Origin of the sequence: Vibrio sp. CyArs1, assembly GCF_022432925.1 — a bacterium.
GTDB lineage: Bacteria > Pseudomonadota > Gammaproteobacteria > Enterobacterales > Vibrionaceae > Vibrio > Vibrio mediterranei.
The window spans coordinates 57,672-100,334 of the sequence record NZ_JAKRBO010000011.1; the positions used below are offsets into that span (position 1 = coordinate 57,672).

The following is a 42,663-nucleotide window of genomic DNA, read 5'->3' on the forward strand; positions in this document are numbered from 1 at the left end:
CAGACGTTGAGATGGTTTTAGCGTTAGCTTGATAGTTGCGCTGTGCTGTCATCAAGTTCACAAGCTCAGAGGTCAGGTCAACGTTCGAGCCTTCCAATGCACCCGGCGTTAGGTCGCCTAACACACCAGAGCCAGGGGTGCCCATGACTGGCGCCCCTGAGCCATAACTTTGAGTCCATGCGGTACCATTAGTTTTCGCAAGCCCTTGAGGGTTGGCAAAGTTGGCTAACACCACTTGTCCTTGCAGCTGAGATTGACCATTGGTGTAGGTCGCAAACACCATACCGTTATCTTCAACGCGTACGCCTGCTAATTCACCAGAGGTGTAACCGTTGGGATTGTTGGTACTCACACCAAATGCCGCTCCAAACTGAGTGCTGCCTTCGAGGCTAATATCGATGCTCATGGCATTCGCACCTGCCGCAGGAAACGCAACGTTAAAACTACCCGTTGGCGAGGCTAGTGTGCCATCCGGATTGAAGGTAACCGGAACCGTTTGTGCTGGCGTACTGCCACCATCAACCTGAACATTCACTTCCCAAGTATTGTCTGCAGTCTTAGTGAAGTACTGAGTCACCGTATGCGAGTTGCCTAATGAGTCATAAACTTTGGAGGTATATGATGAGTTGAAAGAATCTGGATCTGCTGGGTCAAAAGGATTCACCGTTTGATCGACGATTTTTGAGCTGGCGTCAAAGTTAGCCACGAAGTCCAACTTATCAGTCGCTTGTGCGGCTAGTGATGAAGTACTGATCTTCAGATCACCCACTGAACCCGTCAGTAGATTATTGTTGCTATCAACACCATAACCTTGTAGTTTCGCTCCCGTATTACCAACCACATAGTTGTCTTTATCGGTACCAAATACGCCCGCACGGGTATACAGCGTTTGCCCCATATGGTCTTTAGTGACGAAGAAGCCATTACCATTGATGGCCAAGTCCATAGCACGACCTGTTCCCGAAACCGAACCGTTCTTATCAAAGTTTTGCGAGATGGATGCGACTTCTACCCCTCCGGCTTGCATACCGTTATACACCGCAGAGAATTCTGTGCGCGCTTCTTTAAAACCGTAAGTCGATGCGTTAGCGATATTGTGGCTGATGGTATTAAGCTGAGTGTTAGTAGCGTCCAAGCCACTTAATGCGATATCAAAGCTCATAATGTCCTCTAATTCTGATAATGTGTCTCAGCACGTTGTTGTGCGATGAGCGTAGGCGCTAGGCACCAAACTGACTGATTTGATAGAAAGGCACATTGCCAACACCAGCGATATTCACCATGGCTGCGCCTCCGTTACTTGGAATTCGTACTTGCTTCACTTCACCGGCAAGCAATAAGTTAGGGTCCGCCTGACCTTCTTGAACCTCTACCGATAGCGAATACTTACCGGGCTTAAGACCCAACTCTTCAGGGTTGATTGAAAAATCCACGTCTCCCGCAGGGTGTGCGCCAAGCGGTACTTTGGTTTTCTGACCGAACTCGTCTTCTACAACTAAGGTCACTTGATTGGATGAATGCGCCAGCTCAACGCGGCCGTTTTGTATCCCGTCCGATAACTCCACTTCATTACCACTGACATACACGGTTTGCCCCACGAGCCCTGCCGTTGAAAGCACCTGCATGTTATCCAGCAGTACCATACTGTTTTGCATCAGCATCGACATATTCTCGGTACTCTGTACCTGTGAAAACTGTGCTAATTGGCTGACATACTCAGTGCCGTCTAGTGGGTTCAGTGGGTCTTGGTTTTGAATCTGCGCCACCATCAAGGTGATAAACTCATTTTGCAGTGACGTTGCGCTGTTCATGTCTTGTGGGTTAGCCGCGATACCAGCATTACTTTGACTCGCAACCGGCGTGTCCGTATCCAGAGCGGTAAATTGCGCGATACTCATTAGCGTCCTTCTCCTAGTCTCAACAAGCCTTGCTGCATGCTTTTCACATTAGCCAGCACTTCAACGTTGGTTTCAAAGCTGCGAGTTGCCGACATCATATCGGCCATTTCCGCCACCACATCGACACCTGGGTAGTACACATAGCCTTCTTCATTTGCCAGCGGGTTATTCGGTTCAAAACGCTGATCGGCTTTGGCATCACTTTGCACCACATCAACAATGCGCACTTCCGCATTCGGATACACATTTTGTCCCGCGGCAAGTTGAGTTTGACTGTATACCGTGGCAAATACTGGCTTTAACGCTTTGTAAGCATCATCTGGGTTAGCCGACACGGCATCAGCGTTTGCCAAGTTACTTGCCACTGTGTTCAATCGCACAGTTTGCGCCGTCATCGCAGAGCCTGCGATGGAATAGATATCAGTGAATGACATGATTAGCGTCCCTCTATCGCTTTAGCCAAACCACTGAATTTCATATTCATAAAGGTCAGACTGGTTTGGAAATCCATGTTGTTTTGGGTGAACTTGGCTTGCTCTACACCGAGCTCAACGGTATTGCCGTCTTTACTGTTTTGGTAAGGCACTGAGTATTGCGTCGCAATGTCCAATTTTGGTGTTGGCGTATGCACACCATTTGGATTGGCTTGCTTCATCACGGTGGTAAAACTCAAGTCTTTGGCTAGGTATCCAGGGGTATCGACATTTGCTAAGTTACTAGCAAGCACCTTGGTACGCTGAACCCGAAAGTTGAGTGCTTGTGGGTGAACCCCCAATGCACTATCAAAACTAATTGCCATGTCTCTTGTCCTTAAATGGGCGAAGTACCAAGGGAAATAACAAGATATGTGCCAATTTTTTTATAAAACAAAAACAATGACTTACATATTTATCAGGAAATGGAACTTCCGTTTTACGGAAGCAAGACGTGGGATGAGGAAGTGGCTAGGAAGTGCTTTTTTGCTGCTGCTAACTTTACCTTCACAGGCCGAAACTCAGCAAAAAATGACGCCACAAGACGTGGAAGTGGCAGTACAACAGTCAGTCTTGGCGGAGATCGAACGCACCGCCCAGAGACAAAACTGGCAACACTACGAAACCAATCTGGTGATGTTCGTTCCAGAGTCAGCAAAACATTTAGCGAAATGCCAAGCACCATTGATTATCACAAGCCGAGATAGTCAGGCACTGCCTGTAGGCAACTTAAGACGCAGTGTGCAATGCCAAGATGGTTACAACGAGTGGCGCATCAACACCAGCGCCAAAGTGACCTTATCGCTGCCTGTCGCCGTCGCCAGTCAAACATTAAATCGAGATACTCAGATCACCGCAGCATCGGTACAACTGGAAACTCGCACTCTCAATCGCGCCGTTCATTTCGTTGCTGATTTATCACAAATCATTGGTAACCAAGTCTCTCGCCGTATGCGAACAGGGCAAATCATTGATGCCAGCTTCGTGGTCAAGCCTCCGCTCGTCGAGAAGGGCAATGAAGTCGTCATCATTGCAGCAAAAGGAAAATTCAATGCCAGCACGAAAGGCATTGCGTTGGAAACAGGTGGAGCAGGTGAGCAAATCGAGGTGCAAAATAGCCAATCTAAGAAAGTAATTCGAGCTGTGGTAACAGGTTTGAACCAAGTTCACACTCAGTTCTAATTTCTGACTCAAGATAACAATTTTCGATTTTAGTGCTCGAATCAAATCGGATTTCTGCTGTAAAAAAATAAAAAGACCCAAATTCATCAAGGCAGATTTAATACTGCCTTCACTTTTGCCGCCCTATACTGTTAACGACACAGCGACAGGACAACATAGCAATGAAAATCGACAAGGTGGCCGGTGGGCACGTCCCTCAAACCAACTTTAATCAATCTAAAACACAGACCACTGAAGCTCCGACGCGCAAGACCGTTTCTGAGTCGGCGTTTGATGCCAATACAGCAGCATTGGATAAAGCCCAAGCCGAACTTGCCGCAATGCCGAATGTCGATATGGCAAAGGTTGAGGCGGTTCGTAATGCACTGGCGAAAGGAGAGTTGGGACTAGACGTCAAAGCGTTATCACAAGCAGTAATGCGTTTTCATACAGGACATGAGTCTTAGCCGTTGTTTAATGGGCTATGTCTCAGCAAGAGGACAACTAAATGGCAGCAACAAGGACAGAGCTAGTCCAGCAATTTGTACTTTCAATCTCTGAAGACATCAAGCTTTATCGCAAGCTATTGGCACTGCTACAGCATCAAAAAGCGCTGTACTTAAAGTTTGATGGTGAAGCATTGAGTAACAATATTCATAACCAACTGCCAGTTCTCAAGCAACTAGGAAGCAATGCCAGTAAACGCAGCCACACGTTGCAACAACTGCAACTACCATGTTCTGAAAACGGAGCTAAAAAGCTCATTCGCGCTCTGCCAGCCAAGCTGTCCGATAGTATTGCCAAGCAATGGCAAATTCTAGAGGCGCTGATTAAAGAGTGTCAAAAGTACAATCATGACAATGGACAAAGTTCGGCCGCTTTCCATGAGTTACTCGGGGAGTTAACAGGGCAAGAACAACACTGTTATGGGGAACATGTCAGGTAACCTGAACCGCAACATCTACTGTTACCACTTACTATTATGGGTGGGAATTATCTTTGCGTGTCTCTGGTTTCGTCCTAGTCATGCGAATAGTCGGCCGCCAGAGAGTGCAATCCAGCCCCATTTAGACACTCTAAAGCCTTACCAAAAACAGATCATGAAGAAGTTTGAAGAATTCAACCCTTTGGTCGATGAGATCTTCAAACAGCTCTCTAAGCGTTCTCTGCCAGACAGTTTAGTTTTAGTTCCCATGCTTGAGTCCTCCTATAACCCTAAAGCTATTTCGCCTGCAAAAGCAGCCGGGCTTTGGCAGCTAATGCCGGCTACTGCGAAACGTTTTGGGCTCACAGTGACTCAGCAGCACGACCAACGTTTTGAGATAGCGCCGAGCACACATGCGGCGATGCAATATCTCGACTTTCTGTATAACAAGTTTGACGGTGATATTAACCTGACTCTCGCCGCCTACAACGCAGGTGAAGGGCGTGTACAGCGAGCCATCAAAAGAGCGGGTAGTCGGCAATTTTCAGATTTACGATTACCCACTGAGACCACACACTACGTTCACCGGTTTTATGCTCTATTGGCATTAGTCGACGTGAATTCACTAAGACAAGATCGCGTGACGACAATGTGGCTGTTTGCCAGCGAAACCCATTGGCAGCAAGCACCGCTTATCGACTTAACACCACTGCCCCCCTTGATTTCGCTGTGACTAAGCTAACAATCTAAAAATTGCTTGTTCCCATCACCTTATTCACTGGTAAGATGCTGACATTCTAACCTATTCACCCAGACTCACTTTCATGCATAACGAACGCAAGGCAATCATCTTCGGATTGTCCGCTGTCCTCCTGTGGTCAACAGTCGCGACGGCATTTAAATTGACTTTAGCTGAATTCACACCAGCACAAATGGTCGCAGCAGCCTCATTCGCCTCAACCCTTGCCTTAGTCGCAGTCTGCGCATTTCAAGGTACCTTGTCGCAAGTAAAGACCACCTTTGTCTCAAACCCATTTTATTATCTGCTACTTGGTTTGATTAACCCGCTAGCATATTACCTAATTTTGTTCAAAGCTTACGACTTGCTACCGGCTTCGCAAGCTCAGCCCATCAACTACAGTTGGGCCATTACCTTGACCTTAATGGCCGCCGTTTTTCTAAAGCAGAAAATTCGCCCTCAAGACTGGTTTGCATGTGCGTTGGGCTATTTAGGTGTTGTGGTTATCGCCACTAAAGGCGATGTACTGGGATTACAGTTCGATAGTCCTGCTGGCGTCGGTTTAGCCCTGCTTTCTACTCTACTTTGGGCGGGTTATTGGATCTTAAATACTCGCAACACCGCCGACCCTGTTGTTGGTGTGTTACTCGGTTTTTTAGTCGCACTACCGTTTGCCTTTGCCGTCGCACTTTATGAAGGCGCAGCGTGGTCAACCATCAGCATCAAAGGTTGGCTGGCGGTGTCCTATGTGGGTCTATTTGAGATGGGCATAACCTTTGTCTTATGGCTAAGTGCGCTGAAACTAACACAGAACACCGCTCGTATTAGTAACCTTATATTTGCATCACCGTTTATTTCTTTGATGTTGCTAGCATATGTTATCGGCGAAGAAATACATCCATCCACGTTAGTTGGCTTAGTACTGATTGTTATCGGACTAGTTGTTCAGCAAATCAAACGCAAAGCATAACTTCACTCCGCTTATCAACTGCAGTAAACCAAGCGTTTTAAACGTTTGGCTTACTGCATCATCAGCCGTTTTTTTCATACTTTTTTTACCTAGATCTCAAAAACGAACCTTTTCCGCCCCTCTCTTTATCAGCATAAAACTCCAGAAAAAACCACCAAAACAATCATTAACTCCAAATTGGAAAATGACATGGCCTTTTTGGCATTGCATCACTCTAAAAAACCTGTAGAAATGTAAGCGCACTAAATAAATTAATAATCAAAGTGTAAATATTTAGATACAGCCCAACACTCCCTCTACGGATAATAATGACAAAGGAAATGCTTTATGGATAACTCCATTCCTTCATCCAGTGCTGCTCGTCCCGGCATCTCTCAATTAATTCGTTCACTTGGCCCCGGTATTATGATGGCTGCCGCTGCCGTTGGCGGTTCACATCTCGTCGCTTCAACCAAAGCAGGTGCTATTTATGGTTGGCAATTAGCTGCACTCATTCTGCTCGTAAACCTATTTAAATACCCATTCTTCCGAGCAGGTGTTCAATATACCGTAGGTACTGGTGATAGCCTTATTCAAGGCTACGCGGGACTTGGTCGCGGCTACCTTTGGGTCTTCACGATTCTCAATGTTATTTCTGCAGTGGTAAACACCGCAGCGCTTCTACTATTCAGTGCCAGCCTACTTGGTTATTTCCTACCTTTTGAACTACCTTCGTTAGCTCTATGTGGCGTGGTCTTAGTGACTTGTGTAGCAATTCTGTTTGCAGGGCACTACAGGGCATTGGATGGGCTGTCAAAAGCCATCATGGCAACACTCACCGTTGCGACGGTTACAGCTGTCGTTATCGCCGCTTCTAACGGCAGTGTAGCTCCGGCAGATTATCAATCCCCTTCTCCTTGGACGATTGCCGCCATTGGCTTCATTGTGGTTACCATGGGTTGGATGCCTGCTCCAATTGAGATTTCTAGCATCACATCTATGTGGCTCAAGAGTCAGTGTAAGAAACAAAAAGTAACTGCTGAGTCTGCTCTGTTTGATTTCAACGTCGGTTATATTGGTACAGCAGTATTGGCGATTGTTTTTGTCGCCTTAGGTGCTTTGGTAATTCATGGCTCTGGTACTGAGCTTTCAGCATCAGGCGTAGGATTTTCCCATCAGTTGGTGAGCATGTATGCTTCGACCATCGGTGAATGGTCTCGTTATCTAATTGCGGTCATCGCCTTCTTCTGTATCTTTGGTAGTACTATCACGGTGATCGACGGTTATTCACGCGCAATCGCGGAGTCACAACGTCTGCTACAAAATCAAACGGAAGAAAATCCGAAGACTTATCAAGCCTGGGTCATCGTGGTTTCTATTGTCGCGATCTCTATCATCGCCTTCTTTGCTCAAGCGCTAATGCCAATGCTCAACTTTGCGATGATCATGGCCTTTGTGACGACGCCTATTTTTGCTCTTTTGAACTACATTCTTGTCTCTAAAACGGAGCTACCGACAGCTCTCCAAATGGGCAGTAAGCTAAAAGCACTGTCAATTCTAGGCTTAATCTATTTGTTCGGTTTCCTCGCCTTATTCATTTGGTGGAAATGGATAATGTAAAAACAGCAACGCCGAGCTCAATGCTCGGCGTTTTTTTAGGCTAGCGTATAATTATGTATTTGATTACAAGAACGCTAAGAACGGAGAGATACAAAGCAGGATACCCGTTACGATAATCATATTGGTCGCCATGCCTTTATATTTCGCTAAGTGCGGGACTTGATACACCAAGTACGCTGGAATCAAACAGCCAACCAAACCAAACACAGGGCTACAAATCGAAGTAAATGATAGGATTGGAGCATTGATGGCGATAGCACCCCAAGCAAGTAAAATAATGAAAACAGTAACCAACTTGCTGATCAATTTAGCATCTACTTGAGACTCATCGTATTTACGTAGAATCACATTCATAGCCAAACCAGTACACGCTTCCTTGAATGCCAAGAATACGCCGAAGAAAGACGTCACAACAGCAAAGATATTGATTACGATACCAGCAATGGTCGCCCAGCTGCCTGGGAAGTATTTAGCAATAATCGCTAACGCAGAAATGTTTTGGTTCATTGCATCAGCCGCTTGGTCTTGGCTGATAGCAAACGTAAAGGAAACAGCAAAGAAGAATACGATAACAAAGAGAATCGCAAAGGCAATCTTCATCGCACGGGTCGCTTTATAACGCGCAACTTCGATAGACTTCTCGTGAGAGCGATAAGAAATCACCATCGGGCTAAGAGACTGGATGAATAAAATTGAGGTCAGCGTAAATGGTAGAGTAATAATGGCATCTTTAATCATAGGGCCTATATTGCCCACCGCTGGAATATTATTAAAATCCCATCTTGCAACCAAAAGCATACCCATTAGTGCAACCAGTGAGAGGACCGTTACTGCCATAAACCCAGACAGTTTAAACAACAGCTTTTCACCTTTAGAGCCGATAAAAGAAAGCACACAAATAAGTGCTAATCCATAAAAAACATTATCGCTTAGCTTCGTTTCTGTCACTCCAAATGAATGCAGGTATGATGCACTGTCATTAGTAACTGCTAGGGAATAAACTAACACCCAGATAACTAGCATGATGAAATATAATGCACCTAAAGCCATACCCCAGTTCTTGCCTAAATAGCCAGTAATGACTCCCGGATAGTCAGTACATTCTTTTGATTCAGCCAATGTATTAATGAACAGCTTCTGGAATAAGTACATGGCAGGGTAACCAATAACCGAAGAGAGTAAGAAAACCCAAAGTCCCATTACCCCGACTTGAACCGGAAGAAATACGATACCAGCACCAATAGCCATACCGATACTCATCACAATCCAACCAATATCTACGCTATCGAATTTAATGGCTTTTTGCCATTCTTGCAGCGACATTCCTGCTTTTTCGTAAGGCGTTTCTTGCTCTCTTAGCTCGATGCCATCACTAATCTGTGTCATTGTACGTCTCCGTTTTGGAATTAATTATTGTTCTGTTTTTTGTTATTTTCTAAGTGGAACTCAGATGATTTTTAGAGAGTACATTAACAATATGAGAAAATTTTTTTCCTTTTCTTAAATTAAAATAGATAATTAGAATATAATTCTACTCATAGAGACACCGCACAAAAACAATTTCTCATTTTGATTACAATCAATAAAACCAAACTTTAATCAATGCATATTTGTGACATGGCACAATATTTAACAACAATAAAAACGTTAACTAATATGTCCTTCAAGTTGAACAAGATCACACAATAAGAAATAAAATAACCAAAAATAAATAACCGAACCAATTTCCTCTTATTTTATATCTGCACTAATAATAAATAACAATATATAAAAAGCCTTTTATTTCAAATAAGAATAATAAACCCTTTTATGAAATTTGTTCTAAAATCTACTTATAGGTATTTCTTTGCAATATAAATTCAACAATTACACAGAAAATAACGTTAATGACAAATATTACTAACATGCTATTAAGCACGAATATACGCTCCATAAAGAGAGGAAAGAAGGTGGTTTTAGGCTGAAGAAAACAACCCTACAAGAAAAGTAAAAAAGGCCAATGAAGCATTGGCCTTTTATTGTATTCAATTTAGCTTATTTTTACGTATCAACACATAGAGCAATTTGGGCACCAAAGAGCGTTACTTGTTCACCATGATCTCTAGAATTTGAACATCAGTCTGAGTCATCGCGCCATTTGCAAGACTAGAAAGATTACGAATAGACTCATCCACATTTTCTGAGACAATGCCTTCGTTTCCTGTTACGCGAATACCATCCAACGCCATCAATGTCGCCTTAAAAGCAGCACCAGCAGAGGATGAGACCTTCATAGCGCAACTGGTTTTCGCACCATCGCAAATCATGCCTGCCACGTCACCAATCATGCTACATATCGCATCGCTAATTTGTTTGAAGTTACCACCGAGAAGCCATGTCATTCCGGCCGCAGCTCCCATCGAAGCGGTTGTCGCTCCGCATAGTGCCGACAATTTATGTTGATAGCTCTTAATATAGACTGCCATTAAATGAGATAACATCAGTGCTCGAATCATGGTTTCTCGGTCAGCATGCACATGCTCAGCTACTACCACAACAGGCATTGTTGCGGAAATACCTTGATTTCCCGAACCCGAATTACTCATCGCTGGCTTCATCGCACCATCCATACGAGCATCCGACGCAGCCGAAGTTCGACAAAGTACGTCCGTCATCAAGCTTTTAGCAAGCAAACCTTTGTCGACATTACGCTTAAATGTAGCGCCAACTTGCAAACCATAGTCTTGGCTTAACCCTTCATGGGATAGGTCATTGTTCAGCTGATAGGCTTGCTCAATAAAGCTGATGCTTTCTAACGGCGCATTCAGAGCAAAATCAAAAATGTCCTGTGCACAAGCATCTTTCATTGGACTTTCTGTTGGCTCAGAAGCCGTTTCTGCCTCTTGATCTTGTGTATTGATGTAAGTGGTTAAACCATCCTCTTCAATAGACACTACATTAGTATGACTGTCTGCAATGGTCACAGCGACACGATGTTCACCATCACTGACCACTACTTTGGCATAAATAATGTTGAGCACGTCGGCCACTTCGACCGTCACTGCACTTTGCAATGATTTCGCTTGAGTCACATCTTCTGGCGTAATATTTTTGAGAACTTCAAGCCCAGCCTCTGGCTCACCAGCCACGGCACCGATAGCGGCCGCGATCGACAACCCAACCATTCCAGTACCTGGAACACCAACACCCATACCATTTTTCATTAAGTTAGGAGAAACATGGACCGAGATCATCTGGATATCTCCAGCAAGCTTTTGAGCGGCAATCGCGCTCGCTAGTGCAACCGATACTGGCTCAGTACAACCCAATGCAGGTACGACTTCTTTTTTAATTAAGCGGGTAAAACCATCCCAAAGTTCAGTTCTCATAAATACACCTATACTCACCAAGCCTCAGAATTCCAAGACCGAAAATTATGAACCTCAACCCGTTCAACAAGCGTTTCAGGCTGATATGCTTTTAAGCGAATAGGTACACTATACGAGCTTTGTTAGAGATTTTTTTTACCTTATTTACTATCAAAAACCAAAATTGGAGAATTATTTTCTCCAATTACCTCTTTAAAAGTAAGGTCTTTTAAGTGCATCACATTTTTAGATAGGATAAAGAGAGTTGAAGATGAGAGTTAGTACACGATGGACTTCTCTAAATGTGTAGAAGCCCAACGAGAGAGAATGCTGAATAAGGGTGGCTAATTAAACGTGCTGACCAGCTACAAAACCGGAAGACCAGCACCACTGGAAGTTGTAGCCACCAAGCCAGCCTGTGACGTCCATGACTTCGCCAATAAAGAACAAACCTTGGATCGATTTGCATTCCATCGTTTTAGAAGAGAGATGATCGGTATTCACACCGCCAAGCGTCACCTCAGCCGTTCGATACCCTTCAGTGCCATTCGGTGCGATTTTCCAGTGCTCTAATGCTTCGCGAATTGCCACCAACTCTTTGGCGTGGTACTGCTTCAATGGTTTGTCTGCAAATACTTTGCGCTCAATAAGCACTTCCACTAAACGTTTAGGAAGCACACGTGCCAGAGTATTCTTCAAGCTTTGATTTGGATGCTTTTCCAACGAACGAGCAAGCAGTTCATCAATATCCGCTTCTGGAACTAGGTTAACCGACACACTTTGACCCGGCTTCCAGAAAGAAGAAATCTGTAGCACTGACGGTCCAGACAGACCACGGTGAGTAAACAGCAAGGCTTCTTTAAACAAAGTGCCGTCATTAGCGGTAATCTCCGCAGGTACCGCAATACCCGATAGCTCCGCAAAATCCTCTTTGTCTTCCTTGTGCAGAGTAAATGGCACTAAACCCGCAGTTGTAGGTTTTACTTCGAGACCAAACTGCTCAGCAATCTTATAACCAAACGGGGTTGCCCCCAGTTTAGGCATCGATAACCCACCAGTAGCGACAACCAATGATTCACATTCGATAACATCAGTATCAGCGTGCAAAGAGAAACCGGACTCCGTCTTCTCAATACTGTGTACGTCGGTTTGATAGCGGAAGCGAATATTCGGTGTTTCACATTCTGACAGCAGCATCTTGACGATATCTTTTGCCGACTCTAAACAGAACAGTTGGCCGTGATCGCGCTCTTCAAACTCAATGCCGTATTTGCTCACCATGGCAATAAAATCCCAGTTGGTATACTGAGACAGGGCCGATTTCACAAAGTGTGGATTGCTACACAGATAGTTACTGGCAGAAACGTCGTAGTTGGTGAAATTACATTTACCACCACCAGAGATAAGAATTTTTCGACCTGGTTTTTTGGCGTGATCAAGCACGAGCACACTACGCCCACGTTTTCCCGCTTCTGCTGCACACATTAAACCTGCAGCACCAGCACCAATAACAACCACATCTACTTTTTGGCTCATCACGACGTTCCGACAAGAATTTCAATAAAAAAAGGATGTGCTGATTGCACATCCTTTCGACAATTTGGCGCTATTTTAGCGACTTCATTAAATAAAGCCAACTCCCCGGAGCCATTAGCCCGGTTTGCGACAACGCCTTATCCTTGTGTTACCTCAATCACACCTTATAAAAGGTGCCGTAATACTTTGTCGTTAAAGCAAAAATCCAGCAAACAAGGTGACACCAATAAGCGCACAGCAAAGTACAAACAGCTCACGCACTCTGTCGCACTTTCCGGTAAACACTGGATCGTGGTGGTGGAGGTATTCTTTAGTTTTGAGATAGTGATACAGTCTCACTTGCTTCGACATATTGCCGTGCGCCGTAAAGAAGCCTCGTCCATCCACTTGCTGATAGAGCAACGGATGCGCTTCACGCATGATGAATATAAGTGCGCGTAGTGCTGTCAGATACCTCGCCATATTGACTGAGGTAATGAGCATCAATGCTAATAGAATAGTGTCTCCACTGATCATCTTTTCCTCCCTACATCTTCCTAGACACCCAAGAGAAAAAGACGAACAGTCGACTTTTAGACGCTGAGATTACTCAGCTGGGGCGTCCATAATGGAAGAAGAACCCTCTTTTGCTAACACTGCTAAATCTTTGTCGATAAAGAATAGCGCCTGACCATTCTCACCTACGAGTTCTAGCTTATCTAAGATCCCTTTAAACAATTTTTCTTCTTCGTGTTGCTCCGCAACATACCACTGAAGAAAGTTAAACGTTGAGTAGTCCTGAGCGGTGAACGCCACATGAGCAAGCTTGTTGATTCTTTCAGTAATCATCTGCTCATGCTTATAAGTTTCACGGAACACATCGCCTAGACTTTCGAAATCATGTCTTGGAGCTTCGATGCTACCTAAAATCGGTAACGCACCAGTCTCACTCACATAAGTAAACAGTCTGTGCATGTGCTGCATTTCTTCGTCAGCGTGTTTACGAAGAAATAGCGCCGCGCCTTCAAAACCTTTGTCTTCACACCAAGCACTCATTTGTAAGTATAGATTGGATGAGAAGAATTCGAGGTTAATTTGCTCATTCAGATGCTGAACCATTGCTGGAGAAAGCATTCTAGACTCCTAATTTTATTTCAAAAGTTAACGCCACTATAACATAACTTATTGAGGAGTCTCTGATCTCAAACCCAAACTCGCAACCTGCTGGATACTCAATCGCTACTTTTGATTCTAGAAAACTTTGGCGACTTTGCTCACAATTTATTGTCTTGTTGCTGAGAATTAACTTTATGGACTCCACTTTTTCATCTCTAGCTGGCGCAAAACAGGCTCTCTGTTCAAACGCGATATGTCTTCACAGGATCACGAATGACCGCCTGTAATTTGTACTTTGGATAACGATTTGAGATCACATCAACATAATTTTAAGGAGGAAAATGCTATGTTTTCCATAGTACTAACGTCAGGAGGAGTGCGTTATGAGTTATAAACATATTATGGTCGCATTAGATCTCTCAGAAGAAAGCAAAATGCTCATAGACAAGGCGGTCTCTCTCGCGAAGCCACTGGATGCAGAGGTTTCATTTATCCATATTGATGTCAATTATGCCGAGCTGTACACCGGGCTGATTGATTTAAACATGGCCGAGACACAACATCAGGCGATGGAAGCCTCGATGACTCAATTAAGAGATTTCGCAGAATACGCAGGTTACCCAATTAAGCATTCATTAGTAGGTAGTGGTGATTTAAGTAACGAGTTACGCGATACCATTGGTGAATACAATGTCGACCTTGTGGTATGTGGTCATCACCAAGATTTCTGGAGTAAAATCCTGTCTTCGACTCGCCAGCTTATCAATACCTCACCTGTCGATATGTTAGTGGTTCCGATTAAGGACTAACTTGCAGTAAAAGGCTTCGAAAGGAGCCTTTTTTGATCCGATCTGTATTGATTCACAAAGATGTTACAATAGCTCCATCGTTCACATTAACAACATGTTTAAGCAATGGGTTATCTTTATTCTGTCACTCTGCTTTGGGCTTTTTCTTTTAGCCTAATCGGGGTCTATCTAGCGGGTCAGGTGGATTCGTGGTTCTCAGTTCTAATGCGTGTGGTGCTAGCCGCGTTAGTCTTTTTGCCTTTTACTAACTTTAGACAAGTGCCAGGAGCCTTAAAAGCCAAGCTGATGGCCATTGGTGGTATCCAACTAGGCTTGATGTATTGCTTCTACTATCAGTCCTTCTTATTGCTATCCGTACCTGAAGTGTTGCTGTTCACTGTTTTTACTCCCATTTACGTAACACTTTTCTATGACTTCCTAAAAGGACGCTTTTCTCCTTGGTATTTTATCACTGCCGCGATTGCGGTGGCTGGCGCTGCCTTTATCAAATTTGCAGGTATCAACGACAACTTCATCACGGGCTTTCTCGTGGTACAGGGAGCCAACCTCTGTTTTGCTATTGGACAGGTTGGTTATAAATATGTGATGGAGCAAGCAGACGTTGAACTGCCACAGCATAGTGTGTTTGGTTACTTCTACTTTGGAGCAACCGTCGTGGCAACGATCGCCTTTGCGCTGTTTGGCAGTTTTGACAAGATGCCGACCACCAACCTGCAATGGGGCGTGCTAATTTACTTGGGTGTAATTGCATCGGGCTTGGGGTATTTCATTTGGAACAGAGGGGCGTGTCTGGTCAATGCAGGGGCGCTAGCCGTGATGAATAACTTATTGGTTCCTGCCGGGCTTATCGTCAATATTGTGATTTGGAATCGCGATGTGGATTTAGTAAAACTGTCGATTGGAGGCGGAATCATTCTGTTGTCGTTAGTGGTCAACGAACTGTGGGTGAAACCGAGAGCGGAAGCCCAGTTCAATAACGCTTAGGACTTCCATCTAGAGAAAACTAGTGCAGCTGTTCTGGCTGCACTTTAACAACCTGCTTCTCAACCACATTGGCCGCGAGCTGATACTTCTGTTCCAACTTACTCTGTTTACGAGCGAGCTTTTGGCTCTTCTTGAGTACTTTCAGCAACTTCTTCTGAGCTTTTTTCTGTGCCTTTAGGGCCTTCTTGGCTCGTTTTACCACTTTTTTGTCCACTACGTCCATCATCTCTGAATCAATCAAATTTGCCTCTAACACTGATGTTTTGCTGACTTTTTTCTCTGAGAGCTTTTCCAACTTAGCAGGGCGAATTTGAGGCAAAGCTTCAGCAAGAACACCACATTGCTGTTGCTCGTGAACTGGCTTATTTTGACAAGAGGCAGGAGGAATCGCGGCAGGCTTGCACAGCGTTGATTTGTCCACAGAAGATCGAGAACAGGAGCGGCATAGGTATTTAGGCTCAGTGACTAATCGGTGTATTTCACCGAGGTTGTCGCTAATATCACGACGATTTAACTTACACAGACGCTTACTCATACCACTCTCCAACACCCAGACAACGAAAACAGGAATGATTCTTAGTTAGATATAACGTCTAATGCGGGCAGTTTCAAGTAACTTGCTCCAGTTACAACGAGCAAATTACTCAAATAAACAAATGAAGAGCGTTAACTCATTGATGCGTTGACATAAACATCAAAACGGTTTTTTTTGGTTTCAATCGCCATTGTCGGTTTTTTCTCATCCAGCCAATTGGCGTAATCAGGACGTTTCACCACAACCCGCTTAGTCGCAAGCTTCAGAGCTGGCTCCAGTAACCCATCGGCATCTGTATCAGCGCCGACCAAAGACTGGAAAACTCGCATCTCTTTTTTTACCAGAGCAGATTTTTTCTTGTTTTCTGGATGCGGGTACATCGGGTCAAGGTAAACGACATCGGGGCGTTCAAACTGGCTGTCATCGGCGAGGGAATCCAAAGCTTCCAAGCTTGATGCGTGCAGCAGAGACATTCGCTCGCTGACCCACTCTCCGATTTCTTCGTCCTGCTTGGCACGTGAAAGACCGTCATCAAGTAAAGCGGCCACTACCGGGTGTCTTTCTACCATTTGTACTTTACAGCCCAGAGAAGCTAGTACAAAAGCATCGCGGCCCAGACCTGCTGTTCCATCAAGAACGGTGGGGGTCGCACCTTTATTTAACCCTGCCGCTTTAGCAATAGCCTGTCCCTTGCCACCTCCAAACTTACGACGATGAGCCACCGCACCACCAGCAAGATCAACAAAGATAGCGCCTAGTTTAGGCTCATCCAACTTGCGTAGTTCTAGCCTTTCTTCAGTTAAAACCAGAGCGAACTCAGACGATTGGCACGCCGTTAAGCCCCAACGACTGGCAAGATCCAGTAGCTGTTGTTGGCGTGGCTCATGTTCGCAGATAAGTTGGATTTGCAAGATAGGCTCCGAATAAGGCTAAGGTATAGCGCGCAAGTTTACCTCAAGTCGCAACGGTGACCAATAACCGTGATCCGCACTAAGACGACCAGATGGAAATAGTGATAAGCTTTAGCCCCATCAATACGACCATAACCTAGGACTCGATATGCATGCCACTAATGGACTTGATGACCTCGACAAAGCGATCCTAAAAACACTGATGGAAGATGCCCGTCGCCCCTATGCAGAGATGGCGAAGCAATTCGATGTCAGCCCTGCCACTATCCATGTGCGCATTGAAAAGATGAAAGCCGCTGGAATTATCGAAGGTACCGAAGTGGTCGTGAATACCAAAAAACTCGGCTACGACGTGTGCTGTTTTATCGGTATTAACCTTTACGCTGCGCGTGACTACCATTCTGCACTAGAGAAACTAAATGCCTTGGATGAAGTGGTTGAAGCCTACTACACCACAGGGGCATATAACATCTTCGTGAAGCTGATGTGTCGCTCAATTGAGGAGTTGCAGCACGTGTTAATCGATAAACTGCAAGCGATTGAAGAAGTACAATCGACGGAGACATTGATCTCGTTGCAGAACCCGATTAGTCGCAATGTGAATCCTTAAGGGTTGTGTGCGCCGTATGTAGATTCCTGCGAAGCTAGCGGAATGACGGAACATTTTGAGGAAATATACTTTTAAGTCCGTCCCCCCTGCGCAGGCAGGGATCTACTCCAAAGCCCCACCAACCCAAAAAAAGGCGCTCTTTAGAGCGCCTTTTTACTATCCCAAGTGAAGGATTAAACCCACTTAGTCTTCGTTGCTTCTTTCACTGCAGACATAACCAGCGTCGGTAGTGATGCTGCCATAACGACACCGAATAAGTGACCTGCTGCTAGTGCTTCCGTGTTGAAGATTAGCTGACCTAGACCGGTATAAATAACCCCTAGCGATAGAATCGCTGACACCGCTACCGCACCTAGTAGATACGGGTTAGTGAATGGGTTTCTGCGGTATAGCGACGTAAAGGTACGTGAGTCAAATAGGTGCCATAGCTGAGCAAACACCAGCATCGCAAATGCCATTGTCTGTGCGTAGTTCGCTGAGAAACCGTTCGTCAGTGCCCAGTTAAACGCCATGTAGCTCATGCCACCTAGTGCCAGACCACGAGTCAGGATACGAGTACCTAGATGGTCACTGAAGAAGCTCTCGTTACGTTTGCGAGGCTTACGCTCCATCAGATCTTTCTCTTCTGGCTCAACACCTAGCGCTAGTGCTGGTAGACCGTCCGATACCAAGTTGATCCATAGAATCATTAGCGGTGTTAGTGGCAAGATAGCCTCTGGGCCCATCATTAAGAATGCGAACAGAATTACCGATACTTCACCAACGTTCGCTGTCAGAGCCTGACGGATGAACTTACGAAGGTTATCGAAGATTTGACGACCTTGGCGTACCGCTTTCACGATAGTGCTGAAGTTGTCATCCAGTAAGATAAGGTCACCTGAGTCTTTCGCAACCGACGTACCAGTAATACCCATGGCAACGCCAATGTCTGCGCGACGCAGTGCTGGCGCATCATTCACACCATCACCTGTCATCGCAGCCACTTCGTTGTTGAACTGTTGAGCTTGAACGATACGTAACTTATGCTCTGGCGTTACACGGGCAAATACCGCAACTTCTGGACAGATTTGACGAAGCTTATCATCGTCCATCTCATCGAGCTCTGCACCCGTCACAACCAAGTCTTTCTCACTACGGATGATACCGATATCACGAGCAATCGCCGCGGCAGTTAGCGCGTGGTCACCGGTGATCATTACCGTTCTTACCCCTGCTTGGTAGCAGCTTTCAATGGCATCGCGTACTTCAGGACGCGGTGGATCCATGATGCCGTATAGGCCAAGCACAGTAATGTCTTTCTCAAGCTCGCTATGGTCACGCTCAAGGTCAGCTTCAGATAACGCTTTATAGCCAACCGCTAGCGTACGTAATGCATCTTGAGCAAAGTTCTCAATCGCCGCTTCATAGTTCGCCACAATCTCTTCGCTCGGGCTTGCCGCTAGCGCTAAGTTGCCGTCTGTCGCGCTTGGTGTGTGGTCTACTGGCATACCATCAACCATAAAGCCTGCAGCATTGCGAAGAATCACATCTGGTGCACCTTTAATCGCTAGGAAATGGTTACCCTCTGGATCTTTGACAATCACTGATGCCATCTTACGAGAAGAGTCGAATGGGAACTTCTCAACAATTGAATAGCCGCCTGAAGTCAGCATCTCAGATTGGTTAAGACCCGCCTTCGCCGCCGCCACAATCAGGGCGCCCTCTGTTGGATTACCACGAACCGTCGACTTGTCGCCATCCATGATGTATTCAGAGTCATTACATAATGTTGCAACCACTAGCCCTTTCATCATCTCTGGGCTTTGCTTTGCATCTGTGCTGTGCGATAGCGGCTTAAATTGACCTTCAGGGCTGAAGCCTTTACCACTTACTTCCCAGTAACGACCGCTCGCATCATACGCCTTCATTACCTGCATTTGGTTTTGGGTGAGCGTACCTGTTTTATCTGAACAGATAACTGTGGTAGAACCTAAAGTCTCTATCGCCGCCAACTGCTTAGCCAGAGCATTATTCTTCACCATACGAGTAGAACCCATGGTCAGAACAATAGTGATAACCGTAGGAAGACCTTCAGGAATAGCGGCTACCGACAGTGAGATACCTGTATTTAAGATCTCTAGCCAAGGCATGCCATAATAAAGACCAATCGCACACACTACTGCTACTACGCCAAGCGCAACTAGCATCAAAGTCTTGGCGATGGTATCCATACGCTCTTGCATTGGTGTCTTAGTTTCTTCAGTGTTCGCCATCAGGTCGGCAATGTGACCTACTTCGGTCTGCATACCTGTCGCCACAACTAAACCTAGACCCGTGCCCGACGTAACCATGGTAGTCATAAAGCCCATGTTTAACTGGTCACCAAGACCTACCGTTTCGTCGTCAATCACTTTAGCCGTTTTATCTACCGGCTCAGATTCACCAGTCAGTGCCGCTTCGTCGATAGATAGACGATTAGCTTCTAAGATACGAACGTCAGCCGCTAGGATGTCACCTGTGCTGATTTTTAAGATATCACCAGGCACGATGTCACTAGCTGGAATATCAATCCATTCACCATCACGCTTCACTTGTGCAGACGGTGCGGCCATTTGGCGCAGCGCTTCCATCCCTTTCTGAGCTTTGAATTCTTGCCAGAATGCGATAAGCGCATTGATAAAGATGATCGCGGTAATCGCGATAGCATCCACTAAGTGTCCGGTGAAATAGGAAACAATGGCACCCACACCTAGAATGAAGATCAGTGGGTTTTTAAATTGATGAGCAAAGAGTTCAAGCGCAGATTTTCCTGCCTTTTCTTGAAGTTCGTTTTTACCGTACTGAGATTGACGCTCCGCCGCTTCTTGTGAAGACAAACCTTGCTCTGGCGCTACACCCATCATCTGCTGGGTATTCTCAACGGTTTCAGTGAACCACTTTTTAGTCATAGGGGATACTCCGAATAAATTCAGTCGACACCGGTAGAATGGCAAACCGATAAAAAGCAATCGCTGAATATAAATTTTTAAAATCTCAACGCTGTTTGCATGTTTATTAACAATTAATGCGTAAGCGATGAGTAAAAATAAATTACCCGAAACCAAATAGGCTTGTAATTAACTTTCGGAGCGCTTACATGCACTCTAGGACGATTCTTTGACTTAAAACAAACTAGTTTTTTATTCAGAGCTTAGAACTAATTATTCATTGTAAGCAGATTTTAATAACACCTAATTTTCACTGAAATAACACTTCTGTTTTTTCGAATATTGAAACTTGTTTACACGACGGACCTTGTTCAAGGTCGGAAGGTTTTGATGACGAATTATCGATTATTAATCGCTATTCAATAGTTATTCAATTGGGGAGATATATCATCTTAACGGTTTTTTCTACCCACTTAACTATTGGCTCAGCCGGTAAAATTCGCTTTCTCAACATAATAAAAAAGCCCTCAATCAAAGATTAAGGGCTCCAAATATTACTTCAATTAGATACTACGCACTGATGCCAGAATGACGTAATAGAGCATCGATCTCCGGCTCACGACCACGGAAGCGCTTAAATAGCTCCATTGGTTCTTCACTGCCACCCATTTCAAGGATGTTATTCAAGAAGCTTTGTCCTGTTTCTTTATTGAAGATGCCTTCTTCCTCAAAACGTGAATAGGCATCGGAAGACAACACTTCTGCCCACAAGTAGCTGTAGTAACCCGCGCTATAACCTCCCGCAAAGATATGACCAAAGCTGTGTGAGAAACGGTTCCATTCAAGACTTGGAAGTACGGCCACTTTCGACTTCACTTCTGCCAAGGTCTCTAGCACGCGTGCACCGATGTCTGGATCGTATTCCGTGTGCAGCGTGAAATCGAACAAACCAAACTCAAGCTGACGTAAAATAAACATCGCAGATTGGAAGTTTTTCGCCGCTAGCATTTTGTCGAGCATCTCTTTAGGTAGCGGTTCGCCTGTCTCATAGTGGCCTGAGATAAACGCAAGTGCCTCTTCTTCCCAGCACCAGTTCTCTAGGAACTGACTTGGCAGCTCAACTGCATCCCAAGGAACACCGTTAATGCCTGACACCGCACCCGTATCAATCTTCGTCAACATATGATGAATACCATGACCTGTTTCGTGGAACAGAGTCACGACTTCATCATGAGTGAACATGGCAGGTTTACCGCCGACTGGCTTATTGAAGTTACACGTTAGATACGCCACTGGTGTTTGCAGTTCACCGTCAAGATCGGTGCGTCGTACACGACACTCATCCATCCAAGCACCGCCACGTTTGTGCTCACGCGCGTACAGGTCAAGATAGAAGCTACCGCGCAGTGTGTCAGTGCTATCAAAAATATCGAAGAAGCGTACTGACTCATGCCAAGTGTCCACCCCTTCACGCTCTTTAATCTGCATCCCGAAGACGCGGTTTAGCACTTCAAACAGCCCGCTGACCACTTTTGATTCTGGGAAGTAAGGGCGCAGCTCCTCATTAGAGAATTGGAACAGGTGCTGTTTTTGCTTCTCACTGTAGTAAGCAATATCCCAAAGGTTTAGCTCAGTCACGCCGAACTCTTTTTCAGCAAACTGGCGTAGCTCTTCTACTTCACGCTCACCTTGAGGTTTAGCTTTAGTCGCAAGATCATTCAGGAAGCCAAGCACTTGGGCTGGGCTTTCTGCCATTTTGGTCGCCAGTGACTTTTCACTATAAGTACCAAAGCCAAGCAAGCGGGCGATTTCATGGCGCAGCTTAAGTTGCTCAGCGATAATCTCAGTGTTGTCCCATTTACCCGCATTTGGACCGCGATCAGAAGCGCGCGTCACGTAGGCTTCGTACAGCTCTTTACGTAGCTCTTGGTTATCACAGTAGGTAAGAACAGGAAGGTAAGACGGAATATCCAATGTCAGTAGATAGCCTTCTAATTCTTTCGCCTCAGCTGCCGCTTTTGCCGCCGCGAGTGCCGATTCTGGCATACCGGCTAGCTCTTTCTCATCAGTAATGTGCTTAGTCCAACCCATGGTGGCATCTAGGACATTATTAGAGAATTGCGAGCCTAGCTCAGACATACGCTTGCTGATTTCACCATAGCGATGCTGCTCATCGGCTGGCAGACCAATACCAGACAGCTCAAAATCACGCAGTGAATCTTTGATGGTTTTCTGTTGCGCTTGGGAAAGCGTGTTAAATGCGTCACTGGCTTTAATCGCTTTGTACGCTTCATACAGCCCCTTGTGCTGTCCCACCCAAGTGCCGTATTCAGAAAGAATTGGTAGGCAGCTTTCATACGCTTCACGCAATTCATCACTGTTCATCACTGAGTTCATATGGCTCACAGGTGACCATAAGCGGCTAAGCTTGTCATCAATCTGCTCGATTGGCGCAACGACATTGTCCCAAGTCGGGTTGGTGTTACCTTCAAGCACTTCGTCTATTTTAGCTCGGCATGCCTCAATCGCTTGTTCAACGGCTGGCTTCACATGCTCAGGCTTAATTTGAGAGAAAGGAGGTAAGTCGGTAAACGTCAGTAGTGGATTTGCCATGCAGCGTCCCTTTTTAGTTATTGGATTCCCTCACTTCATTGGAAGGCAAGTGAGCGTAATTAATAGATAAATGTAGTCTCGAAAGAGAAATTTCAATCCTTCGAGATTCAATTACGGTGATTCAAAACACCAACTCCTCTGCCGCTTCTCGTCAGAAGAGGTTATAATCCGTCCATTATTGTTAAACAGAGTCTTTATTTTGCTGAGCTATCGTCACAGTTTTCACGCGGGTAACCATGCCGATGTGGTTAAACACATAGTACAAAGTCTTATCCTTAATTCACTAAAAAACAAGGAAAAGCCATTCGTTTATCACGATACTCATTCGGGCGTAGGCCGTTATGACCTTACCCACGAATGGTCTGAGAAAACTGGTGAATATAAGCAAGGCATCGGTCGTATTTGGGGAAATGCCGACATTCCTGAAGATATCGCCAGCTACATTGAATTGATAGAGACACTGAACAACAGCGACACACTGCGTTATTACCCAGGTTCTCCTCGTGTGGCGCGTGCCCATTTGCGTCCTCAAGACCGTATGGTATTAACAGAATTACACCCAAGCGACTTTCCATTACTTGAGCAAGAATTCCATCGTGACCGTCAAGTCAAAATCTTTAAAGAAGACGGTTTTAAGCGCTTAAAAGGCAGCTTGCCACCAGCAGAACGCCGTGGTTTGGTCTTGATCGATCCACCTTATGAACTCGCTCGTGAATATCGTGATGTCGTGACGGCCATTGCCCAAAGTTATAAACGCTGGGCAACGGGTATTTATGCGATTTGGTACCCTGTGGTCAATCGCTATGATATCGACGATATGATTGAAGGCTTAGAAGGTCTTGGTATTCGCAAGATTTTGCAAATCGAACTTGGTGTCTCACCAGATACTAACGAACGCGGAATGACAGCTTCGGGCATGATTGTCATCAACCCACCGTGGAAGCTAGAGCAGCAAATGAATGCCATTTTGCCGTACCTTAAAGACAAGATCGCTCCAGCAACAGGCCACTTTAAAGTGGAGTGGATTGTCCCAGAATAATTTTTGGGAAACACTTCTAATCTCAAGAAAAGGCGTAATCAATTGTTTTAAAGCAATATTGCGCCTTTCTTAATTGCGCTTATTTTTAGCTCTCCAGAAAATATTTCGACTTTATTGAAATTATTTTCGTCTTTCTCTCACCTCCCCCGTCTTACTAGTGAAAGTACCGAAGCCATGTGCAATGAGTACACCCTAATAGCCTAGTGAGGAAAACCCAGATGATTAAGATTGTTAGCTTTAAGATTTGTCCTTTTGTCCAACGTGTCACTGCTGCACTGGAAGCAAAACACATTCCCTATGAGATTGAATACATCAGCCTAAAAGACAAGCCACAATGGTTCCTAGATATCTCACCCAATGGTCAGGTGCCTGTGATGGTCACTGAATCAGGTACCGCTTTGTTTGAATCAGACGCTATCATTGAATACATCGAAGATGAATATGGTCCGATTGAGCAAGGCGTGAGTAACGAGCAGCGCGCACTCGATCGTGCATGGAGCTATTTAGGCTCCAAACACTACCTTGCTCAATGCGGCACAATGAGTAGCAAAGATAAAGAGACCTTTGAAGAGCGTGCGGAAAAGCTGATTAAAGCATTCCAAAGGGCAGAGAACCAGCTATCTGGCAACACCAAGTTCTTCAAGTCGGACACCTTCAGCAATGTTGATATGGCGTGGTTACCACTCTTGCATCGCGCTGCGATTGTTAAAGCGTATTCAGGTTATGATTTTTTCTGCGGACTGCCAAAAATGCAAGTGTGGCAACGCAACATCATGGAATCAGGATTGGTCGAGAAGACCGTCTCTAGCGACTTTGAAACGCGGTTTGCTGATTTCTACCTAACTAATACTTACCTTGCTACTGGAAAAGACGTACAAGCTAAACAAGATTGCTCAATATCAAGCTGTTGTGGCTAAGCGACTTTTATAGAGGGCGTAATGCCCTCTTATCTCGTCATTAATCGTTATTACTCATAATTAACTCTGCTTTTTCCCATTGGAGAAAGTTGCTAGACTCGATTTATAGTGTGGATAGCGATTCTTAACAAAACATTGCGATGATATTGAGTTCCCTACTCTTCACCCCAATGTATCTGTTACTAGCAATCATAAAATTAATAAGCTCTCGGAGAACGTAATGGCAACGCATTTTGACTATATCTGTATTGGTGGTGGCAGCGGCGGTATCGCATCTGCTAACCGTGCGGCAATGTACGGCGCGAAGGTCGCGCTGATTGAAGCTCAAGATCTTGGCGGTACCTGTGTAAACGTTGGCTGTGTGCCAAAGAAAGTCATGTGGCACGGTGCACAAGTTGCTGAAGCGATGAACCTTTACGCAGAAGACTATGGTTTTGATGTCGACGTTAAAGGCTTCGATTGGAGCAAACTGGTTGAGAGCCGCCAAGCATACATTGGCCGTATTCACCAATCTTACGATCGCGTGCTTGGCAACAACAAAGTTAATGTCATTCGTGGTTTTGCTAAGTTTGTTGATGCGAAAACTGTCGAAGTGAACGGCGAGCACTACACAGCTGATCACATCCTTATTGCCGTTGGTGGTCGTCCAACCATTCCAAATATTCCAGGCGCAGAATACGGCATCGATTCTAATGGTTTCTTTGAGCTAAGCGAGCAGCCAAAACGCGTTGCAGTTATCGGCGCAGGCTACATTGCAGTAGAAATCGCAGGTGTACTACACGCACTAGGTACAGAAACTCACCTATTCTGCCGTAAAGAATCACCTCTACGTAGCTTTGACCCAATGATCATCGAGACGTTGGTTGAAGTAATGAATACCGAAGGTCCAACGCTGCACACCCACTCCGTGCCTAAAGAAGTGGTTAAAGAGGCGGACGGTAGCCTAACGCTACATCTTGAAAACGGTGAGAGCCAAAATGTTGATACCTTGATTTGGGCAATCGGTCGTCACCCAGCGACAGATGCAATTAATCTTGGTGCTACCGGTGTGGCAACCAACGATCGTGGCTACATCAAAGTCGATGAGTACCAAACCACGAATGTAGATGGTATTTACTGTGTTGGTGACATTATGGAAGGCGGCATTGAGCTCACTCCAGTTGCCGTTAAAGCAGGTCGCCAGCTTTCTGAGCGCCTATTCAACAACAAACCAGATGCGAAGATGGACTACGACCTAGTACCAACTGTGGTATTCAGTCATCCACCTATCGGCACCATCGGCCTAACCACACAACAAGCGGAAGAGAAGTACGGCAAAGATAACATCAAAGTCTACACCTCTGGCTTCACTGCTATGTACACAGCAGTAACCAAGCATCGCCAGCCATGTAAGATGAAACTGGTTTGTGCTGGCCCAGAAGAGACGGTTGTTGGCTTGCACGGCATCGGCTTTACTGTTGATGAAATGATTCAAGGTTTTGGTGTTGCGATGAAGATGGGCGCGACCAAAGCAGACTTCGACTCTGTCGTGGCAATTCACCCAACGGGTTCTGAGGAATTCGTGACGATGCGTTAACGCATACACTCTATTTTCAAAGCCCAGCACCTCATGCTGGGCTTTTTTGTTTTAGAGTCATTGCACACTTCAACGAGAGTTTCACCTTAACCACTCAAGTAAGGTTTGAAATGCCTCGCATAGAGAAAGCATCAAGCACGAAATTCATGGGTTTCACGATCACTCTTCCATGGCCTTTTCTATAGTTTGTTGCGCTAGAAAGTAACGCCTTCTCACTACAGGTCAATCTATCTAGCCTAGATAAATAATATTGAAAAGGAACGTCAGATGAAAACCTCTCGATGGCTTATGGCAGCAAGCACTGCCTGCTTAAGCTTACCTACCCTTGCGGTAAACCCGCTCCCTGATCCACAAAATCCAACCGGGTATATTATTGCCCGTAGCGACATACAAAATAGTGAAGCAAGCAAAACTGGCAACCCCATGTACAGTGTGTGGGCTGAGGCATTGCAGACAGCCTCAAACTCTATCGTGGATTCGATTGATGCAGGCTTAGCAACCAACCCAAGTAACGTAAAACGGGCTGAGCGAGTCTTCCCACGTGATGAATGGGACTTTCTCACTCATATGGCTGCGCCAGAGTACACCTATCAGCGCTTTTTACAGGCTATTGGTAAATTTCCAGCGTTTTGTGGTGACTATAGCGACAATCGAGATGCCGATGCTATTTGTAAGCGTTCCATCGTGACCGCCTTCGCCCATTTTGCCCAAGAGACCGGCGGCCACATCGCCAAGGATAACTCTTGGGATAACCCTTTAGCTCTCGAAGAATGGCAGCAAGCACTGGTTCATGTGCGCGAAATGGGTTGGTCCGAAGGACAGCCAGGCTATACCACGGGGTGTGGTCAGAATGATTGGCAAAACAAACGTTGGCCTTGCGCCGCCAACCAAGGCTATTTTGGTCGTGGCGCTAAACAACTCTCTTACCACTTCAACTACGGTCCTTTTTCTGAAGTGATGTTTGATGGTGATGCAACGGTGTTACTCGATAACCCAGCGCTTGTGGCTGACTCGTGGTTAAACCTCGCCTCTGCTATCTGGTTTTTCTTAACGCCACAAGCACCAAAGCCCGCCATGTTGCATGTTATTGATAGAAGTTGGGTCCCATCTCAGCGAGAAGTAGAGGCTGGTATTGGCTATGGGTTTGGTACCACCATCAACATCATCAATGGTGGTATTGAATGTGGGGAGCAGAATAAAAACAAAGGGCAGCCAGTTAACCGAATTCGTTACTGGGAAGGGCTCGCTGCACACTATCAGATTCCCATTGAAGCCGACGAGACCAATACGTGTTGGCAACAAACCCCTTATGGAAGCTTGAACTTAAACGGCGCAACAGATGTACTTTATACTAACTGGGAAGCCAGTTGGGCTTATCATGCTGACCGTCCTGAAGGCGTCTCTTTTGAATGTAACATGGTCGGTTACCAAACTGCTTACTCTGCTCTCGTACCCGGTGACTATGAAAAATGCGTCACCAACTTTTATGGCTCCCACGCCAATTGGCCAGAAGTGCGGATTGTGGACACTCTTCCCTCAACAGATAACGGCAATGGAGGTACTGGCGACGGGAATAGTGGTGGAAGCACCACCACGCCACCTGAAATTAATCTAGTTACTTGGGTTCCGGGTAGTACATCTGTCAGCAATGGCGATACCGTAAGCTACCAAGGAAAGTGTTTTATTGCTAAGAACAACCCTGGTGTTTGGGAGTCACCCACACAATCAAACTGGTTCTGGGGTGAAGTCGTTTGCCCTTCTGTGTGATCAAACCAGTAAAAGCTGCTCTGTATGGAGCAGTTTTTACACAACTTTTATCTAAGCACTCTTCCCGCATCTGATTATATTTCTTATAGTTTCTAAAGACTGTAAGGAGTTATTAATGGATAAAAAGCACATATTTTTCTTCGATGCCATGCGCTGTGTGGCGGCACTCGCTGTCATCATTATTCATGCGCTAGGCCCTTACCGTCATGAACTCGGACAGATCCCTATGGGCGAATGGGTTACCGCTATCACCTTTAATGGATTCAGTCGCTGGGCAGTCCCGGTGTTTGTTTTGATAACCGGCGCTCTCATGCTCAACGACAAACGACCGTTTGATATGAAATATTATCTGTCTCGTCGTCTCGGCAAAGTGCTGATTCCATTTATCGCATGGTCACTTTTCTACGCTTACTTATCCGGATGGACCATTGAAGGCTTTAACGGCAATAGGGTTAAAGAAGTCTTATCTGAGAGCTATCACCATCAGACCTATTACCATCTTGGGTTCTTTTACTACTTTATTCCGCTTTATGTGGCGATCCCGTTCTTGCAGGTGTTCGTTCGCAAGTTTGATGACAGCGCACTTTACGCATTTACCGGCCTTTGGTTACTCACTACGCTGTTGTTCTTATTAAGAGTTGATGGTCCTTGGAGCGAGCAGTTCTGGCTTTATATGGGCTTATTACCTCTGGGCTATATCCTGTATCAAAAGCTGCCAGCGAGCCGAGGCGTGGTTACTGTGTCCATTATTCTGGGTATTGGCGCGATGGCGCTGAGCAGTTATATGGTAGTTCACGGAAGTATTGACGAAGGTCGTTATTATGTTGGACGCTGGTTCTCTTACAAGACTCTAAATACCGTCCTAGCGGCCAGTATGATATTTATTGTTTGCAAAGCCTACGCCGACAAGCTTTGGCCAGGAGCAAAGAAAGTGGTGAGCTTTATTAGTAAATACAGCTTGGGTATTTATATTCTTCACCCACTATTCCTGTGGCCGATGAACGAACTCGGCCTACATCAAGGTCACCCAATCTATATGATTCCATTTTGGGTTATTGTCAGCGGCAGTTTGGCATTAGCAACAAGTTGGTTGTTGTCACTCAGCAGTAAGACTCGTTGGTTATTGCCTTAAAGGTTATTTACCCACACACACTACATTGAGCAAAGTATTGCCTTTTAACGGTGATACTTTGCCATTAGTAAACAGCCCTTTCTGACCATCTCCCCAATACGGCATTTGTAGTGGCCAGCGATTTTTCTGCATCACTTGTGATTTTACCAAGGCTTGCCAGTCTTCATTACTCGCCAAATGCATATCAAGGTCACTGCATACCTTTATGGCAGACTGATAACTCAAGCGGTTCCACGCTTTATCATGTTCCATATAGAACTGATGACTACTATTAGCGATATAAGGCACGCTATAACGCTGTCCATTAACTTCCGCATTTAACCGAACACCCAATGAAGCCTTAGCGCTGGTCGCAAGAGGCGTTATCTTCTCTGCTTTCCTTACTGGCTTCTCAATCGCTTTTGCTACTGGCTTGGATGTCAGCGGCTTAGCCGTTTTAGCGGGAACTTGCTGCGTCACTTTGGCAGTACGTTGAGGTGTATTGGCAGAAGCGTTGCGTTCCACTTGGCGGATAAAAGCATCACGATAACCAGATAAGGCTTTGACTTGAACAAGCTCTTGCTTGGCGATCTCAGCATCGCTGTATGGACCAATCAGACAACGATAGCTATTTTTCTGAGGCAGCATCCAAACATCGGTGGTGATTTTGGCGTACAAGGTTTTCGCTTGAGTTAGTGCCATGGGTGCATCAAGAATGCCGCACTGAATCCAATAAAGCGATGTTGCGCTCACAGGAACGTCATTGCTCCAAATCCCATTTCCAATCGGACAGGATTTATCTAAAACCGGCAGTTCATTGGTGGAGGGCTGGGAAGCGTCACACAACGCATCCTCAGCATAAACTGGTAAAGGAACCACACTACTGGTTAACAACAAGGTGCCCAACAAAGCACTAAACGAAAAACAACCGAATCCCTTTACACCATTTAAAGAGCTCATAAACATCCTCTGAACACTCTTGGCTATTGTTATCAGCGGCACAAATAAAAAGAGCCGCAATTATCTGCGACTCTTAGTGTAGTGACGATCGGGATTAAAAATCAATCACTCTGGATCACCCTTTGTAGATTTTCGGGTTGAATACATCACGTAGCCAGTCACCTAATAGGTTAATAACCAACACTAAGGTAATCAGAACAATGCCTGGGAACACGGTAATCCACCACGAACCAGAGAAAATGTAGTTAAAACCGATACTGATCAAAGAGCCCAATGATGGCTGGTCTACTGGCAGACCAAGACCTAAGAACGACAGCGCCGCTTCGGACATGATTGCATTCGCAACCTGTACCGTTGAGATAACCAAAATTGGCGACAAACAGTTAGGCAGAATATGACGGAACATGATACGTGGCGCTCTAAAGCCCATCACTCGCGCTGCTTCTACATACTCTTTCTTTTTCTCTGCAAGAACCGAGGCACGGATAGTACGTGCATACTGCGGCCATTCCGCCACACCAATTATCACGACCAGCATTGTCACGGCATATTGGCTATAGAACTCAGTGCCGAAGCTGGCCTTAAAGATAGCAGAGACTATGATCGCAACCATCATGGTTGAAAACGACAACTGAACATCAGCAAAACGCATCAAGAAGCTATCGATACGACCACCGAAGTAACCCGCTGATAGACCAATCACAATACCTAGGAATAACTGTAAACCTACCGCTAGGAAACCAATGGTCAGAGACAGTCGAGAACCATAAAGAATGGTGGATAAAATATCCCGACCTTGGTCATCGGTGCCTAATACGAAGTTCTCGTCACCGTCTTCCATCCAAGATGGCGGCAGCTCCGAGTCCATAATATCGATAGACGATAAATCATATGGGTCAGTAGGGGCGATGACAGGCGCAGCTAGTGCTAACACCAAGAACATCATGAAGACCGTAAAACTTGCCATAGCGACTTTGTCGCGCTTGAAGTAATACAAGAAGTCCGAGTTTTTAAAACGCTCCCACGCTGAAGGAGCAGCAGCTACATTTGCTTGGCTCATGGTTATGCTCCTTTTCCAGTTAGGTTTACGGTTGGGTTAATCAAGCCGTACAACAAGTCAACGATAGTGTTCGTCACCACGAAGATAAGGCCAACGAAAATAACGTAAGCGGTAATCAATGGTGTATCTACACGGTTAATCGCTTCAAGGAAAAGGAAGCCTGTGCCAGGCCACTGGAAGACGGTTTCAGTCAGGATGGTATACGCCACCATAGTACCGATCTGAACACCACCAACGGTCAAAACAGGTAACATCGTGTTTTTAAGGGCATGTTGATAGTAGATTTTTTTAAGAGGTAGCCCTTTTGCTTTCGCAAACTTGATGTATTCGGAGCTCAGTACTTCTAACATTTCAGAACGAACCAAGCGAATGAAAAGTGGCAACATAATCGATGCCAATGCGATACATGGCAAGATAAGGTGCTTAATACCATCGATTGTGAAGAATCCAGACTCCCAACCGAGCACGTTCGCAGTTTCACCACGCCCGAAAGACGGTAGCCAGCCTAACTCAATAGAGAATACATACATCAGCATGATCGCCGTTAGGAAAACCGGAATCGAGATACCAATACTACTGCCGGCCATCACCAGCTTGGTAAAGAAACTCTTTGGGTGAATTGCCGAGTACACACCAAGTGGTATCGATAAACAAATAATAATAAGCGTCGCGCCGAATACCAGCTCTAGTGTTGCCACCAGCTTATCGAGAATAACCTCAACGGCAGGACGTTTGAAAAAGTATGAAGTGCCAAGATCGCCTTGCAGCGCTGCACCAATAAAACGAGTGTATTTTGTTACGAAAGGATCGTTGAGGCCCAACTCATCACGCAGTGCTTGACGCTCTGCTTCCGAAACCGACTGACCTACAAGCTCACGCAGCGGGTCACCCAGGTTATCCTGAATGGCAAACGCCACCAAACTGATCACAAACATCACTATCAGTGCCTGAAACAGGCGCTTGACCAGAAACGAAAACATTCCTTGCCCCTTAACTATCCATAGATCTCATTGAGAGAGAAACATTCAGTCTTAATAACCGCTCAATCCGACTGAAACAAACTGAGCTGAGTAGAGAGAATTGAGGAGGGGAACACTCCCCTCCTACATCACAATCACTTGTGATTATTCAACCACTAGGTCGCCAAAGTAAGGCATTACCATTGGGTTAACAATTGCTGCTGCTTTCACGTTAGACTTCGCGCCCCACGCTTCACTTTGCCAGTGTAGCGGTACGAATGCTGCGTCGTTGTATAGTGTCGCCTCAACGCCTTTCAGCATTTCAGCACGCTTAGCAGGATCCGTTTCTACGTTTGCTGCTTCAACAATCGCATCCATTTCTGGATTTGAGTAGTGACCACAGTTGTACTGACCACGACCCGTTTCTTCGTTACGAGTCATTGTTAGGAACTCGTTGAAGTTCGCTGAATCTTCAGTATCTGAGTGCCAACCGATCATCATCATGTCTGCTGCACACACATCAAACTCTGGCCAGTATTGCGCTTTAGGCATTGTCTTAAGATCTACTTTGATGCCGATCTTAGACAGCATCGCTGCCGCTGCTTGCGCTACTTTCGCGTCGTTCACATAACGGTTGTTAGGTGCCATCATCGTTAGCGTGAAGCCATTTTCATAGCCAGCTTCTTTCATCAACTCTTTCGCTTTTTTCACGTCGTAACGTGGAACAAGCGCATCGTTGTGACCAACGTAGCCTGCAGGGCTTTGCTGGCCAGCAGCTGTTGCGAAGCCTTTCATGATTTTCTTCACGATACCTTCGTTGTTGATTGCGTGAACAATCGCCTGACGAACGCGAACATCTTTCAGTGCTTCGTTGCTTTCTTGGTTCATTTGGAATGTGATGATACGCGTACCAGGTAGCGTCACTAGATCAACACCTTCAGCGCTAGCTACACGTTTGTGGTCGTTTGGCGCAACTGGGTGAATCATGTCAACACCGCCAGAAAGAAGTGCTGCTACACGCGTTGCATCTTCTTTGATTGGTACTAGTGTTAGCTTGTCTACGTTACCTTTAGATTCTTTGTCCCAGTAATCAGCGAAACGCTCAAATTCAACCTTAACGCCTTGCTCACGAGCCGTTACGATGAATGGACCAGTACCAGAAACATGCGTCGATGCAAAAGAGTTACCGTGCTTAACTAGCTCAGATTTGTCTTTGCCATCTGCCGTTTTACCTGAGTAAAACTTGCTATCCATAGGGAAGATGTACGTCGCTGTTTGCAGTACAAGTGGGTAAGGACCTTTAGTCACTAGGTCAAACGTGTAGTCATCAACCTTAACGATTTTCTCATACGGGTCGAAGATAGCTTTAAAGTCAGGAGAGCTTTGAAGACGGTTAAATGTCCAAACAACATCGTCTGCTGTTAGGTCATTACCAGAGTGGAACTTAACGCCTTCACGTAGCTTAAAACGAACCGTCGTGTCATTCACACGTTCCCAGCTTTCAGCTAGACGAGGTTCGAAGTCCATTTCTTGGGTGAAACGAACGAGTGGGTCAAATACCATGTGTGACATTTGCAATGTGCCACCAGACAACTGCTCATGCGGGTCTAGAGATACTGGGTCAGCTGCATAGCCAACTTTGATATCTGCTGCCAGAGTATTAAAACTTAGGCCCGCTGCCATTAGCGCCACTGCTAATTTGCTTTTCATGGTTCTCATTTGCATAACTCCTTCATGCGGGGATCCGGATCCCTTGTTGTTGTGTTTGCTTCTGTTATCGAGTCCCAATAGGGAATTGTATGGCTTACGCCGTTTTTGCTACATCATCTCTTAAGCCTTTGAATTCAGGCATTAAGGAAATTAGGTGCTGACTGTATTCATGCTGCGGATCAGTAAACAACTGCTCCGTCGGTGCCACTTCCAATAGAGTACCCATTTGCATCACGCCCACTCGGTCACACATTTGACGAATTACCGGCAAGTCATGACTGATGAACAGCATGGTCAGATTAAGTTCTTGTTGTAGATCTTTGAGTAGGTTAAGTATTTGAGCCTGAACCGATACATCAAGTGCCGACGTTGGTTCATCACAAATCAACAAACGAGGACGCGTTGCTAGTGCACGTGCGATAGAAATACGCTGACGCTGACCACCTGAGAATTCATGTGGGTACTTCACTCCCGCCATTTTTCCTAGGCCTACGTGCTCAAGCAGGTCTTCGACTATTTGCTTAGTTTCGCTTTCGTTTGCCGTCAGTTTATGGAATCGAATCGGCTCTGCAATGATGTCGTAGATTTTCATACGAGGGTTCATCGACGTATACGGGTTCTGGAACACCATCTGCATCTGGCGACGCATCGGACGACGCTCTTTCTCAGACTTCAGCGACGTAAGGTCAATACCTTCAAACGTGACTTTGCCAGAGTTAGGGGCATAGAGACCTGCAATCACACGTGCAATGGTCGATTTACCCGATCCCGATTCACCCACTAATCCAAACGTTTCACCTTCATGTACTTCAAAGCTAACGTTGTTTGATGCTTGAACATACTCACGTCGGCTTTCAAATAGCGAATCTTTAGTAACGAAACGTAGGTTGACGTTTTCTACGTTAAGAAGCGGACCAGTATAATCACGGTGATCTTGGCTTTGACCCAACCAGTGGTTCTTAACATCCAACGGTTCCATCTCATGTGCTTCTTCGATGTAGCTCACAAGAGGGAAACGATCGAGTTTCATATCTGAACGCGGTACTGCAGAAATCAGGCTACGTGTGTATGGGTGATCAGGTTCACCCAGTACTTTTGCCGTTGGCCCAAACTCTACCAAGTCACCACGGTACATTACCGCTACGCGATCCGTTACGTTAGAAACCACACCCATATCGTGCGTCACCAACATACAACCAACATTGTTCTTGATGCACAGGTCGCGAATCAAACCTAAAATTTGATCCTGAATCGATACATCAAGTGCCGTCGTAGGTTCATCCGCAATGATAAGATCCGGTTCGCCGGCAAGCGCGATAGCGATCACCACACGCTGACGCATACCACCAGAGAATTGGTGAGGGTATTGCTTCAAGCGGTTTTCTGGTTGTGGGATACCCACTTGATTCATAAGATTGAGCGCGCGTTGATACGCTTCATCATCCGATACCTTCATATTGGCATGGATGGTTTCTTTTAATTGTTGCTCAACAGTGAATAGTGGGTTGAGAGAGGTCATTGGGTCTTGGAATATAAACCCGATTTTTGAGCCACGAACTTTGCGCATCGCTTCTGGCGTTAAACCAGAGACTTTTTCTCCATCTAGGAAAACCTCACCACCAGCAATAACGCCAGGAGGTGAAAGCAAATCGATAACTGCGTTACCTACCGTTGATTTGCCGGCGCCGGACTCCCCAACCACACCAACTATTTCGCCGCGTTCAATATTGAACGACAAAGATTTAACCGCGGCATGTACCCCATGGCGTGATGGGTATTCGATACGAAGATCTTTTACTTCTAATAGTGACATTACCAGACCTCTACTGCTTTGGCAGCTTTCTGCCCCTGTCTGAAAAATTGAATCCATTCTTAGGCAGCATTTTCTGCTGACTATTTATAAGGGCATCAATTTGGCAAATCTTTCACAGAAAAGCAACAAAAATAGGATAAAAATTCGAAATTGAGCAAATCTAAAGCAGTATAAATAAATATATATGCAGTTTAAGTACATATAGTAGTGGTACAAGTGGCATGAAAAGTTGATGTACACTCAGAAATTCGTGCTAGACAACGAATATAAAACGCCGAACTTCACGTTATCGGCAATATTTATGACTAATGCCACCCGCATATTTATTCTGATGTAGTTTTAACACTATAGAAACATAAATTTTGTAACATGACAGAGTGCAGCACCAAACTCTAGATCTTTATCACATTTAATACACTGATCACTTTGATAATTCGATTACACAGTATTTTCCGCTATTGTGATTTACAACAAGTCACAACCCTGCATACTGAACAAAATACTGGCCATCGTTCGATCGGTAGAATTTAGCTCCAATTCTTACTCATGAAGAATGGGGGAAATGTTATTCAATGGAAGTTTTCATAGACGAACCACTGAAGATTTAGCCGTAGCAATGGCACTTAACAGTCAAATCACCCATCAAGCGCCATAATTACGTTTTAGTGAGGTGTAGTTGTCGGTTCAAAACGGAAAATAGCTTCTATTTTCCTCCACAATTGTTCGCCCGCGATAAATATCGCCGCTACAAAGGTGATATCGCAAGCCAGTGCTATTACCTTTCGATACTCTATCCAGCCCACTCCAAAGGTTGGAAAGTAAAACAGCACAATATTCATAACAGGGCCTGCCACTACCATCAGTAGTAATCCCATATAGTAGCTAAGCCTTGTCGAGTGCCGGCTAGGTTTGAGCTTCAGTAAATGTCTGACAAACCAATTTCTGATTTGCTGCAGGCGCTCCTTGCCTAACAAGCACAGAGCGACAATAGTCGCCACTTCAGGTACACCAAAAATCATTGCACCGCTAAGTAGCGCTTTTTTACTGCTGCAAATCTCCATTGAACTAATCAAGGGAATTAGTAACGGACTTGATAAAGCGAGCAACAGTGCCACCATGCCCAAGCTAACTCGCAAATAAGCTAATACTGAGCGGAACAAAACGCCAAAATCTAATTTCATTTATCGAACACCCTGTTACCCCTCATATAAGAATAAGGGGAGGATAGAAGGGGAAAGCGACTAGTGTATGTCCCTGCGGAGCACTGAGGTCTTACAGCGTATTCCACCACAAAGCTTCGCGTGATGAGCAAATGGAACGGTCACAACCGTTAGCCCTTTTGCTTCCAGTTTTCGATTGAGGGCTGGGGTCTCTTCTGGCATTAAGATGTGGTTTTCATCAAGCATCACTGCACAAGGCCCGGTTGCCAGCGCTTCTTCTCTGTTTGCCCATACCACATCAAAGTCATCCATAAATTCAGGTAAGCCCTTTGGAAAGGCATCTCGATAGGCGATAACAAGTTTAGGGCCGGCTACACACATAACGGCGAACAAATGATGGATTCCTGTATCCTCCACTTCTGTTATGCATACTTGGTAACCATCATGTTCTAGCATGCGCTTAACCCATTCAGCGCCACGAGCGTTAGTTGATGAAGGGCCCGTTGCCACCAGTACTCTTCCATCGCCTAAGTTGAGTACATCTCCCCCCTCATAAATATAATCTCGACTTAGCGTCGGCCTTGGTGCCGTGTAATGTAAAATGTGGTTATCACCATCAATAAATGGCTGATGGAGTTCTCGCACTGGCGCAATAGAAGCCCAGCCCATATCGCTTGCCCAAACATTCTCCAAAACATTTCGACCTACAACCCAAATAGGTTCTGCAGCGAAGATTTGGGTAAAGACATTCGTTCTTTGGCACGCGGTTATCTCTTCTTCAGGCACTTCCCTAGCCTGGTGAACCTTTACGCCAAAGCTCTGAAACGCCTTGACCAACGCATCATTCTCACGCTCTAAAGCCGCAGAAAATGGCGGAGAAGCATGAGAAAGTAACTGTCCTCCCGCTTTTTCACAGAGATCATATAAGTCGGGCTGAAGTACACTCTGATAAGTTGCTTTTACCTCTTCTGTTAGTACTGGCAGGCGGAAGTTCTGGCTATAACCCACAATCACCTCTAGAAGCTTCCCATAAAGGTTGAACTCCCCATAACTGTGTTTGGTTGCAGCTGGTACATAAACTTGGTTTTGTGTTGTCATTTTCGACATAAGATTACTCCTCAAACGAGTTAGAAAAAGAGAGTCCTTTCTCCGATGAACACTTTGAGGTTAACCCAATCGGCTAAAGTGCAAAAAACACTCAGCGCAGCGAAAGGCTTTCACTTTGGGCGGATACAAGAAGACAACTGAAATAGGAGGCTAATGCGCCCTGACCACAACTCGATAGGAACCCCCCCCCTCAACTTCAACACCCGCTTCACTACCAACATAAGTTGTCATGCTGGGCAATTGCAGCTGATTCGATTTTAACGGCTCACTATTACTTTGCTCGATAATGGTGTAATGCAAGTCGGCAATATTGTTTTCCACTGACGACTCGCTGACCAGCAACACGCGGGTATGCTTGTCTTTTTTAATCAACTTGCTTTCTCGCAACCCAATAGTGACATCACCACTAAATATGTTCACAACATTGAGTTGCAATTCAGCGACATAGTCTGCTGCACGTAAGGAAGGAGCGGCGATTAACACCAACATGAAGGAGAGCTTTCGTAAACGGCCCATTTCTATCACCTTTGCACGTATTTTTCCGAACGGTAGCGTAGTCGAGTTAAGTTCAGCAAGAAACTTAAACTCTGAACGTAAATCCATACTACTCTGGTTACCAACTAGGTTCCGTTCAACTGACTATAACGAGCTAGGCGATTAACCAACTTGGCTTCTGCTTTTAACTGCTGCCATACCAAGCTAAATCGCTTTTGATAGCTAGGCTTTTCCGTCAGTTCTACTTTACCTTCACTCAAAGCCCTAGTTACCTCACCTTTTGGTAGCCAACCTTTGCCATAAAAATTTATCAAGGCCTCAAGCATATCGGCCGGTCGGTTAAATGAAATAAGGTCTTTGTGTTGGTCCGTATCGTTGATCCACAGCGGCTGTCCGCTTTCATCGTGAACAAACATAACCCGATGCTGTTTGTTTATCTGTAACGGTGCCTGTACCTCGACAAACTGGCGCTCTCCAACATGTTGAGCTTCAAGAAAAGGAGCTAAATGCGGTAATGGTTGAGTCAATGCTAAATCACATTGCTGTTTTATCAGTAGCTGATGAATGGTTGCAGTATCAGTGCGAAACAAATCTACGCTTCGAAGCGAATTGTCAGCAATGATAAGTTGAGAGAGCTGATTTACTTCATCCAGTGCGATGCCGTAATCAAAACAAACCCGCAGCTTTTTGACATTCTCTTTGCTGGAGAACGTGTGAGTGAGGGCCAGCACATCATCAAACTCCATTGCTCGCGGCAGAAATTTCAGACCAAAAGAGGACAGTTTAAGTGGCCGAGTACCTTTAATAAACAGCTCATAACCAAGAGAAGCTTCCAAACGACTCACAGTTGCCGTAAGCGCTGGCTGACTTTTGCCAAGTGCTCGTGCCGCTTTTCTCATGCTGCCATGATGGGCAATGGCAACAAAGGTTTTGATTTGATCAAGAGTCATCCTATTGTCTACCTTCCGTTGACTTGTTCATCGCCCAGTCTGTCAAACATTGCAACGCTTGACTCCCTGTTAAATGCTCTCCCCAGAAAACTAATACCCCCCAAGTCGCCTTGAGGTGTGGTTCTGTTACGATTTTCATAGTGTCCGTTAGTTCAATATTGTTGCGCACCGCAGACGTATGACTTGGTAACTCCGAGAGAATGGCGGCTATTTGCTGATGATCAGTGACTTGAATTTGCCAAGGGCAAGGGAAATCGAATCGCCTGTATATTGGAGCGGAAGTTCGCATAACATGAGAGATAGAGAGTTGAGGCAGTGTCAGAAGGTGCCCACTGTCGAATACGATTGACGGCTGGTTGCTAGATTCTAACAACCTTTCACTACTGGTAATCAAATGACTATCCACAGTACCAAGTGAAAAAAAGTTTGGCGTTTCGGGCCAAGGTAAATCAACCAGTGTCACTATCCAATCTAGGCGCTGAGCATTAAAGGCAGCAATCAATTCATCACTAGGCAAGCAATTGACTCTAATACTGATATCCAAATCGATGATAGAAGCTAAGATTTCTTGTTGCCAGACTCGAGGTAAAGCGATATCAACACCGAGTATCATCTGTGTTGGCGACTCAACGACCACTGTATTTTTAAGCTCATAGTAGCTAGCAATTACGGCCTCTGCCCAAGGGAGTATCGCCTCCCCTTTTTCCGACAACTGTTTCTTGCCCGAGCCAACGACAAACAACTCACCCCAGCGGCTTTCCAAATTCTGTATCGCCAGACTTACCGGGCCGTGAGTCTTGCCAAGCTTTTCAGCCGCCGCTACCACCGATCCTGTTTTCGCAACAGCGACAAAGCTCTCTAACTGCTCAATTGATGCCAAGTGATAACCTTTTTAAACCATTAGCTCTAGATATTAGTTTATCAAAGATATTTAACATGGCCTCACGTTTTAGGGAAAGCACTGATTTGGGCTTGCAACATCATGTAGGGAATGCGGGATAAGACAAGCACATTCACCCAATTTCTATATGAGGTTCTTATGAATATCAATGCCATCAAAGCGTTTGTTATTACTACCGAGCTCGGCTCCATTTCCGCTGCTGCAAAAGCGATGAACAAAGGTCGGGTCCAAGTAAGTCAATGGATCGCCAATCTTGAGTTGGATTGGGGGATCGAGCTGTTTGATCGTGCTGGGCACAAACCCGTGTTAACAGAACAAGGTCAAGCGCTCTTGGATAAAGCATCATCCATTCTACTGCTGTCTGAAAAGTTAGCGTCTCACGTCGAGAAAATAAACGGTTCAGGCGCAGGCTGCATCCGACTTGGGATCACGACATTTATCGACCCGAAAATTGTTTCTCATCTTATCCACCAGCTGCGCGACATTGATGCTGAAATGGATCTACAGATTGAATTTTCGCCTTGTGATGACCTCATCGCGTCATCTGATTACGACTTTATTATTAGTCACTATCCCTATAGCGGGATTGGTCACTGGGAGTTTATGAATGTCACACAGCGCCAATTCGTTTCAGTCTGCGCGCCTCAACATTCTATCGCCCAACTAGATGAAGTCTCTACAGAACAGCTCAGTCAGCATTTGGCTATAGCTATTACGCAGCAAAATGAATCTTTATGGGGTAGCTACAAGTTCGACACCATGTCGGTCAACAACGTGGCAACCGCAAGACAACTCGCCAAAGATGGCATTGGATGGATCTGTATCGATCAAGACTCGATTAAACATGAGTTGAACAACAATGAGCTCGTCATCATCAATCACCGCGAAGCCATTCAGCGAAGTAAGTTTGGCCTTGGCTACCGCGATTCACACTGTGCTAATGGAATACGAGAAGTGCTCTATAACGTTCTTCGTCAGCACGTCTCGCACTAGCGTCGCCTCTGTCATAAACATCGACAGAGTCTGATTTTTACAAAAACGCGCTCCTGATTACTATGCGCTTCGAAACACACAATAGGGTCAAAAGACCAAACTTTAAAACGAGGAAAATATGAAAAAAGCAACTTTGAAAACCGCTACTTTGCTAGCTTTAATGGGCGCAGTTTCAGCTCCAGCTTTAGCCACAAGCGATTCTGGTTTTTATCTGGGGACCTATCTAGGTGCGATGTCAGCTAAGAACACTGACAATGTAGTAAATTCAAAGACTGAAACATCAGTAAAGAGTAACTTTCGCTCTCTAGGTCTTAAAGCTGGTTACGACTTTAACTCGATGTTTGGGGCGGAAATGCGTCACAGTCGCGACAGTGGCAAGATAGAAAAGAATAGTCAAGGTTTGGCCGTTGACCATCAAACGGCTCTTTACGGCAAAGTTAAGTTCAACGTCTCAGATAGCATTGAGCTATACGGTTTGGCCGGTGTAAATAATATCCGCCTAAAACAAGCTGGTTATAAAGGAAATGACAACAAAAAGACCATCAATTCCTTCTCATACGGTGTTGGTGCTCAATACAACTTTACCAACTCACTAGGCGCAAACTTAGAGCTAATGAAGCTGTCTAACCACAAGCAGTTTGATGCGCACTCTATCAACCTAGGCCTAGCTTACAAATTCTAATTCTCTATACAACCTAACCAAGTTTGCAAGGATGCAACTTGCCCACTCCAACTTAGCACCAAACTTTTTCTTCGCTGCCTTTACCTTTCACTCTATTTATTACCATCCCAAAATGCAAAAATCCTCATCACATGACAAGACTTACATGAACTAGATATTTAACAAACAAAGCTACTAAAGACGAAAGTGTATTGCACCTTGTCATCCAACTTTCGGTTCAATAAACCAGATTTCAAACGAAAAAAAGCCTCGTCTTTCGACGAGGCTTTTAAATGGTGGTCGGTGAAGAGGGATTCGAACCCCCGACCCTCTGGTCCCAAACCAGATGCGCTACCAAGCTGCGCTATTCACC

General features: G+C 45.3%; 39 protein-coding genes (1 of these 39 cut by a window edge). 16 read left to right on the forward strand and 23 right to left on the reverse strand.

Going from position 1 to position 42,663, the window contains the following annotated elements; genetic code table 11:
• The 4 genes in view from flgE to flgB are tightly spaced (at most 58 nt apart) and all read right to left on the reverse strand, a layout consistent with a single transcriptional unit that may run on beyond the window.
• Nucleotides 1–1,162, reverse strand: partial view of a flagellar hook protein FlgE gene (gene flgE, locus MMA19_RS23085; RefSeq protein ID WP_006072114.1) — the 5' portion only. Its footprint begins 35 nt before the window's first position; 1,162 of the gene's 1,197 nt are visible here — the first part of the coding sequence; the start codon lies at nt 1,160–1,162; the stop codon falls past the left edge of the window.
• A gap of 58 nt (nt 1,163–1,220) precedes the next feature.
• Nucleotides 1,221–1,898: a flagellar hook assembly protein FlgD gene (gene flgD / locus MMA19_RS23090; RefSeq protein WP_006072112.1), complete on the reverse strand. Its 678-nt coding sequence runs from the start codon at nt 1,896–1,898 to the stop codon at nt 1,221–1,223.
• Nucleotides 1,898–2,332, reverse strand: coding sequence for a flagellar basal body rod protein FlgC (gene flgC, locus MMA19_RS23095; RefSeq protein WP_006072110.1), 435 nt, complete (start codon nt 2,330–2,332; stop codon nt 1,898–1,900). Before flgC ends, flgD begins: the two co-directional genes overlap by 1 nt.
• 2 nt (nt 2,333–2,334) lie before the next feature.
• On the reverse strand, nt 2,335–2,697 hold the full coding sequence (flgB, locus tag MMA19_RS23100; protein ID WP_006072109.1) for a flagellar basal body rod protein FlgB: 363 nt from the start codon (nt 2,695–2,697) through the stop codon (nt 2,335–2,337).
• 133 nt (nt 2,698–2,830) lie between these two features.
• On the opposite strand from flgB, the gene flgA reads away from it, so the two are divergent.
• The 6 genes from flgA to MMA19_RS23130 all read left to right on the forward strand — a co-directional run bounded on the left by flgA (nt 2,831) and on the right by MMA19_RS23130 (nt 7,765).
• Nucleotides 2,831–3,553: a flagellar basal body P-ring formation chaperone FlgA gene (flgA, locus tag MMA19_RS23105; protein WP_051868219.1), complete on the forward strand. Its 723-nt coding sequence runs from the start codon at nt 2,831–2,833 to the stop codon at nt 3,551–3,553.
• Between the two features lie 161 nt (nt 3,554–3,714).
• Complete coding sequence (gene flgM / locus MMA19_RS23110) at nt 3,715–3,999, forward strand: flagellar biosynthesis anti-sigma factor FlgM (RefSeq protein ID WP_240207350.1); 285 nt, start codon at nt 3,715–3,717, stop codon at nt 3,997–3,999.
• 41 nt (nt 4,000–4,040) lie between these two features.
• Entirely contained in the window at nt 4,041–4,478 is a 438-nt protein-coding gene (gene flgN, locus MMA19_RS23115; protein WP_006072104.1) for a flagellar export chaperone FlgN, read from the forward strand.
• Nucleotides 4,468–5,190 carry a lytic transglycosylase domain-containing protein gene (locus MMA19_RS23120; protein ID WP_124940490.1) on the forward strand — a complete coding sequence of 241 codons (723 nt, stop codon included), beginning with the start codon at nt 4,468–4,470 and terminating at the stop codon, nt 5,188–5,190. Before flgN ends, MMA19_RS23120 begins: the two co-directional genes overlap by 11 nt.
• Nucleotides 5,191–5,281: 91 nt before the next feature.
• Entirely contained in the window at nt 5,282–6,166 is an 885-nt protein-coding gene (locus MMA19_RS23125; RefSeq protein WP_006072101.1) for a DMT family transporter, read from the forward strand.
• 327 nt (nt 6,167–6,493) lie between these two features.
• Nucleotides 6,494–7,765, forward strand: a complete 1,272-nt coding sequence (locus tag MMA19_RS23130; RefSeq protein ID WP_038228678.1) for a divalent metal cation transporter — start codon at nt 6,494–6,496, stop codon at nt 7,763–7,765.
• A gap of 63 nt (nt 7,766–7,828) precedes the next feature.
• Here the strand turns inward: MMA19_RS23130 and MMA19_RS23135 are convergent, their stop codons facing one another.
• From MMA19_RS23135 to ftnA, 5 genes are all read right to left on the reverse strand, one after another.
• On the reverse strand, nt 7,829–9,151 hold the full coding sequence (locus tag MMA19_RS23135; RefSeq protein WP_240207352.1) for an amino acid permease: 1,323 nt from the start codon (nt 9,149–9,151) through the stop codon (nt 7,829–7,831).
• A 695-nt stretch (nt 9,152–9,846) separates the two neighbouring features.
• Nucleotides 9,847–11,133: an L-serine ammonia-lyase, iron-sulfur-dependent, subunit alpha gene (locus MMA19_RS23140; protein ID WP_240207354.1), complete on the reverse strand. Its 1,287-nt coding sequence runs from the start codon at nt 11,131–11,133 to the stop codon at nt 9,847–9,849.
• 327 nt (nt 11,134–11,460) lie between these two features.
• Nucleotides 11,461–12,648 (reverse strand): NAD(P)/FAD-dependent oxidoreductase, encoded by a 1,188-nt coding sequence (locus MMA19_RS23145; RefSeq protein ID WP_171390104.1) that lies wholly within the window; start codon nt 12,646–12,648, stop codon nt 11,461–11,463.
• 192 nt (nt 12,649–12,840) lie between these two features.
• Nucleotides 12,841–13,164 (reverse strand): universal stress protein UspB, encoded by a 324-nt coding sequence (gene uspB / locus MMA19_RS23150; protein WP_006072092.1) that lies wholly within the window; start codon nt 13,162–13,164, stop codon nt 12,841–12,843.
• A 69-nt stretch (nt 13,165–13,233) separates the two neighbouring features.
• A complete protein-coding gene (ftnA, locus tag MMA19_RS23155) occupies nt 13,234–13,761 on the reverse strand; it encodes a non-heme ferritin (protein ID WP_006072091.1) in 528 nt (175 codons plus the stop codon).
• A 365-nt stretch (nt 13,762–14,126) separates the two neighbouring features.
• Here ftnA and uspA point away from each other — a divergent pair, with 365 nt between their 5' ends.
• Together uspA and MMA19_RS23165 are read left to right on the forward strand one after the other, a co-directional pair.
• Nucleotides 14,127–14,552, forward strand: a complete 426-nt coding sequence (uspA, locus tag MMA19_RS23160; RefSeq protein ID WP_006072089.1) for a universal stress protein UspA — start codon at nt 14,127–14,129, stop codon at nt 14,550–14,552.
• A 105-nt stretch (nt 14,553–14,657) separates the two neighbouring features.
• Nucleotides 14,658–15,536 (forward strand): carboxylate/amino acid/amine transporter, encoded by an 879-nt coding sequence (locus tag MMA19_RS23165; protein ID WP_240207356.1) that lies wholly within the window; start codon nt 14,658–14,660, stop codon nt 15,534–15,536.
• A gap of 19 nt (nt 15,537–15,555) precedes the next feature.
• Here the strand turns inward: MMA19_RS23165 and MMA19_RS23170 are convergent, their stop codons facing one another.
• A complete protein-coding gene (locus tag MMA19_RS23170; protein ID WP_240207358.1) occupies nt 15,556–16,071 on the reverse strand; it encodes a hypothetical protein in 516 nt (171 codons plus the stop codon).
• A 131-nt stretch (nt 16,072–16,202) separates the two neighbouring features.
• On the reverse strand, nt 16,203–16,982 hold the full coding sequence (locus tag MMA19_RS23175; protein WP_006072084.1) for a class I SAM-dependent methyltransferase: 780 nt from the start codon (nt 16,980–16,982) through the stop codon (nt 16,203–16,205).
• Between the two features lie 148 nt (nt 16,983–17,130).
• Between MMA19_RS23175 and asnC the strand changes: the two genes are divergently transcribed.
• On the forward strand, nt 17,131–17,592 hold the full coding sequence (asnC, locus tag MMA19_RS23180; RefSeq protein ID WP_006072083.1) for a transcriptional regulator AsnC: 462 nt from the start codon (nt 17,131–17,133) through the stop codon (nt 17,590–17,592).
• A 173-nt stretch (nt 17,593–17,765) separates the two neighbouring features.
• On the opposite strand, the gene MMA19_RS23185 is transcribed toward asnC, so the two are convergent.
• The gene (locus MMA19_RS23185) at nt 17,766–20,519 is read right to left on the reverse strand and encodes a cation-transporting P-type ATPase (RefSeq protein ID WP_240207359.1); all 2,754 of its coding nucleotides are present in this window, start codon (nt 20,517–20,519) and stop codon (nt 17,766–17,768) included.
• A gap of 549 nt (nt 20,520–21,068) precedes the next feature.
• The gene (gene prlC / locus MMA19_RS23190) at nt 21,069–23,111 is read right to left on the reverse strand and encodes an oligopeptidase A (protein WP_006072080.1); all 2,043 of its coding nucleotides are present in this window, start codon (nt 23,109–23,111) and stop codon (nt 21,069–21,071) included.
• 199 nt (nt 23,112–23,310) lie between these two features.
• On the opposite strand from prlC, the gene MMA19_RS23195 reads away from it, so the two are divergent.
• The 5 genes from MMA19_RS23195 (at nt 23,311) to MMA19_RS23215 (ending at nt 29,542) form a co-directional block, all read left to right on the forward strand.
• Nucleotides 23,311–24,150: a 23S rRNA (adenine(2030)-N(6))-methyltransferase RlmJ gene (locus MMA19_RS23195; RefSeq protein WP_240207361.1), complete on the forward strand. Its 840-nt coding sequence runs from the start codon at nt 23,311–23,313 to the stop codon at nt 24,148–24,150.
• Between the two features lie 218 nt (nt 24,151–24,368).
• Entirely contained in the window at nt 24,369–25,067 is a 699-nt protein-coding gene (locus tag MMA19_RS23200; protein WP_240207363.1) for a glutathione S-transferase family protein, read from the forward strand.
• Between the two features lie 220 nt (nt 25,068–25,287).
• On the forward strand, nt 25,288–26,643 hold the full coding sequence (gene gorA / locus MMA19_RS23205) for a glutathione-disulfide reductase (protein WP_006072074.1): 1,356 nt from the start codon (nt 25,288–25,290) through the stop codon (nt 26,641–26,643).
• A 267-nt stretch (nt 26,644–26,910) separates the two neighbouring features.
• Nucleotides 26,911–28,410, forward strand: coding sequence for a glycoside hydrolase family 19 protein (locus MMA19_RS23210; RefSeq protein ID WP_240207364.1), 1,500 nt, complete (start codon nt 26,911–26,913; stop codon nt 28,408–28,410).
• 115 nt (nt 28,411–28,525) lie between these two features.
• Nucleotides 28,526–29,542: an acyltransferase gene (locus MMA19_RS23215; protein ID WP_240207366.1), complete on the forward strand. Its 1,017-nt coding sequence runs from the start codon at nt 28,526–28,528 to the stop codon at nt 29,540–29,542.
• A 3-nt stretch (nt 29,543–29,545) separates the two neighbouring features.
• On the opposite strand, the gene MMA19_RS23220 is transcribed toward MMA19_RS23215, so the two are convergent.
• The 10 genes from MMA19_RS23220 to MMA19_RS23265 all read right to left on the reverse strand — a co-directional run bounded on the left by MMA19_RS23220 (nt 29,546) and on the right by MMA19_RS23265 (nt 40,615).
• The gene (locus tag MMA19_RS23220; protein ID WP_240207368.1) at nt 29,546–30,481 is read right to left on the reverse strand and encodes an SPOR domain-containing protein; all 936 of its coding nucleotides are present in this window, start codon (nt 30,479–30,481) and stop codon (nt 29,546–29,548) included.
• Nucleotides 30,482–30,596: 115 nt separating this feature from the next.
• Nucleotides 30,597–31,541, reverse strand: a complete 945-nt coding sequence (locus MMA19_RS23225) for an ABC transporter permease (protein ID WP_006072067.1) — start codon at nt 31,539–31,541, stop codon at nt 30,597–30,599.
• Between the two features lie 2 nt (nt 31,542–31,543).
• On the reverse strand, nt 31,544–32,521 hold the full coding sequence (locus MMA19_RS23230) for an ABC transporter permease (RefSeq protein WP_006072065.1): 978 nt from the start codon (nt 32,519–32,521) through the stop codon (nt 31,544–31,546).
• Nucleotides 32,522–32,665: 144 nt separating this feature from the next.
• Nucleotides 32,666–34,219, reverse strand: a complete 1,554-nt coding sequence (locus tag MMA19_RS23235) for an ABC transporter substrate-binding protein (protein ID WP_006072063.1) — start codon at nt 34,217–34,219, stop codon at nt 32,666–32,668.
• 85 nt (nt 34,220–34,304) lie between these two features.
• Nucleotides 34,305–36,023, reverse strand: coding sequence for an ABC transporter ATP-binding protein (locus tag MMA19_RS23240; protein WP_006072061.1), 1,719 nt, complete (start codon nt 36,021–36,023; stop codon nt 34,305–34,307).
• Between the two features lie 662 nt (nt 36,024–36,685).
• Nucleotides 36,686–37,204, reverse strand: a complete 519-nt coding sequence (locus tag MMA19_RS23245; protein WP_031494526.1) for a transporter suffix domain-containing protein — start codon at nt 37,202–37,204, stop codon at nt 36,686–36,688.
• A 60-nt stretch (nt 37,205–37,264) separates the two neighbouring features.
• Complete coding sequence (locus tag MMA19_RS23250; protein WP_124940479.1) at nt 37,265–38,290, reverse strand: hypothetical protein; 1,026 nt, start codon at nt 38,288–38,290, stop codon at nt 37,265–37,267.
• Between the two features lie 150 nt (nt 38,291–38,440).
• The gene (locus MMA19_RS23255; RefSeq protein WP_240207370.1) at nt 38,441–38,893 is read right to left on the reverse strand and encodes a hypothetical protein; all 453 of its coding nucleotides are present in this window, start codon (nt 38,891–38,893) and stop codon (nt 38,441–38,443) included.
• A 17-nt stretch (nt 38,894–38,910) separates the two neighbouring features.
• Complete coding sequence (locus MMA19_RS23260; protein WP_240207372.1) at nt 38,911–39,735, reverse strand: LysR family transcriptional regulator; 825 nt, start codon at nt 39,733–39,735, stop codon at nt 38,911–38,913.
• 1 nt (nt 39,736) lies between these two features.
• Nucleotides 39,737–40,615 carry a LysR family transcriptional regulator gene (locus MMA19_RS23265; protein ID WP_240207373.1) on the reverse strand — a complete coding sequence of 293 codons (879 nt, stop codon included), beginning with the start codon at nt 40,613–40,615 and terminating at the stop codon, nt 39,737–39,739.
• A gap of 159 nt (nt 40,616–40,774) precedes the next feature.
• Here MMA19_RS23265 and MMA19_RS23270 point away from each other — a divergent pair, with 159 nt between their 5' ends.
• On the forward strand, nt 40,775–41,629 hold the full coding sequence (locus tag MMA19_RS23270) for a LysR family transcriptional regulator (RefSeq protein ID WP_051868215.1): 855 nt from the start codon (nt 40,775–40,777) through the stop codon (nt 41,627–41,629).
• 118 nt (nt 41,630–41,747) lie between these two features.
• A complete protein-coding gene (locus MMA19_RS23275; protein WP_006072048.1) occupies nt 41,748–42,311 on the forward strand; it encodes a porin family protein in 564 nt (187 codons plus the stop codon).
• The last annotated feature ends 352 nt before the right edge of the window (nt 42,312–42,663 follow it).

Bases quoted from the DNA above. Each gene is read 5' to 3' on its own strand.
- MMA19_RS23220 (WP_240207368.1), bottom strand. From the start codon at position 30,481: ATGAGCTCTTTAAATGGTGTAAAGGGATTCGGTTGTTTTTCGTTTAGT.
- flgN (WP_006072104.1), top strand. From the start codon at position 4,041: ATGGCAGCAACAAGGACAGAGCTAGTCCAGCAATTTGTACTTTCAATC.
- flgC (WP_006072110.1), bottom strand. From the start codon at position 2,332: ATGTCATTCACTGATATCTATTCCATCGCAGGCTCTGCGATGACGGCG.
- MMA19_RS23140 (WP_240207354.1), bottom strand. From the start codon at position 11,133: ATGAGAACTGAACTTTGGGATGGTTTTACCCGCTTAATTAAAAAAGAA.
- MMA19_RS23125 (WP_006072101.1), top strand. From the start codon at position 5,282: ATGCATAACGAACGCAAGGCAATCATCTTCGGATTGTCCGCTGTCCTC.
- MMA19_RS23185 (WP_240207359.1), bottom strand. From the start codon at position 20,519: ATGACTAAAAAGTGGTTCACTGAAACCGTTGAGAATACCCAGCAGATG.
- gorA (WP_006072074.1), top strand. From the start codon at position 25,288: ATGGCAACGCATTTTGACTATATCTGTATTGGTGGTGGCAGCGGCGGT.
- MMA19_RS23200 (WP_240207363.1), top strand. From the start codon at position 24,369: ATGATTAAGATTGTTAGCTTTAAGATTTGTCCTTTTGTCCAACGTGTC.
- MMA19_RS23260 (WP_240207372.1), bottom strand. From the start codon at position 39,735: ATGACTCTTGATCAAATCAAAACCTTTGTTGCCATTGCCCATCATGGC.
- flgD (WP_006072112.1), bottom strand. From the start codon at position 1,898: ATGAGTATCGCGCAATTTACCGCTCTGGATACGGACACGCCGGTTGCG.
- MMA19_RS23210 (WP_240207364.1), top strand. From the start codon at position 26,911: ATGAAAACCTCTCGATGGCTTATGGCAGCAAGCACTGCCTGCTTAAGC.
- MMA19_RS23255 (WP_240207370.1), bottom strand. From the start codon at position 38,893: ATGGATTTACGTTCAGAGTTTAAGTTTCTTGCTGAACTTAACTCGACT.
- MMA19_RS23240 (WP_006072061.1), bottom strand. From the start codon at position 36,023: ATGTCACTATTAGAAGTAAAAGATCTTCGTATCGAATACCCATCACGC.
- MMA19_RS23165 (WP_240207356.1), top strand. From the start codon at position 14,658: ATGGGTTATCTTTATTCTGTCACTCTGCTTTGGGCTTTTTCTTTTAGC.
- MMA19_RS23245 (WP_031494526.1), bottom strand. From the start codon at position 37,204: ATGAAATTAGATTTTGGCGTTTTGTTCCGCTCAGTATTAGCTTATTTG.
- MMA19_RS23235 (WP_006072063.1), bottom strand. From the start codon at position 34,219: ATGAGAACCATGAAAAGCAAATTAGCAGTGGCGCTAATGGCAGCGGGC.
- uspB (WP_006072092.1), bottom strand. From the start codon at position 13,164: ATGATCAGTGGAGACACTATTCTATTAGCATTGATGCTCATTACCTCA.
- MMA19_RS23135 (WP_240207352.1), bottom strand. From the start codon at position 9,151: ATGACACAGATTAGTGATGGCATCGAGCTAAGAGAGCAAGAAACGCCT.
- MMA19_RS23120 (WP_124940490.1), top strand. From the start codon at position 4,468: ATGTCAGGTAACCTGAACCGCAACATCTACTGTTACCACTTACTATTA.
- MMA19_RS23130 (WP_038228678.1), top strand. From the start codon at position 6,494: ATGGATAACTCCATTCCTTCATCCAGTGCTGCTCGTCCCGGCATCTCT.
- MMA19_RS23170 (WP_240207358.1), bottom strand. From the start codon at position 16,071: ATGAGTAAGCGTCTGTGTAAGTTAAATCGTCGTGATATTAGCGACAAC.
- MMA19_RS23270 (WP_051868215.1), top strand. From the start codon at position 40,775: ATGAATATCAATGCCATCAAAGCGTTTGTTATTACTACCGAGCTCGGC.
- flgM (WP_240207350.1), top strand. From the start codon at position 3,715: ATGAAAATCGACAAGGTGGCCGGTGGGCACGTCCCTCAAACCAACTTT.
- ftnA (WP_006072091.1), bottom strand. From the start codon at position 13,761: ATGCTTTCTCCAGCAATGGTTCAGCATCTGAATGAGCAAATTAACCTC.
- MMA19_RS23215 (WP_240207366.1), top strand. From the start codon at position 28,526: ATGGATAAAAAGCACATATTTTTCTTCGATGCCATGCGCTGTGTGGCG.
- uspA (WP_006072089.1), top strand. From the start codon at position 14,127: ATGAGTTATAAACATATTATGGTCGCATTAGATCTCTCAGAAGAAAGC.
- asnC (WP_006072083.1), top strand. From the start codon at position 17,131: ATGCATGCCACTAATGGACTTGATGACCTCGACAAAGCGATCCTAAAA.
- MMA19_RS23230 (WP_006072065.1), bottom strand. From the start codon at position 32,521: ATGTTTTCGTTTCTGGTCAAGCGCCTGTTTCAGGCACTGATAGTGATG.
- MMA19_RS23145 (WP_171390104.1), bottom strand. From the start codon at position 12,648: ATGAGCCAAAAAGTAGATGTGGTTGTTATTGGTGCTGGTGCTGCAGGT.
- prlC (WP_006072080.1), bottom strand. From the start codon at position 23,111: ATGGCAAATCCACTACTGACGTTTACCGACTTACCTCCTTTCTCTCAA.
- MMA19_RS23275 (WP_006072048.1), top strand. From the start codon at position 41,748: ATGAAAAAAGCAACTTTGAAAACCGCTACTTTGCTAGCTTTAATGGGC.
- flgA (WP_051868219.1), top strand. From the start codon at position 2,831: ATGAGGAAGTGGCTAGGAAGTGCTTTTTTGCTGCTGCTAACTTTACCT.
- MMA19_RS23250 (WP_124940479.1), bottom strand. From the start codon at position 38,290: ATGTCGAAAATGACAACACAAAACCAAGTTTATGTACCAGCTGCAACC.
- flgB (WP_006072109.1), bottom strand. From the start codon at position 2,697: ATGGCAATTAGTTTTGATAGTGCATTGGGGGTTCACCCACAAGCACTC.
- MMA19_RS23225 (WP_006072067.1), bottom strand. From the start codon at position 31,541: ATGAGCCAAGCAAATGTAGCTGCTGCTCCTTCAGCGTGGGAGCGTTTT.